55 protein-coding genes and 1 pseudogene (2 of these 56 cut by a window edge) are annotated in these 55,194 nt (G+C 71.9%); 28 read left to right on the forward strand and 28 right to left on the reverse strand.

The genetic code is table 11. From position 1 onward, the window contains the following. The 3 genes in view from ACFFR3_RS18445 to ACFFR3_RS18455 are tightly spaced (each overlapping or abutting the next) and all read right to left on the reverse strand, a layout consistent with a single transcriptional unit that may run on beyond the window. Positions 1–295: the 5' portion of a xanthine dehydrogenase family protein molybdopterin-binding subunit gene (locus ACFFR3_RS18445; protein WP_379483510.1), read on the reverse strand. It extends 1,952 nt beyond the left edge of the window; 295 of the gene's 2,247 nt are visible here — the first part of the coding sequence; its start codon is at positions 293–295; its stop codon lies off the left edge, out of view. Beyond that, positions 292–1,281 carry an FAD binding domain-containing protein gene (locus ACFFR3_RS18450; RefSeq protein WP_379483511.1) on the reverse strand — a complete coding sequence of 330 codons (990 nt, stop codon included), beginning with the start codon at positions 1,279–1,281 and terminating at the stop codon, positions 292–294. Before ACFFR3_RS18450 ends, ACFFR3_RS18445 begins: the two co-directional genes overlap by 4 nt. Beyond that, on the reverse strand, positions 1,278–1,757 hold the full coding sequence (locus ACFFR3_RS18455) for a (2Fe-2S)-binding protein (protein WP_345409412.1): 480 nt from the start codon (positions 1,755–1,757) through the stop codon (positions 1,278–1,280). Before ACFFR3_RS18455 ends, ACFFR3_RS18450 begins: the two co-directional genes overlap by 4 nt. Positions 1,758–1,877: 120 nt before the next feature. Between ACFFR3_RS18455 and ACFFR3_RS18460 the strand changes: the two genes are divergently transcribed. Next, positions 1,878–2,588 (forward strand): TetR/AcrR family transcriptional regulator, encoded by a 711-nt coding sequence (locus ACFFR3_RS18460; RefSeq protein WP_364377363.1) that lies wholly within the window; start codon positions 1,878–1,880, stop codon positions 2,586–2,588. A gap of 93 nt (positions 2,589–2,681) precedes the next feature. Beyond that, positions 2,682–4,295, forward strand: coding sequence for a cellulase family glycosylhydrolase (locus tag ACFFR3_RS18465; RefSeq protein WP_379483512.1), 1,614 nt, complete (start codon positions 2,682–2,684; stop codon positions 4,293–4,295). 58 nt (positions 4,296–4,353) lie between these two features. On the opposite strand, the gene ACFFR3_RS18470 is transcribed toward ACFFR3_RS18465, so the two are convergent. Then, entirely contained in the window at positions 4,354–6,441 is a 2,088-nt protein-coding gene (locus ACFFR3_RS18470) for a sensor histidine kinase (RefSeq protein ID WP_345390994.1), read from the reverse strand. 177 nt (positions 6,442–6,618) lie between these two features. Here ACFFR3_RS18470 and ACFFR3_RS18475 point away from each other — a divergent pair, with 177 nt between their 5' ends. The 5 genes from ACFFR3_RS18475 to ACFFR3_RS18495 all read left to right on the forward strand — a co-directional run bounded on the left by ACFFR3_RS18475 (position 6,619) and on the right by ACFFR3_RS18495 (position 9,114). Next, a complete protein-coding gene (locus ACFFR3_RS18475) occupies positions 6,619–6,888 on the forward strand; it encodes a sulfurtransferase TusA family protein (protein WP_345390997.1) in 270 nt (89 codons plus the stop codon). 17 nt (positions 6,889–6,905) lie between these two features. Further along, the gene (locus ACFFR3_RS18480) at positions 6,906–7,913 is read left to right on the forward strand and encodes a LacI family DNA-binding transcriptional regulator (protein WP_345391000.1); all 1,008 of its coding nucleotides are present in this window, start codon (positions 6,906–6,908) and stop codon (positions 7,911–7,913) included. A gap of 278 nt (positions 7,914–8,191) precedes the next feature. Continuing rightward, positions 8,192–8,509 carry a DUF3140 domain-containing protein gene (locus ACFFR3_RS18485; protein ID WP_345391003.1) on the forward strand — a complete coding sequence of 106 codons (318 nt, stop codon included), beginning with the start codon at positions 8,192–8,194 and terminating at the stop codon, positions 8,507–8,509. Positions 8,510–8,513: 4 nt separating this feature from the next. Next, positions 8,514–8,864: a YybH family protein gene (locus ACFFR3_RS18490; RefSeq protein WP_355415024.1), complete on the forward strand. Its 351-nt coding sequence runs from the start codon at positions 8,514–8,516 to the stop codon at positions 8,862–8,864. 37 nt (positions 8,865–8,901) lie between these two features. Then, complete coding sequence (locus tag ACFFR3_RS18495; protein ID WP_345391009.1) at positions 8,902–9,114, forward strand: hypothetical protein; 213 nt, start codon at positions 8,902–8,904, stop codon at positions 9,112–9,114. Positions 9,115–9,133: 19 nt separating this feature from the next. Here ACFFR3_RS18495 and ACFFR3_RS18500 read toward each other — a convergent pair whose 3' ends face one another. Beyond that, the gene (locus ACFFR3_RS18500) at positions 9,134–9,760 is read right to left on the reverse strand and encodes a TetR/AcrR family transcriptional regulator (RefSeq protein WP_379483513.1); all 627 of its coding nucleotides are present in this window, start codon (positions 9,758–9,760) and stop codon (positions 9,134–9,136) included. 56 nt (positions 9,761–9,816) lie between these two features. Between ACFFR3_RS18500 and ACFFR3_RS18505 the strand changes: the two genes are divergently transcribed. Continuing rightward, a complete protein-coding gene (locus ACFFR3_RS18505; protein WP_379483514.1) occupies positions 9,817–10,755 on the forward strand; it encodes a beta-ketoacyl-ACP synthase III in 939 nt (312 codons plus the stop codon). Positions 10,756–10,781: 26 nt separating this feature from the next. On the opposite strand, the pseudogene ACFFR3_RS18510 reads toward ACFFR3_RS18505, so the two are convergent. Then, positions 10,782–10,967 (reverse strand): annotated as a pseudogene (locus ACFFR3_RS18510) (FAD-dependent oxidoreductase); the annotation flags it as partial. A 207-nt stretch (positions 10,968–11,174) separates the two neighbouring features. Between ACFFR3_RS18510 and ACFFR3_RS18515 the strand changes: the two are divergent. Beyond that, positions 11,175–12,101 (forward strand): fatty acid desaturase family protein, encoded by a 927-nt coding sequence (locus ACFFR3_RS18515; protein ID WP_379483515.1) that lies wholly within the window; start codon positions 11,175–11,177, stop codon positions 12,099–12,101. Between the two features lie 20 nt (positions 12,102–12,121). Here ACFFR3_RS18515 and ACFFR3_RS18520 read toward each other — a convergent pair whose 3' ends face one another. Next, positions 12,122–12,355 carry a hypothetical protein gene (locus ACFFR3_RS18520; protein WP_345391019.1) on the reverse strand — a complete coding sequence of 78 codons (234 nt, stop codon included), beginning with the start codon at positions 12,353–12,355 and terminating at the stop codon, positions 12,122–12,124. Between the two features lie 68 nt (positions 12,356–12,423). Between ACFFR3_RS18520 and ACFFR3_RS18525 the strand changes: the two genes are divergently transcribed. From ACFFR3_RS18525 to ACFFR3_RS18540, 4 genes are all read left to right on the forward strand, one after another. Further along, positions 12,424–13,542 (forward strand): sensor histidine kinase, encoded by a 1,119-nt coding sequence (locus ACFFR3_RS18525; protein WP_345391022.1) that lies wholly within the window; start codon positions 12,424–12,426, stop codon positions 13,540–13,542. Positions 13,543–13,568: 26 nt separating this feature from the next. Further along, positions 13,569–14,237 (forward strand): response regulator transcription factor, encoded by a 669-nt coding sequence (locus ACFFR3_RS18530; protein ID WP_345391025.1) that lies wholly within the window; start codon positions 13,569–13,571, stop codon positions 14,235–14,237. Positions 14,238–14,334: 97 nt separating this feature from the next. After that, positions 14,335–15,585: a cytochrome ubiquinol oxidase subunit I gene (locus tag ACFFR3_RS18535; RefSeq protein WP_379483516.1), complete on the forward strand. Its 1,251-nt coding sequence runs from the start codon at positions 14,335–14,337 to the stop codon at positions 15,583–15,585. A 13-nt stretch (positions 15,586–15,598) separates the two neighbouring features. Next, the gene (locus tag ACFFR3_RS18540; protein ID WP_345391034.1) at positions 15,599–16,339 is read left to right on the forward strand and encodes a cytochrome d ubiquinol oxidase subunit II; all 741 of its coding nucleotides are present in this window, start codon (positions 15,599–15,601) and stop codon (positions 16,337–16,339) included. On the opposite strand, the gene ACFFR3_RS18545 is transcribed toward ACFFR3_RS18540, so the two are convergent. Together ACFFR3_RS18545 and ACFFR3_RS18550 are read right to left on the reverse strand one after the other, a co-directional pair. Then, the gene (locus ACFFR3_RS18545) at positions 16,336–18,090 is read right to left on the reverse strand and encodes a bifunctional metallophosphatase/5'-nucleotidase (RefSeq protein ID WP_345391037.1); all 1,755 of its coding nucleotides are present in this window, start codon (positions 18,088–18,090) and stop codon (positions 16,336–16,338) included. The two genes, ACFFR3_RS18540 and ACFFR3_RS18545, sit on opposite strands and share 4 nt — an antisense overlap. Before the next feature lie 25 nt (positions 18,091–18,115). Then, positions 18,116–18,883: an alpha/beta fold hydrolase gene (locus ACFFR3_RS18550; protein WP_364377382.1), complete on the reverse strand. Its 768-nt coding sequence runs from the start codon at positions 18,881–18,883 to the stop codon at positions 18,116–18,118. Between the two features lie 67 nt (positions 18,884–18,950). Between ACFFR3_RS18550 and ACFFR3_RS18555 the strand changes: the two genes are divergently transcribed. Next, positions 18,951–19,541, forward strand: coding sequence for a TetR/AcrR family transcriptional regulator (locus ACFFR3_RS18555; RefSeq protein WP_345391040.1), 591 nt, complete (start codon positions 18,951–18,953; stop codon positions 19,539–19,541). Here ACFFR3_RS18555 and ACFFR3_RS18560 read toward each other — a convergent pair. The 5 genes from ACFFR3_RS18560 to ACFFR3_RS18580 all read right to left on the reverse strand — a co-directional run bounded on the left by ACFFR3_RS18560 (position 19,528) and on the right by ACFFR3_RS18580 (position 24,691). Further along, a complete protein-coding gene (locus ACFFR3_RS18560) occupies positions 19,528–21,186 on the reverse strand; it encodes an alpha-amylase family protein (protein WP_364377384.1) in 1,659 nt (552 codons plus the stop codon). The two genes, ACFFR3_RS18555 and ACFFR3_RS18560, sit on opposite strands and share 14 nt — an antisense overlap. Before the next feature lie 28 nt (positions 21,187–21,214). Then, positions 21,215–22,147 carry a nucleoside hydrolase gene (locus tag ACFFR3_RS18565; protein WP_345391049.1) on the reverse strand — a complete coding sequence of 311 codons (933 nt, stop codon included), beginning with the start codon at positions 22,145–22,147 and terminating at the stop codon, positions 21,215–21,217. A gap of 49 nt (positions 22,148–22,196) precedes the next feature. After that, the gene (locus ACFFR3_RS18570; protein WP_379483517.1) at positions 22,197–23,510 is read right to left on the reverse strand and encodes a PucR-like N-terminal domain-containing protein; all 1,314 of its coding nucleotides are present in this window, start codon (positions 23,508–23,510) and stop codon (positions 22,197–22,199) included. A gap of 64 nt (positions 23,511–23,574) precedes the next feature. Next, positions 23,575–23,775, reverse strand: coding sequence for an EF-hand domain-containing protein (locus tag ACFFR3_RS18575; RefSeq protein ID WP_345391058.1), 201 nt, complete (start codon positions 23,773–23,775; stop codon positions 23,575–23,577). Between the two features lie 37 nt (positions 23,776–23,812). After that, positions 23,813–24,691, reverse strand: a complete 879-nt coding sequence (locus ACFFR3_RS18580; RefSeq protein WP_379483518.1) for a LysR family transcriptional regulator — start codon at positions 24,689–24,691, stop codon at positions 23,813–23,815. A gap of 62 nt (positions 24,692–24,753) precedes the next feature. Here ACFFR3_RS18580 and ACFFR3_RS18585 point away from each other — a divergent pair, with 62 nt between their 5' ends. After that, positions 24,754–25,737, forward strand: a complete 984-nt coding sequence (locus tag ACFFR3_RS18585; RefSeq protein WP_345391064.1) for an aldo/keto reductase — start codon at positions 24,754–24,756, stop codon at positions 25,735–25,737. Between the two features lie 27 nt (positions 25,738–25,764). On the opposite strand, the gene ACFFR3_RS18590 is transcribed toward ACFFR3_RS18585, so the two are convergent. The 3 genes from ACFFR3_RS18590 to ACFFR3_RS18600 form a co-directional block, all read right to left on the reverse strand. Further along, the gene (locus ACFFR3_RS18590) at positions 25,765–26,955 is read right to left on the reverse strand and encodes a tetratricopeptide repeat protein (protein WP_379483519.1); all 1,191 of its coding nucleotides are present in this window, start codon (positions 26,953–26,955) and stop codon (positions 25,765–25,767) included. Continuing rightward, positions 26,952–28,322: an AAA family ATPase gene (locus ACFFR3_RS18595; protein WP_379483520.1), complete on the reverse strand. Its 1,371-nt coding sequence runs from the start codon at positions 28,320–28,322 to the stop codon at positions 26,952–26,954. Before ACFFR3_RS18595 ends, ACFFR3_RS18590 begins: the two co-directional genes overlap by 4 nt. A 126-nt stretch (positions 28,323–28,448) precedes the next feature. Further along, positions 28,449–29,732 carry a hypothetical protein gene (locus tag ACFFR3_RS18600; protein ID WP_364377394.1) on the reverse strand — a complete coding sequence of 428 codons (1,284 nt, stop codon included), beginning with the start codon at positions 29,730–29,732 and terminating at the stop codon, positions 28,449–28,451. A 211-nt stretch (positions 29,733–29,943) separates the two neighbouring features. Between ACFFR3_RS18600 and ACFFR3_RS18605 the strand changes: the two genes are divergently transcribed. Beyond that, on the forward strand, positions 29,944–31,194 hold the full coding sequence (locus ACFFR3_RS18605; RefSeq protein ID WP_345391079.1) for an MFS transporter: 1,251 nt from the start codon (positions 29,944–29,946) through the stop codon (positions 31,192–31,194). A 4-nt stretch (positions 31,195–31,198) separates the two neighbouring features. Here the strand turns inward: ACFFR3_RS18605 and ACFFR3_RS18610 are convergent, their stop codons facing one another. Together ACFFR3_RS18610 and ACFFR3_RS18615 are read right to left on the reverse strand one after the other, a co-directional pair. Then, positions 31,199–32,329: an NAD(P)/FAD-dependent oxidoreductase gene (locus ACFFR3_RS18610; protein ID WP_379483521.1), complete on the reverse strand. Its 1,131-nt coding sequence runs from the start codon at positions 32,327–32,329 to the stop codon at positions 31,199–31,201. 40 nt (positions 32,330–32,369) lie between these two features. Then, positions 32,370–32,990, reverse strand: coding sequence for a hypothetical protein (locus ACFFR3_RS18615; protein ID WP_364377400.1), 621 nt, complete (start codon positions 32,988–32,990; stop codon positions 32,370–32,372). 74 nt (positions 32,991–33,064) lie between these two features. Here ACFFR3_RS18615 and ACFFR3_RS18620 point away from each other — a divergent pair, with 74 nt between their 5' ends. The 7 genes from ACFFR3_RS18620 to ACFFR3_RS18650 all read left to right on the forward strand — a co-directional run bounded on the left by ACFFR3_RS18620 (position 33,065) and on the right by ACFFR3_RS18650 (position 39,629). Further along, the gene (locus ACFFR3_RS18620) at positions 33,065–33,694 is read left to right on the forward strand and encodes an IclR family transcriptional regulator (protein WP_379483522.1); all 630 of its coding nucleotides are present in this window, start codon (positions 33,065–33,067) and stop codon (positions 33,692–33,694) included. A 79-nt stretch (positions 33,695–33,773) separates the two neighbouring features. Beyond that, entirely contained in the window at positions 33,774–34,943 is a 1,170-nt protein-coding gene (locus ACFFR3_RS18625) for a homogentisate 1,2-dioxygenase (RefSeq protein WP_345391088.1), read from the forward strand. Further along, a complete protein-coding gene (locus ACFFR3_RS18630; protein WP_345391091.1) occupies positions 34,940–35,710 on the forward strand; it encodes a hypothetical protein in 771 nt (256 codons plus the stop codon). Before ACFFR3_RS18625 ends, ACFFR3_RS18630 begins: the two co-directional genes overlap by 4 nt. Next, complete coding sequence (gene fahA / locus ACFFR3_RS18635; protein WP_345391094.1) at positions 35,707–36,810, forward strand: fumarylacetoacetase; 1,104 nt, start codon at positions 35,707–35,709, stop codon at positions 36,808–36,810. The genes ACFFR3_RS18630 and fahA overlap by 4 nt, the downstream gene beginning before the upstream one ends. A gap of 73 nt (positions 36,811–36,883) precedes the next feature. Then, entirely contained in the window at positions 36,884–38,053 is a 1,170-nt protein-coding gene (locus ACFFR3_RS18640) for a L,D-transpeptidase (protein WP_379483523.1), read from the forward strand. A 73-nt stretch (positions 38,054–38,126) separates the two neighbouring features. Further along, positions 38,127–38,558 carry an NfeD family protein gene (locus ACFFR3_RS18645; protein WP_364377411.1) on the forward strand — a complete coding sequence of 144 codons (432 nt, stop codon included), beginning with the start codon at positions 38,127–38,129 and terminating at the stop codon, positions 38,556–38,558. Positions 38,559–38,561: 3 nt separating this feature from the next. Further along, entirely contained in the window at positions 38,562–39,629 is a 1,068-nt protein-coding gene (locus tag ACFFR3_RS18650; protein WP_364377413.1) for an SPFH domain-containing protein, read from the forward strand. 42 nt (positions 39,630–39,671) lie between these two features. Here the strand turns inward: ACFFR3_RS18650 and ACFFR3_RS18655 are convergent, their stop codons facing one another. Both ACFFR3_RS18655 and ACFFR3_RS18660 read right to left on the reverse strand, forming a co-directional pair. Next, the gene (locus tag ACFFR3_RS18655; protein ID WP_379483524.1) at positions 39,672–40,862 is read right to left on the reverse strand and encodes a Gfo/Idh/MocA family protein; all 1,191 of its coding nucleotides are present in this window, start codon (positions 40,860–40,862) and stop codon (positions 39,672–39,674) included. A 103-nt stretch (positions 40,863–40,965) separates the two neighbouring features. After that, positions 40,966–42,108 carry an ROK family transcriptional regulator gene (locus ACFFR3_RS18660; protein ID WP_379483525.1) on the reverse strand — a complete coding sequence of 381 codons (1,143 nt, stop codon included), beginning with the start codon at positions 42,106–42,108 and terminating at the stop codon, positions 40,966–40,968. Positions 42,109–42,334: 226 nt separating this feature from the next. On the opposite strand from ACFFR3_RS18660, the gene tdh reads away from it, so the two are divergent. The 5 genes from tdh to ACFFR3_RS18685 all read left to right on the forward strand — a co-directional run bounded on the left by tdh (position 42,335) and on the right by ACFFR3_RS18685 (position 46,928). Further along, positions 42,335–43,402 (forward strand): L-threonine 3-dehydrogenase, encoded by a 1,068-nt coding sequence (gene tdh / locus ACFFR3_RS18665; RefSeq protein WP_379483526.1) that lies wholly within the window; start codon positions 42,335–42,337, stop codon positions 43,400–43,402. Continuing rightward, a complete protein-coding gene (locus tag ACFFR3_RS18670; protein WP_345391106.1) occupies positions 43,403–44,578 on the forward strand; it encodes a glycine C-acetyltransferase in 1,176 nt (391 codons plus the stop codon). A gap of 62 nt (positions 44,579–44,640) precedes the next feature. Beyond that, the gene (locus ACFFR3_RS18675; RefSeq protein WP_345391109.1) at positions 44,641–45,543 is read left to right on the forward strand and encodes a LysR family transcriptional regulator; all 903 of its coding nucleotides are present in this window, start codon (positions 44,641–44,643) and stop codon (positions 45,541–45,543) included. Between the two features lie 63 nt (positions 45,544–45,606). Continuing rightward, positions 45,607–45,735: a hypothetical protein gene (locus tag ACFFR3_RS18680; RefSeq protein WP_345391112.1), complete on the forward strand. Its 129-nt coding sequence runs from the start codon at positions 45,607–45,609 to the stop codon at positions 45,733–45,735. 23 nt (positions 45,736–45,758) lie between these two features. After that, positions 45,759–46,928, forward strand: a complete 1,170-nt coding sequence (locus ACFFR3_RS18685; RefSeq protein ID WP_379483527.1) for an MFS transporter — start codon at positions 45,759–45,761, stop codon at positions 46,926–46,928. On the opposite strand, the gene ACFFR3_RS18690 is transcribed toward ACFFR3_RS18685, so the two are convergent. From ACFFR3_RS18690 to ACFFR3_RS18720, 7 genes are all read right to left on the reverse strand, one after another. After that, the gene (locus ACFFR3_RS18690) at positions 46,909–48,552 is read right to left on the reverse strand and encodes a GTPase family protein (RefSeq protein WP_379483528.1); all 1,644 of its coding nucleotides are present in this window, start codon (positions 48,550–48,552) and stop codon (positions 46,909–46,911) included. The genes ACFFR3_RS18685 and ACFFR3_RS18690 overlap by 20 nt on opposite strands. Then, a complete protein-coding gene (locus tag ACFFR3_RS18695) occupies positions 48,549–50,348 on the reverse strand; it encodes an ABC transporter (RefSeq protein WP_345391117.1) in 1,800 nt (599 codons plus the stop codon). The genes ACFFR3_RS18690 and ACFFR3_RS18695 overlap by 4 nt, the downstream gene beginning before the upstream one ends. A 9-nt stretch (positions 50,349–50,357) precedes the next feature. Next, positions 50,358–51,014 carry a response regulator transcription factor gene (locus ACFFR3_RS18700; RefSeq protein ID WP_379483544.1) on the reverse strand — a complete coding sequence of 219 codons (657 nt, stop codon included), beginning with the start codon at positions 51,012–51,014 and terminating at the stop codon, positions 50,358–50,360. 65 nt (positions 51,015–51,079) lie between these two features. Beyond that, positions 51,080–52,492 (reverse strand): sensor histidine kinase, encoded by a 1,413-nt coding sequence (locus ACFFR3_RS18705; protein WP_345391121.1) that lies wholly within the window; start codon positions 52,490–52,492, stop codon positions 51,080–51,082. Beyond that, the gene (locus tag ACFFR3_RS18710) at positions 52,492–53,184 is read right to left on the reverse strand and encodes a response regulator transcription factor (RefSeq protein WP_355414940.1); all 693 of its coding nucleotides are present in this window, start codon (positions 53,182–53,184) and stop codon (positions 52,492–52,494) included. Before ACFFR3_RS18710 ends, ACFFR3_RS18705 begins: the two co-directional genes overlap by 1 nt. 17 nt (positions 53,185–53,201) lie before the next feature. Continuing rightward, positions 53,202–54,428, reverse strand: a complete 1,227-nt coding sequence (gene lhgD / locus ACFFR3_RS18715; RefSeq protein WP_364377435.1) for an L-2-hydroxyglutarate dehydrogenase — start codon at positions 54,426–54,428, stop codon at positions 53,202–53,204. 15 nt (positions 54,429–54,443) lie between these two features. Further along, a protein-coding gene (locus ACFFR3_RS18720; RefSeq protein ID WP_379483529.1) for an alpha/beta fold hydrolase crosses the window boundary here: on the reverse strand, positions 54,444–55,194 show its 3' portion. 35 nt of this gene lie beyond the right edge of the window; 751 of the gene's 786 nt are visible here — the last part of the coding sequence; the start codon falls outside the window, past its right edge — the gene reads right to left on this strand; the stop codon is at positions 54,444–54,446.

Below are 55,194 nucleotides of genomic sequence, written 5' to 3' on the forward strand. Positions count from 1 at the left end.
CGGAGACCATCGAGCTGAGGTCGAGCGGGCCGCCCTTGGCGGGCTTCATGGCGGGCGCGTTCTCGTGGGTGAGCACCTCGATCACGCCGGGCACCGCGCGGGCGGCGGCGGTGTCGATGGCGGTGATGCGGCCGCGCGCGATCGTGGAGTGCACGAGCGCGGCGTGCGCCAGCCCGGGGTAGGAGTGCTCGGCGGCGAAGCGGGCCTCGCCGTGGGTCTTGGCGGCGCCGTCGATGCGGTCCACGGCCCGGCCGACGTAGGGGGTGCGGGTCTCGGGAGGGGCGAACGTCGTCATCGGGCGGTCCCTTCGGTGCTCAGCTCGCGCAGCGTGGCCACGATCGTGGCGCGGGCCAGGCCGGACTTGAACGCGTTGGCCGGCCGTACGGTGGCCGCCGCCAGCTCGGCGTCGGCGGCGCGGCCGAAGGCGTCCTCGTCGGCGGGGCCTCCGGCCAGGAGGCGTTCGGCCTCCCTGGCCCGCCAGGGCTTGGTGGCGACGCCGCCGAGCGCCAGCCGGGCCTCGGCGATCACGCCGTCGCGGACGTCGAGCGCCGCCGCGACGGAGACCAGTGCGAAGGCGTACGAGGCGCGGTCGCGGACCTTGCGGTAGCGGGAGGGGGCGGCTAACGCGGGGATCTCGACCGCGGTGATCAGCTCGCCGTGAGCCAGGTCGGTCTCGACGTCGGGGGTGTCGCCGGGCAGGCGGTGGAGGTCTGTCAGGGGGACGCGGCGGGTGCCGTCGAGGCCGCGTACCTCGATGACGGCGTCCAGCGCGGCGAGCGCCACGGCCATGTCGGACGGGTGCGTGGCGATGCAGTGGTCGCTCACGCCGAGGATCGCCGAGCCGCGGTTGAACCCGTCGAGCGCGTCGCAGCCGGCGCCGCGCTCGCGCTTGTTGCAGGCGGCGTCAGTGTCGTAGAAGTACGGGCAGCGGGTGCGCTGGAGCAGGTTGCCGCCGACGGTGGCCATGTTGCGCAGCTGCGCCGAGGCCCCGGCGAGCAGCGCCTGCGACAGCACCGGGTAGCGGGCGCGGACCCGCCGGTCGGCGGCCAGCACGCTGTTGCGGACGAGCGCGCCGACACGCAGGCCGCCGTCGGGGAGCTCCTCGATGGTGTCGAGCGGCAGGCCCGTGACGTCCACGACGGTGTCGGGCCGCTCGATGCCCTCGCGCATGAGGTCGACGAGGTTGGTGCCGCCGCCGATGAAACGGGTTCTCGGCTCGGTCGAGGCGGCCAGCACGGCGGCCTCGACGTCGGCGGGCTTGACGTACGCGAACGGCCTCATCGTCCGGCCTCCCCCACGACGTCCATGATCGCGTCCACGATGCCGTTGTAGGCGCCGCAGCGGCACAGGTTGCCGCTCATCCGTTCCCTGACCTCGGGCTCCGACAGCCGCTGTCCGGCCGCCTCGCCCGTGACCGCGCTGGGCTGCCCGGCCGCGTGCTCGGCCAGCATGCCGATCGCCGAGCAGATCTGGCCCGGCGTGCAGTAGCCGCACTGGAGGCCGTCGTGGCGGACGAACGCCTCCTGGAGCGGGTGGTCCACGCCCTCGATGGTGGTGATCTCGTGACCGTCGTACTGGACGGCCAGGGCCAGGCAGGAATTGATCCGCATGTTGCCGTCCAGCACCGTGCACGCGCCACAGGCCCCCTGGTCGCAGCCCTTCTTGGGGCCGGTCAGGCCGATCCGGTCGCGCAGCGCGTCGAGCAGGCTCACCCACGGCTCGACGTCGAGGGCCACGACGTCGCCGTTCACCTTCATCCGTATCTCGGTCACTCGAGAGTCCTCCCATGGCGGATATGGGGGTGACGTTAACAGAACGTCGTTCACCTAACAAGAGACCGGCGTTCTGTTATCTATGCGCGTTATGCTGCTGACGACATGACAAGGGCGGCGTTTCGCCGGGCCAGGAGGCCCGAGCACAAGCAGCAGCGGCGCGAGGCGATCCTCGCCGCCGCTCGCGAGCTCGCCCGCACCTCGGGGGTGCGCAACGTCAGCCTCGGCGCGGTCGCCGACGCCGTCGGGCTGGCGAAGTCCAACATCGTGCGCTATTTCGGCACCCGCGAGGAGATCTATCTGGAGCTGCTCGCCGAGGAGTGGCGCTCGTGGGCCGACGCCGTGGCCGCGGCCCTTCACGACGAGCCTGCCGGCCAGGCGGAGGGCGTGCGGCGGGTGGTGGGCGTGCTGACCGGCACGCTGGTCGAGCGGCCGCTGTTCTGCGACCTGATGAGCCACTCGTCCAACAGCCTGGAGCACAACGTCTCCGTCTCGGCGGCCCGCATGTACAAGCGGACGGCGATCGGGGTCACCGCCGAGCTGGGCGCGCAGGTGGCCCCCGTCGCCGGGCTGACCGCGCGCGAGGGCGGCGAACTGGTGGGGGCCGCCTGCGGGCTGGCCGGGATGCTCTACCCGGCCGCCAACCCGCCGCCCGCTCTCGTCCAGGTCTACGCCGAGGACCCCGAGCTGGCCGCCGCCTGCCCCCAGATGGAGCCCATGCTCACCCGCGCACTGACGGCGATCGCGCTGGGCCTGCCGGCGCTGCGCGACGAGCCGCCCGAGGTGAAAGTTTCACCTCGATCCAGGCATTCCTGACCGCCCCGCCCGCTCTTCCTGTACATCGGCGTGATTTGCGCGGACCATGTGTGCCCGCCGACCTAACCGGTTAACAGAGAAGGGCACCCCTCCATGAGCACACGACTCGGGGCCGCCGTGGCGGCGCTCCTGTCGCTCCTCCTCACGATGCTGATCCTCCCCGCCGCGCCGGCGCACGCCGCCGCCGGGCTCCGGGTCAGCGGCACCAGGATCGTCGAGGCCAACGGGAACGCGTTCGTCATGCGCGGCGTCAGCCACGCCCACACCTGGTACACGGGCCAGACGGGCGCCTTCGCGCACATCAAGGCGCTGCGCGCCAACACCGTACGGGTGGTGCTGAGCGGCGGCCGGTGGCCGGCCAACGGCGCCTCCGACGTCGCCACCATCGTTTCGCTGTGCCGGCAGAACCGGTTAATATGCGTGCTCGAAAACCACGACACCACCGGCTATGGCGAGCAGAGCGGCGCGTACACGCTGGACCAGGCCGTCGACTACTGGAACAGCGTCAAGAGCGCGCTCACCGGCACCGAGGACTTCATCATCGTCAACATCGGCAACGAGCCGATCGGCAACAACAACCCCTCGTCCTGGACCTCCGCCACCGTCGACGCCATCACCCGGATGCGCGGTCTCGGCTTCCAGCACCTGCTGATGGTGGACGCGCCCAACTGGGGCCAGGACTGGCAGTTCGTCATGCGCGACAACGCGCAGCGGGTGGCCGACGCCGACCCACAGGACAACACGGTCTTCTCCGTCCACATGTACGGCGTCTACGACACCGCCGCCGAGATCACCGCGTACCTGGACGCCTTCCGAACCGCCGGGCTGCCGCTGGTCATCGGCGAGTTCGGCCACAACCACAGCGACGGCGACCCCGACGAGGACACGATCATGGCGCAGGCCCAGTCGCGGGGCATCGGCTACATCGGGTGGTCGTGGAGCGGCAACGGCGGCGGGGTCGAATACCTCGACATGGTGAACGACTTCGACCCGGCCAGCCTGACCTCCTGGGGGGAGCGCATCTTCAACGGCGCCAACGGCATCGGCCAGACCTCGCGCGAGGCGACGTACTTCGGCGGTGGCGGCACCGACACCACCGCCCCCACGACGCCCGGCACCCCATCCGCCGCTGCCATCACCTCCAGCGGCGCCACCCTCACCTGGGCCGCCTCGACCGACTCGGGCGGCTCCGGGCTGGCCGGCTATGACGTCTACCGGGAGCAGGGCGGCAACGACACGCTGCTCGGGCAGAGCGTCACCACCTCCGTCACGCTCACCGGGCTGAGCCCCTCGACGCAGTACCAGGTGTACGTCCGCGCCCGCGACGGCGCGGGCAACCAGTCGGGCAACTCGCCGGCCGCCACCTTCACCACCACCTCGGGCGGCGGCGACGGCGGCGGCTGCACCGCCGCCGGCACCGTCCAGACCCAGTGGAGCGGCGGGTACGTGGTGCAGCCGGTCACCGTCACCAACGGCGGCACCTCCGGCATCACCGGCTGGACCGTCACCTTCACCCTGCCCGCCGGCCACTCCCTGGCCGGCTCGTGGAACGCCTCGGTCTCGGTGAGCGGCCAGACGGTCACGGCCAGGAACGCCGCCTACAACGGCACCCTGAGCGCGGGCGGCTCGACCAGCTTCGGCTTCCAGGTGACCCGCCCCACCGGCAACACCGCCACCGTCTCCAGCTACACCTGCACCGCCTCCTGACAGGTGGAAAGAGGACCCGCCCTGCCCAGGGCCCAGGGAAGGGCGGGCCCCGACCGGATCAGGAAACCGAGGGGGTTCTTCGGCCGGGCGAGGTGGCGAGCAGCGGGAGGGTGACGTCCACGCGGGTGCCGGTGCCTGGCTCGCTCGTCACGACGCAGACGCCGCCCAGTTCCGCGGCGCGTTCGCGCATCGAGCCGAGGCCGACGCCGGTGCGGGGCGTTTCTGGGAGGCCCTGGCCGTCGTCGGTGATCAGGACGCGCAGGCGGCCTTCCTCGCGTTGGACGCTGATGCGTGCCGTGGACGCCTCGGCGTGGCGGCGGATGTTCGTCAGGGACTCCTGGACGATCCGATAGACCGCCACCTCGACGGCGGCGGGCAGGTCGTCCAGGCCGCCTTCGACCTCCACCCTGACCTCGGGGGACGAACCGGCGCCGCCGTCCACCGCCTCGGGCTGGGGGCCGCCGGCGAGGCCGTGGAGGGCGCCGGCCAGGCCGAGGTCGTCGAGGGCGGGCGGGCGCAGGCCGTACACCAGCTCCTTGACGTCCTGGGTGACGGCGCCCATGCCGGTGGACAGCTCCCGCAGCAGCTCGCCCGCCGCCTCGGGAGAGGATTTGAGCGTGAGGCGGGCCATGTTCACGGTCATCGCCATGGCCGACAGGCTCTGGCCGAGCCCGTCGTGCAGGTCGCGGCGCAGCCGGCGGCGCTCCTCCTCACGGGCGGTCAGGATGCGCTCGCGGGAGCGCTGCAGGTCGGCCGCCATGCGTACGGCTTGGGCGACGTCGGCGGCGTACGGCGTGAGCGTGCCCAGCACCCGGTCGTTGTGCGCGGCCGGGAAGCGGCGCGGCCCCGGCGGCCCGACGAGCAGCCGCCCGACCCGGGTGCCGTGCCAGACCAGCGGCACCTCGCGCGGCGACGGCCCGACCCGGCCGCTCTCGACGTAATGAGGCTCACCGTCGGTCACCTCGACGGCGACGCCCTCGACCGCGAGCCCGTCGCGCAGCACGCTCACCACCGAGGTCAGCGCCTCGGCCGGGTCGCCGCGCCGGACAGCCTGGGTGAGCCGGGCGGCCAGCACGGCGGGGTCGCCGACGGAGCCGTACAGGAGCCGGTCCACGGCCCGCTGGAGCGCCCGCCGCAGCGGGTGGAAGAAGACGCCGGCGAACAGCGCGGCGGCCACCCCGGCGACCTGGTGGTAGCCGGAGACGAGCAGCCCGGACAGCGCGCCCGCGCCGAAGTAGACGGCGCTGACCACGGCGACCACCCCGGCCGCCACGAACGCCCGGCTGATCACGGTGTCGATGCCGTAGAGCCGGTACCGCATGACGGAGAACGCCACCGCGAACGGGATCGCCGCCGCCCACGCGACCGCCGGCCAGATCAGCGCGGGCCAGATCGCGGACCCGATGAGGAAGACGATGTACCCGGCGAAGGCGAACATGGGCCAGCCGATCTGCCGCCGCACCTCGGGCCCTGCGCGCCGCATGCGCACCGCCATCGACAGCCACGCCAGCGCCATCGCGGTGTAGATGCCGACCCAGCTCGCGACGTCCACCACGTCCAGGTACGGCGCCAGCGCGGGCACCTGCGTCGGGTTGGGGATGACCTCGGGGTACGGGTAGCCCTCGCGCGGCGGCGTCACCCTGATCAGGACCCGCACGGTGGCGGTCCCGAGCGCGGCACCGCCCAGCCACAGGACCGGCCGCCAGCGCTTGGACGGCAGGCGGCCGTCGGGCGAGTAGAGCGGCAGCAGCATGGTCAGCGTCAGGCCGCAGATCGCCCAGCCGAGCTGGGCGGGGACCCGTAACCAGCCGGCCATCAACAGCTCGCCGTCGGCGGCGACCCGGAACATCAGCATCCTCGCCAGGTCGCTGACCCCGGCGGCCGTCCCGCCGATGACCATGAGCCAGGCCATGTTGAGCTGGGGCCGGTGGTGGAGCAGGAACGCGCCGACGGCGGGGAAGGTGAAGATGACGGCGGTCTGCGGGCTCGCCATCTCGGGCGGCGTCCACTCGGGTGGCAGCCCGAGATGGACGAGGATGGCGAGCAGGCCGAGCAGCGGCGACGCCACCGCCAGGACGGCCGCGAACACCACCCCGCCGGTGAGCCGCCGCCCCTCCACGATCTCACCGTCGGGACGTTCGGCCATCGTGTTCACCGCCCGCCTATCTGTCCTGGCCCCGGCCGAACGCACGGGAGCCAGGACAATATAGGCGTTGGTGGACCGTCACGGTGGTCTCGTCCGGCACCGGATCGGCGCCGGTGAACACCGGCGTCTGCTGAGGGCGGTGCCTGCTCGCGATCTGCGGAGTGGTTTCCTATATGCATGCCTGATCTCGTGGTGGACGGCGGCGACAAGCTGTGCGTGCAGTTGCTCATCGAGTTGCGCGGCCACGTGCGCGAGGCCGGGCCCGGCGCGGTGATCCACCTGATCGCCACCGATCCCGCCGCGCCCGTCGACCTGCCGGCGTGGTGTCACATGACCGGGCACGCCTACCTCGGGCCCGTCGAGGGGGCCGAGCGGCCGACGTACGCCTTGCGCGTGGCCGGCGACGCCAAGGAGACGCAGGAAGCGAAGCCCTGGCACGCGGCTTAAGCGGTTAATATCGGTCCGTGAAACGTCCCACGATCGCCGACATCGCCAGCCGCGCGGGGGTCTCCAAAGTAGCGGTCTCCTACGCGCTCAACGGCCAGCCAGGGGTGTCGGAGGCGACGCGGGCACGGATCGTCGCCATCGCCGAGGAGATCGGCTGGCGGCCCAACAGCGCCGCCCGCGCGCTCAACGGCGCCAGGGCCAACTGCGTCGGGCTCGCGCTCTGCCGGCCCGCCCGCATCCTCGGCGTCGAGCCGTTCTTCATGGAGCTGATCAGCGGCATCGAGGGCGTGCTCGCCGACCGCTCCTACGGCCTGCTGCTCCAGGTGGTCACCAGCCACCAGCAGGAGAGCGAGGTCTACCGCACCTGGTGGGGCGAGAGCCGCATCGACGGCGTGTTCCTCGTGGACCTGCACTACGCCGACTCCCGGGTGGCCGAGCTCGAGCGGCTCGGCATGCCGGTCGTCGTCATCGGGCACCCGTCGGAGTCGGGCTCGCTGTCGGCCATCTGGTCCGACGACGGCGAGGCCGTGCGCGAGACCGTCGGCTACCTCGTGGCGCTCGGCCACCGCCGCATCGCCCGGGTCGCCGGGCTGCCCGCGCTGGTGCACACCGCGGTCCGCGACCAGGCGTTCGTGCAGGCGTGCGAGGGCGTGGCCGAGCACGTCATCGTGCACACCGACTACACCGGCGAGGAGGGCGCGCGGGCCACCAGGCGGCTGCTCAGCTCCCCCGACCGGCCCACCGCCATCGTCTACGACAACGACATCATGGCCGTCGCCGGGCTCTCGGTCGCGCAGGAGATGCGGGTGGAGGTGCCGCGCGACCTGTCCATCGTGGCGTGGGACGACTCGCCGCTGGCCCAGGTCGTACGCCCGCCGCTGACCGCTCTCACCCGCGACATCCCGGCCTACGGCGCGCACGCGGCGCAGCGCCTGCTGGCCCTCATCGCGGGCGAGAGCGTGCCCCCGTACGAAGACCGCGCCGCCAGCCTCACCCCGCGTGGCAGCACCGGCCCCGTCGCCTGAGACGTCCCTGCGCGGCACGTGCCGCGAGCGGCGGGCGAGACGGCTGGCAGACCGCCTCTCCCTGGCCCGCGGCACGTGCCGTCCCCTCCTCCGCGGCGAGTCTCAGGAGAGCCGCCCCCGCGTCCCCCGCGCGGAGACGGCTCCGAACCGACTGAGTAAGGAAGAGGTGTTGTGAGTACCTCTGTACCCGAACGTGATCTGAAAGGGAGCGAATCGTAACCTTCCGCGCACGGTCAAGGGCGAGCGTAAGGCGGAGCCGACCGGGTAGGCGGGCGAGTATGACTGAGGCTTTTGACACCGACATGCTGTGGGAAGAGTTCCACCGGACCGTCAACATGAACTCCGAGGAGCTGCGCGCCTACCTGCTCGCCGATGCCTCCGGCGAGGAGAGCTTCTCCGCCGACCCCGATCTCGGCATCGACGAGCTGGGCCGGGGCGTGCTGCACGTCCTGAGCAAGCGGAAGGGCGACCTCACCGGGGCCGACCTCGACGTCATGCGCCGGGTCGTGGAGATCGTCGAGACCATGGGCGACCGTACGGACGACGACTCACGGCGGGAGCTGATGTCCGTGGGCCACGACCCCTTGAGAGGATGACTCCGTGATCGAGCCGCGTCCCTGGATCGAGGGGTATGTCCGAGCCTGGAACTCCAATGACCCCGATGACATCGCCGCGCTGTTCACCGAGAGCGCGGTCTACTACCCCGAGCCTTTCAGCAGGCCCTGGCAGGGGCGCGACGAGATCATCTCGCAGTGGCTGGGCCGGCAGGACAAGCCTGGCGAGGCAGACTTTCAATGGCATCCGGTTTGCGTGACGGACGATGTGAGCATCATCCAGGGAGTTACGACATATCCGGACAAAACGTACAGCAATCTATGGGTGATCCGATTCGGACCCGACGGGCGGTGCCGGGAATTCACCGAATGGTGGATGCAGCACGACCTCAAGTGATGCAATGGGCCGAACCGTCTTCACCCGAGGAGATCCGTTGAGAGACAACCTCGACCTCGCCGCGAGCGCCCAGGAAATGGCCGACGCCGCCCCGACGGGATCGATCGACCGCGCCGCCGCCACGTCCGTGGCCATCACCCTGGCCACCACCCGCGACATCGACGACGCGAGAAAGACCCTGGACGGCGTGACGCCGGCCGAGGTGCGCGAAGCGGCCCTCGCCCTCTTCGACCGCCTCGCCACCGCCTGACCAGCCCCACCCCTCCCGTTCAGGGGTGATCGCCGCCGGCCTTCGCGGGGTCGCCGAGGCGGGCGGCGAAGGCGCGGCGGGCGCAGGCGGCCGCCTCGGGGTCGCGGTGCAGCTGGATCGCGTGGTTCAGGGCCATGGCCAGGCCCGTCAGCTCGAACGCCAGCCCGGCCTGATCCGTGCTCTCAGGCAGCTCGCCGGCGGCCACGGCCCGGCCGATCTCCTTGAGCAGCCGCGCCCGCCAGGCGTCGAAGAGCGACTCCACCGCGTCCCGCACGGCCCCCGGCCGGCCGTCGAACTCGTGCGCCGCCGCCACGAAGAAGCACCCGCCGGGGAAGACCTGGCGTTCGAGGTAGGACACCCACGCCGCGCAGAGCGCCCGCAGCCGAGGCAGCCCGGGAGCGACGGCGACGACGGGCTCCCAGACCTCGGCGCGGAAGACCTCCCCCGCCCGGCCCAGGGCCGCGAGCTGCAACGCCTCCTTGGAGCCGAAGTGCCCGAGCACGCCTGACTTGCTCATGCCCAGCTCGGCCGCCAGCCGCCCGATGGTCAGCCCTTCCAGGCCCTCCTTGGACGCGACGGCCACCGACCGATCCAGGATCGCCGCCCGCGTCCCCATGGCCTCGGCGACCGACTTGCGTGGACTCACCTGTACCTCCCTCACCTAGATTAGCGTCCGAACGTTCGGTTGCTATAGTCCCCGGCATGACTGGATCACGACTCGTCGCCACCGGCCACTACCAGCCCACGAAGATACTGACGAACGACGACCTGGCCGCCATGGTCGACACCAGCGACGAGTGGATCACCAAGCGGGTCGGCATCCGCACCCGCCACGTCGCCGCCGAGGATGAGACGGTGACCGACCTCGCCGCCGGCGCCGCCGCCCAGGCGCTGGCCGCGAGCGGCATGGACGCGTCCGAGATCGACCTCGTGCTGGTCGCCACCTGCACCCAGACCGAGCGGGCGCCGAACGTGGCCGCGCGGGTGGCGGCGCGGCTCGGCGTACGGGGCGGGGCGCTCATCGACGTCGGCGCCTCCTGCTCCGGCTTCACGCACGCCCTCGCCCAGGCCGACCACGCCATCAGGGCCGGCGCCGCCACCCGCGCCCTGGTCGTCGGGGCCGACATGATGACGTCCGTGACCGACTGGACCGACCGCACCACCTGCGTCCTGACCGGCGACGGGGCCGGCGCGGCCGTCGTCGCCGCGGCCGAGACGCCGGAGATCGGGCCCGTCGTCTGGGGGTCGGCGCCCGAGCTGGGCACCGCCGTCCGCATCGAAGGCGTTCCCTCCCGCTTCTCCCAGGACGGGCAGACCGTCTACCGGTGGGCCACCACGCGGCTGCCCGAGATCGCCAGGCAGGCGTGCGAGCGGGGCGGCGTGCGTCCCGACGAGCTGGCCGCCGTCGTCCTGCACCAGGCGAACCTGCGCATCATCGAGCCCGTCGCCGCCCGCATCGGCGCCGTCAACGCCATCGTGGCCAGGGACGTCGTGGAGTCGGGCAACACCTCGGCCGCCAGCGTGCCGCTCGCCCTGTCGAAGCTGCTGGAGGAGGGGAGGGTGGCTGCTGGGGCGCCGATGCTGCTGTTCGGGTTCGGGGGCAACCTGTCGTACGCGGGGATGGTCGTCCGCTGCCCCTGAGCCTTTGCTGCAGGCCCCTTGCCGCGCACGCCGGTGGGCGGCCGCGGCGAGCGCTCGACGATGCGCAGGTCGGCGCCCCTGCGGGCGAGCTCGATGGCGAGGGTCAGTCCGGTCGGCCCTGAGCCGACGATGAGTACGCTGGTCATACCGGTGACGATGCCGGTGCCCGCTGCCGGATCTCTGTCATCGGCTGCCGAGCCCGGGCCGGGCATGGCAGCGCCGAGGGATACGCGGCGTCCTTCCGGTTTGGCGATGGATGCGCGATGGTTAGGGCAACTTGCACCGCGAAGTAAGAAGTAAGGAGACCTGTGGCCAGTCCCGGCACGATCGACACTCGAGGCAGTGACTTCGCCCGACTAGCCCATCGCATCACCGACGCCGGCCTGCTGAACCGGCGCCCTGTTTACTACGCCGTGCGGATGACCATCGCCGCCGTCGTGTACGCCGGTTGCTGGGCGTTGTTCGCCTGGCTCGGCGACTCCTGGCTCCAGCTGCTGTTGGCCGCCGTACTGGCGGTGGTCTTCGGACAGCTCGGCTTCCTCGCCCATGACCTCGGCCACCGCCAGGTCTTCAGGACGCGGCGGCCGAGCGACGTCGCCGGCCTGATCATCGGCAATCTCGGCGTCGGCCTGGGCTGGGGGTGGTGGACCAGCAAGCACAACCGCCACCACGCCAACCCCAACCACGAGGACCACGACCCCGACGTCTCCCCCGCGGTGATCGTCTGGTCGGAGGATCAGGTGGCGCGCAGCTCCGGCTTGCCAAGATTTATCGCGAAATACCAGGCTTATTGGTTCTTTCCGCTGCTCACGCTCGAAGCCTGGCACCTGCACATCGCCAGCTTCAAAGCCCTGCTGAACCCGGCCGCCAAGCGCCGCAAGCTGGAGCTGACCCTGCTGGTCGTGCACGCCGTGATCTATCTCGGCGCGGTCTTCGCCGTGCTCTCGCCCGGCAAGGCGGTGCTGTTCCTGATCGTGCACCAGGGCCTGTTCGGGGTCTACCTCGGCAGTACGTTCGCACCCAACCACAAGGGCATGCCCGTCCTCACCAAGGACGACAAGCTGGACTTCCTCCGCAAGCAGGTGCTCACCTCGCGGAACGTGCGCGGCGGCTGGTTCACCGACATCGCGCTCGGCCAGCTCAACTACCAGATCGAGCACCACCTGTTCCCCAACATGCCCGCGCCCAACCTGCGCAAGGCACAGCCCATCGTCGAGCGCTACTGCGCCGAGATCGGCGTCAGCTACCTGCAGACCGGCCTGTTCGAGTCGTACGGGCAGGCGCTGTCCCACCTGCACGAAGTGGGCGCCGCCCTACGCCGCCCCCCGGCCGCGGCCGTCGGCTGACCTCCCAGGAGGGCGGCCGGTCAGCGGGTGCCCTCCTCATCGCCTCCTGACTCCAGCTTCTGCAGCAGCCCGTCGCGACGCCGTTCGAGGTCGGCGATCAGCTCGACCTGCTCGTCCGCCTGGCTGATCATCGCCCCGATCTCGACCTGATCGGTCGCGCCGATGTCCCTGATCTGGTCGCGGATCTCCTGGTTCTCGGCGCGCAGCCGGGCCAGATCCGCTTCGATCCGCTGGAGTTCGTCCTTGGTGCTCATGCACGGGCTCTACCCAGCAGTACCCGCCCGATTACCGGGAAGTGGGGGCAACGTCCAGAATGGGAGCCATGTCGAGGCTCTCCACCGGCACGATCGTGTCGCTCGCGATCTGCGCCGCCGTGCTGGCGGGCCTCGTCGCCACCTACGTCGCCCGCCGCCCCATCGAGCTCAACGCGCTCGACGTCGTCCTGCCGCTGGCCGCCTGCGGCGCGCTGCTGGCGCGGCGGCGGCACCCGGTCGCGGCGGTGATCGTGGCGGCGGCCTCGACCGTCGCCTACTACCCGTACGCGAAGCTCGACGGGCCGCTCCTCGTGGTGATCTTCGTCGCCCTCTACACCGCCGCCGACCGGGGGCACCTGGCCGCCGCCGTGGCGACGGGCGCGGCCGCGCTGCTGGCCATGGGCTACGGCGAGAGCGGCGGCGTCCGGCACGTGGACGACAGCATGTTCATCATGATCGCCGGTTGGGTGGTGGCCGCCATCGCGTTCGGCGGCGTCACCCGCAACCGCCGCGCGTACCTCGAAGCGGCCAGGCAGCTCGCGCTCGACGCGCTGCGCACGAAAGAGGAAGAGGCCAGGCGGCGGGCCGGCGAGGAGCGGCTGCGCATCGCGCGCGAGCTGCACGACGTGATCGGCCACAACATCTCCCTGATCAACGTGCAGGCCGCGGCGGCGCTGCACGGGCTGAAGAAGCGGCCAGAGGACGCCGAGGCGGCGCTGCGCACGATCAAGGACACCAGCAAGGAGACGCTGCGCGAGCTGCGCACCACGCTGGGCGTGCTGCGGCAGGTGGACGAGGACGCGCCGACCGGGCCCGCCGCCGGGCTCGCGTTGCTGGACGAGCTGGTCAAGGCGTCAGGGCTGCGGGTCCGTACGGAGACGTCGGGCCCGCTGGACGCGCTGCCCACCGAGGTCGACCTGGCCTCCGCCCGCATCATCAGGGAGGCGCTGACGAACGTCTCCCGCCACGCGGGCACCGACCAGGCGACCCTCACTGTCACCAACAAGTCCGGAAATATCATCATCCGCGTGGAAGATGAGGGTCCGGGCACCCAGTACGACGGCGGCACCGGCTACGGCATCCAGGGCATGCGCGAACGCGCCACCGCCCTCGGCGGCACGCTTGAGGCGGGCCCCCGCCCAGAGGGCGGCTTCCGCGTCACCGCCCGCCTCCCCCTCACCCCATGACCCACCCCGCTCACGAACGAGGCTCGATGATCCGCGTACTGCTCGCCGACGACCAGACCCTGGTACGCGCCGGGTTCCGGTCCATACTCAGCGACGAGGACGACATCGAGGTGGTGGCCGAGGCCGCCACCGGCGCCCAGGCGATCGACGGAGCCCGCGAGCACCGGCCCGACGTGGTGCTCATGGACATCCGCATGCCCGAGCTCGACGGCCTGGAGGCCACCCGCCGCATCGCCGGCGACCAGGCGCTCGGCGACGCCAAGGTGATCATCCTGACCACGTTCGACCTGGACGACTACGTCTACGGGGCGCTGCGCGCGGGCGCGAGCGGCTTCCTGGTGAAGGACACCGAGCCGGCCGAGCTGATCCACGCCGTCCGGGTGGTGGCGCGGGGCGACGCCCTCATCGCGCCGTCGATCACCCGGCGGCTCATCGCCGAGTTCGCCGGCCGGGTCAAGCGCCCCGACCCCGGCCCCGAGCTCAACGCGCTCACCGAGCGGGAGCGCGAGGTCATGACGCTGGTGGCGGGCGGCCTGTCCAACGACGAGATCGCGGCCCGGCTCGTGGTCAGCCCCGCCACCGCGAAGACGCACGTCAGCCGCATCCTCACCAAGCTCGGCGTGCGCGACAGGGCGCAGCTCGTGGTCATCGCGTACGAGGCCGGCATGATCACCCCGGGCTGGCTTACTCCCTGAGGCGTACGCCGGCGGCCGCCTGTCATCCCAGGAGGTACGCCGGCTGCCCGCCGTGGACGGACGCGGCGGGCGATGCCGCGGGCGGAGGCTCGACGGCATGGACACCCTCGACCTCGCCCGCCTGCAGTTCGCGCTCACCGCGGGCGCGCACTTCCTGTTCGTCGCGCTGACGCTCGGCCTCGCGACCCTGCTCGCGGTCGTGCAGACCACGGCGACGATCTCGGGCAAGGACGTCCACCTGCGGATGACCCGGTTCTGGGGCCAGCTCTACATCATCAACTACGCGATGGGCATCGTCACCGGGCTGGTGATGGAGTTCCAGCTCGGGCTGTCGTGGAGCGGGCTGACGAACTACGCGGGTGACGTGTTCGGCTCGGCGCTGGCGATCGAGACGCTGGTGGCGTTCTTCGTCGAGTCCACGTTCCTGGGCCTGTGGATCTTCGGCTGGAACAAGCTGAACCGGTGGGCGCACCTGGCGCTCATCTGGGTGGTGACGCTCACCGCGTACGCGTCGGCGTTCTGGATCCTGGTCGCCAACGGTTTCCTGCAGAATCCGGTGGGCCACGTGGTGGAGGGCGGACGGCTGCGGCTGACCGACTTCGGCGCGATGGTGGCCAACCCGGCGGCGCAGGCGGCGTTCTGGCACGTGCTGGTGGGCGGGCTGATCGTCGGCGGGTTCTTCATGGCGGGGGTGAGCGCCTACCACCTGCGCCGCCGCACCCCCGAGTGGGAGCTGTTCCGCAAGTCGCTGCGCATCGGGATCGGCGTCGCGCTGCCCGCGACCTTCCTCAACGCCGTCATCGGCGGCATCTCGTTCCAGACGCTGCAGCCCGCGAAGTCCGCCGCCTGGTCGGGCGACGCGGACCGGCTGGCCGCACTCCAGGCGGAGCTGGTCGCCAGGCTCGGGCCCGGCGACTACTTGCCGGACGTCGGCTGGGTCCGGGCGGGCGGCCTGGTGATGATCATGCTGTGGCTGCTCATGATGGCGGTGGCGGGCCCGAGCTTCCTGCTCATGCTCATCCAGCCCGCCGTCTACCGGTTCCGGTTGTGGCACTGGGTGCTGACGCTGATGATCCCGGTGCCGTTCGTGGCCATGCTGGGCGGCTGGGTCTTCCGCGAGATGGGCCGCCAGCCGTGGGTCGTGTACGGGCTGCTGAGCACGTCGGAGGCCATGTCGCCGGTCACAAGGGCACAGGCGATGTTCTCCGTGCTCGCCTTCGCCACGGTCTTCGCGGTGCTGATCGCGGTCAACACCTGGCTGCTGGCCAGGCACGCCCGTCGCGGCCCCGGCGCGGTGGCGCTGGGCGACCGGCCGGTCGAGACGCCCGTCCCCGTCCCCTCGTTCTAGGAGCCCCCCGCACATGGAGATCTTCGTACTGGCCTTCTTCGCGCTCGGTTACCTCGTGCTGGCCGGTGCCGACATCGGGGTCGGGATGGCGCTGCCGTACCTGGGCAGGACGCCGGGCGAGCGGCGCGAGGTGATCGCCGCGATCGCGCCGTTCTTCCTCGGCAACGAGGTGTGGCTGGTGGCCACGGCCGGGGTGCTGGCCGGGCTGTTCCCCCGGCTGGAGGGCGAGCTGCTGCACGGCAACTATGGGATGGTGGTGACGCTGCTGCTCGCGTGGGTGGTGCGCGACATGGGGCTGTGGCTGCGCGGGCGGGTGCCCGGGGCGCGCTGGCAGGCGTTCTGGGACGGCGCCATCGTGGCGGGGAGCTGGGGGCTGGCGGTCAGCCTCGGCGTGATCCTGTCCGGGGTGCTGCTCGGCATCGAGGGGCCGGTCGCGCTGCTGCCCGCGCTGGTGGTCGCCGCGCTGTTCTGCGCGCACGGGCTGGCGTTCGCGGCGCTGCGGCTGCGCGGCGAGCTGCGCGGGCGAGCGGCCGTGACCTCGGGCGGGGCCGGCGAGGCACGTACGTACGCGCTCACGTCCGCGGCGCTGCTGGTCGTGGGGATGCTGGCCGGGTTCCGGCTGCCGCTGGAGCCCGGCACGTCGGGGCCGCTGCTGGTGCCGATCGTCCTCACCCTGCTCCCGTTCCTGGTGGCGGCGCAGGCATGGGTGTGGTGGACGTTCCGGCACCGGGTCAGCGGGCCCTCCTACCTCTAGAACAGCGGCTGGCCGTCCCTGGTCAGCTTCCAGTTGGAGGCGGCGAAGTCGGCCGGGTCGATGGTGCCCTGCGCGGTGGCGTACTCGATGAGCGCCTGCCTGATCTCCACCTGCGCGTTGTAGACCACCTCGGCGCCGGTGACGTGCGGGAAGCCGCCGCCGCCCGACTGGCGGTAGTTGTTGATCGCGACCACGAACTCCTTGTCGTCCGGCACCGGCGCGCCGTCGTAGGTCAGGTTCGCGACGCGCCGGCCGACCGGCTTGGCGACGTCGATGTCGTACGAGACGCCGGAGAGCTGGTCGTAGTTGTAGTCGGGGGTGTTGCCGGCGTTGGTGAGCTTGGAGACGTCCACCGGGTCGCCAGGCGCGAGCTGGTTGAAGTACTTGGCGCTGTACTCCAGGTACTCCTTGATCTGCGCGCCGGTCAGTTTCACGGCCATCAGCGTGTTGTCGTAGACGTACAGACCGGCGACGTCCCTGACCCGCACGTCACCGGCGGGGAAGACGGCGCTGCGGCTGAACGGCGCGGCGATCGACAGCACCGGCAGCGTGCTGTCGGGCAGCGCCTGCTTCACGGTCTCGACCTGCACGTGCTGGATGTAGTCGAGGATCGGCGTGTCCTTGTACGGCGACTCGGCCGCCGACAGCTCCTGCGCCGACTGCGCGACGACCTTGTTGACGTAGCCGATCGTGGTCTCGTGCTGCGGCTTCAGCAGATTGACGATCTTCGGGTCCTCGGCGACGGTGTTCGTGTTGAGCGTGGTGGCCGACTTGCCGGTGACCACCCACTTGCCGCGCTGCTTGGCGAGCTCGAAGTCCAGCACCGACAGGCGCTGGCCCCACTTGCTCGGCTCGCTGAGCAGCACCTGCTGCCCGGTGACCTTGTTCGTCACGAACTTCTCCGGCACCTCGTTGTGCGCGTGCCCGAACAGCACCGCGTCCACGCCCGGCACCTGCTCGGCCACCATCGCGGAGGCGTTCTCGACCGGCAGCGCGTCGCCGTAGGAGGACATGCCGTCGTCGCCCGCGTGCGCGGTCACGACGACCACGTCCGCGCCCTGGCCGCGGATGATCGGCACCCACTTCTTGGCCGAGTCGACCAGGTCGGTGAAGCGGAGCTTGCCCTCGACGTTCGCCTTGTCCCAGATGGCCACGCCGGGGTTGGTGAGGCCGAGCACGCCCACCTTGATCGGCTTGTCGCCCTTGACCTTCATCGTCTTGATGACGAACGGCTTGTACGCCGGCAGCCCGGTCTTGGCGTGCACCGCGTTCGCGCCCAGCACGGGCGCCTTCATCTGCTTGATCCAGGTGGCCAGCAGCGGCAGGCCGTAGTTGAACTCGTGGTTGCCCAGGGTCACGGCGTCGTAGCCGATGGCGTTCATGGCCTTGGCCATCGGGTGGATCACGCCGGTCGTGGTGATCGGCTCGACCTTGGCGTAGTAGTAGGCCAGCGGCGTGCCCTGGATGGTGTCACCCGAGTCGAACAGCAGCGTACGATCCGCTCCCCGCTCAGCTCTGACCTTGTTGACCAGGGAGGACACCTTCGCGAGACCGATGGAGTTGCCCTGGCTGTCGGTGTAGGCGGCGTCCTTGAAGTAGTCCCAGTTGAGCGTGTTCCCGTGGGTGTCGGACGTGCCCATGACCGTGACCGTGACCGTCTTGGCCGGTTTCGCGGCCTGCGCGGGGGGTGCCACCAGGACCAGCGCGCTGAGCGCGGCGGTTCCGGCGATGGCGAGTCGTGAGGTCTGCATGGTTGGCGAGGGTAACTGGGATGAATCACCCGTTGGTCTCATTGGTGACGAAATTCCTGATCAGCCGGGTGACCTCCTCCGGGCGCTCGTGCAGGACCACGTGACCGCTGTCGAGTTCGGCGTACGCACTGCCCGGGATGGCCGCGTGCAGCGCGCGGGAGTGCTCGACCGGGATCAGGTAGTCCTTGGCCGCCCCGACGACCAGGGTCGGCGCGGTGATCTTCGGCAGCGCGTCCCTGACGTCCACCCGCAGGGCCAGGTCGATCTGGCGCAGGGCGCCGCGCGGCGGGTCCCCCGCCATCAGGGTCTTCACGCCGACCTCGCTGACGAACCCGGGGCTGAAGGCCATGAGCGGCCCGTACGCGGCATAGCTCTCCGGGTCGGTGTCCGCCAGCCTGGCCCACGTACGCAGGCCCAGCTCAAGGCGGGAGTCGGCGAGGTGGGTCCAGCCCGCGATCAGCACCAGTCGCCTGACCAGCTCCGGCCGCTGGGCCGCGATGGTGACCGCGACCGCCGAGCCCAGCGAGAACCCGACCAGGTCCGACGGCCCCTCGAAGGTGGCGGCGACCTGGCCGGCGAGCAGGTCGAGGGTGAGGTCGCCGCCGTGGTCGAAGGTCCGGCCGCTGCCGGCGTAGTCGGGGGCGATGACGGTGCGGATGTCGGACAGGCCGGGCATGAGGTGGGCGTAGTTGCTCTCCGCGTCGCCGGACGCGCCGTGCACCAGCACCAGGCCGGGCCCGCTGCCCTCCTTGCGGTAGTGGACGTCTCCCAGGGCGTGAGCGGCTACAGGCATGCGAACGTCTCCTTGCTTTAGTGATCGCTACAGAAAAATAGCATAGCGACCGCTATAGAATTGCCGCATGGCCAGACGGCGAGCATTCGACAGGGACGAGGCGCTGGAGAGCGCGCTGCGCACGTTCTGGCAGCACGGCTACGAGGCCACCTCCGTCGCCACGCTGACGACCGCGATGGGCATCAACCCGCCCAGCCTGTACGCCGCCTTCGGCGACAAACGCCGCCTGTTCGAGGAGGCCGTCCAGCGCTACCAGGAGACCTACGGCGCCTTCGCCGCCCGCGCCCTGACCGAGGAGCCCACCGCCCGCGAGGCCGTCCAGCGCGTGCTGCGCGACGCGGCCGGCGAATACTCCCGCCCCGAACACCCGCACGGCTGCATGATCATCAGTGCCGCCGTCAACTGCGAGTCGGCCGAGGTGGTCGAGCTGCTGCGCGGGTTCAGGGAGGCGACCAAGGCGGCGATCAAGCAGCGCATCGACGACGACGTCAGCGCGGGCCGCCTGCCGCCCGGCACCGACGCGGACGGGCTCGCCACCTTCTACGCCGCGATCATCCAGGGCATGTCCACCCAGGCCCGCGACGGCGCCTCCCTCCGCGAGCTGCTCGCGGTCGCCGACCGCGCCATGGCCGCCTGGCCGGCCGTCACCGCGACTTGACCGAGGCGTCCTCGGGCGAGACCTCGGGTTCCGAGGCGCGCAGCCAGCGGCAACCGTACGGGTCGAGCGTCAGGCGTACGACGCCGTCGTCCGGCACCTCCAGCGTGCCGTCCACCAGCAGGTCCGTCAGCCGGCAGCGCTCCAGGCCCTCCAGGTGCAGCTCCACGTCCTGCGCCGCGTCCGACAGGTTGTGCAGGACCACCACCGTGGCGCCGTCGGCGTCGCAGCGGTGCGCCAGCACGGCGTCGGGGCCGCCGTCCAGCACCGTGTACGCGCCCCACGCCAGCTCGGGGCACTCCCGGTAGCGCTCGATGAGGAGCTGGAACCAGCGCAGTAACGAGCCGGGGTCCCGCTTCTGCGCCGCCACGTTGACGTGCGCGGGGCCGAACTCGCCCTCGGCCATCGGGCGCACCGGCTCGGCCCTGCTGAAGCCGCCGCCCTGCGACCACTGCATGGGCAGGCGGACCGCCATGCGGCCCTCCTCCGCGAGGTTCTCCCCCATGCCGATCTCCTCACCGTAGAAGATCACCGGCGTGCTGGGCAGCGAGAACAGCAGGCTGTACGCCATCTTCACGCGCCGCTCGTCCCCGCCGAACATCGGCGGCAGCCTCCTGCGCAGGCCGCGTCCGAAGATCTGCATGTCCTCGTCAGGCCCGAACGCCGCGAAGACCTCCTGCCGCTCGCCGTCGGTGAGCTTGTCGAGCGTCAGCTCGTCGTGGTTGCGCAGGAACATCGCCCACTGGCAGTCCTTCGGCGGCTCCGGCCGCTCGCGCAGCGCCGCCGCCAGCGGCCGCGCGTCGCCGCGCGCCATCGACAGCCACGCCTTCTGCATGCCGACGAAGTCGAAGCACATGGTGAGCTGGTCGCCCAGGCCGTCGCCGAAGTACGCCATCAGCTCCTTGTAGGCCAGGTTCACCTCGCCGAGCAGAACCGACCCGCCCATGCGCCGCGTCATGAACCCCCGCAGGTCCGCCAGGAACTCGTGCGGGTCCGCCAGCTCGGGATCGACGTTGTCGATGAGGAACGGCACCGCGTCCACCCTGAACCCCGACAGCCCCAGCTCCATCCAGAAGCCGAGTATGCGGGTGATCTCGTCCCTGACCTGCGGGTTGCTCACGTTGAGGTCGGGCTGGTGCCGGTAGAAGCTGTGCAGGTAGTACTGGCCGGTGCGCTCGTCGTACTCCCAGACGCTGTCCTCCTTGTCGGGGAAGACGACCTGGTCCGGCTCCGGCTCGGGGGTGTCCTTCCAGACGTACCAGTCGCGCAGCGGCGACTCCCGGCTCGACCGCGACTCCACGAACCACGGATGCTGGTCGGAGGTGTGGTTGACGACCAGGTCCGCGATCACGCGCAGGCCCCGGTCGTGCGCCGTGCGCATGAACTCCACGAAGTCGCCCAGCGTGCCGAGCCGGGGATCGACCGTGTAGAAGTCGGTGATGTCGTAACCGTCGTCCTTGTTGGGGGTCGGGAAGAACGGCATGAGCCACAGGCACGTCACGCCCAGGCCCGCGAGGTAGTCGATGTGCTGTGTCAGGCCGCGGAAGTCGCCCACGCCGTCGTCGTTGCCGTCCTTGAACGTCTCCACGTCCAGGCAGTAGACGACGGCGTTCTTCCACCACACGTCGGAGGTGTACGTCAGTCGCATCCGGCTCCGCTACCCAGCGCGTCCGCCGTCACGCGAGCGTGCGTACGGCGTCCTCCACGAGCTGCCAGAACGCCGGAACGTCCACGCCGGTGGCCACGTTCGCGTTGGGCGGGCGGTTGAGCTTGCCCAGCAGGTCGACGCAGGTCGCGCCCGAGGTCTCCGTGCCGTGCAGCTCGACGTCCACGCGGGTGCGGACCGTCGTCACCAGCCCCGGCCTGGCCACCAGGGCCACCGCCACCGGGTCGTGCAGCGGGCCGTCCGGCATGCCCTGGTCGGTCTCGTACGTGGAGTTGAAGAAGTTGAGCAGCTCCACCCCGAACGCCGCCGTCCTGTTGCCCACCGCCTCGATCCGCGCGATCACCTCCTGGGTGGCGAGGACCTGGTGGGTGACGTTCAGCCCGACCATCGTGAACGGCACTCCCGTGCCCAGCACGATCGCCACCGCCTCGGGGTCGGTCCAGGCGTTGAACTCGGCGTACGGGGTGACGTTCCCCCTGCCCGTCGAGCCGCCCATCCAGACCACCTCCCTGATCATCGGCAGGCGGTCGGGGCAGGTGCGGGCGAACATCGCCACATTCGTCAGCGGCCCGGTCGCCACGATCGTCACCGGCTCGCCGGCGGCGTCGAGCGTGTCCCTGATCAGCTCGATCGCCGAGCGTGCGTCGGCCTCCACCGTGGGCTTCGGCAGCTCCGGCCCGCCCAGCGCGTTGTCCCCGTGGATCCACTCGGCCGGCTTCAGCAGCCGCACCATGGGGCTGTCGGCGCCCGGCGCGACCGGCACCCCCTCGATGCCCGCCAGGCTGATCACCACCCTGGCGTTGTAGGTGGTGTGGTAGAGCCGGCCGTTGCCACCGACGGTGGTGACGGCCCGCAGATCGATCGCGGGGTCCCCGGCCGCCAGCCAGATCGCGAAGGCGTCGTCGTGCCCGGGGTCGCAGTCCAGGATCACGGGTGTCGGCATCGCCCCATGCTAGGCCCGTGGGCCCGGTCCGCCCAGGGGAACGGCGAGGTCAGCGGGCGGGCGTGGCGGCCTGCCTGGCCCTGAGCGCGATCTCCAGCTCGAAGCGGATGTCGGGGTCGGCGAGCTGGTCGCCGTACAGCTCTTCGAGCTGCCGAAGCCGGTAACGCACGGTCTGCGGATGGACGTGCAACGTCGCCGCCACCTCACCGGCGCCCCTGCCATGCCGCAACCAGGCGAGCAGCGTCTCGGCCAGCCGATCCTGCTGCGCCGGCCGCAGATGAGCGAGCGGCGCGAGCCGCGCCTGGGCCAGCGCCCTGACCAGCTCCTCATCCTTGAACAACACCAGCGTCGCCATGTGATCGGCACACCGCAGCAACCCACCGGGCAGCACACCCCGCCGCGACAACTCCAGCGCCTCTGAGGCCCACCGCAGAGACGTCCCCGCCGCCATCGGGGGCACCGCGGGCCCGACCGCAGCCCTGCACCCCCGCAGGACCCGCTCGATCACCTCCCCCTTCCCCTCGGGCTCCGGCACGAGGAGACACGGCACGCCCCGCTCAAGCCCCACCAACACATCAGCCGGCAACCCCCCACAAGCAGCCCACCGCACCAGGACATCCCGCCGTCGAGGGTGACCGTCCTTTTGATGAGGGGGGAAGGGAACGGAGCCGGTCGCATCCGGACCCGCGAAGCGGGCCTGGCTCGCAGTGGCGGCGTTGCCGCTGCTCCGGGCCGCGAAAGGAGCGGTGCTCGTAGCGGTGGGGTGGGTGGGGGCGAGGGCTATGCAGGTGACGGTGGTGGGGAGGGGCCAGGCGGCGGCTTGGGCGGCGGTGCTCAGGGCCTCCGCAGAGGGGGGTGGGTCGGTCAGGAGGAGGTTCAGGAGGTGGGCGCGGTGGCGGGTCAGGGCGTCCGGGCCGTCCGCCTTGGCCGTCTCGTAGCCTTCCGCCGCGGCTTGGGCGAGGTCGTCCAAGTAGGTGAAGACCTTCTCGCCCAGGTCGTGCAGGCATTCCGGGGGGAGCCCGAGGTCGGTGAGGCGGCGCCAGCCCACTCGGGCCCCGAGCCGTAAGGCCGACTGGAGGGGCTCCAGGGTGCGGCCCTCGGCGGCCTCGGCCCGGCCGATCTGCCGGAACGGCTCGGGGTCCCACGGCGCGCCGGGCCGCTCGACGCGATCGACGAAACCTTCGACGGCCTGCTCCACCGCCGTCCTGACGACCTTGGTGCAGAGCTCGTCCGAGGGCCGGGCGTACTCCGGGATGCGGGCCTGGATCTCCGCGGTCAGCTCGTCAGAGATCCGCCCGATGCCCGATCTGAGCGCGCGCACGGCGTCCCGGCGGCTGCCGCTGGTGTCACTCGTGTTGGCCATCGTCCCTCCTGTCGCCATTGTGACCCAGGCAACAGGAGAATGGTAAACAAGTGCTTGTTTGTTATCACCTCTGGAGGAAAGCCCCGAACTCCTCCACGTCGATCAGCCCGTCACCGTCCTTGTCCAGCTTCCGCACCCCTTCCTGGGCGGCCTCCAGCGTCACGGGCTGGCCGAGCACGTCCATCAGCCGGACCAGCTCGTCGGCGGAGATCCGGCCGTCCTTGTCGGCGTCGATGAGGTCGAAGGTCGTCGCGTAGTCGCTCATGTGGGGGGTCGCCCTTCCGCTTGATCCGATCGTCGGGTCAGACCTTAGTGGTGACGTGTCGCAACGCGTCGACGAATGCCATCACTTGTGGCCTGGTATCCCTTTCGCGCCAGGCAATGGCGAGTTCCCCGGGAGGCAGCCCGCTAACAGGCCGGTACGTCACCCCAGGTCGCCGGTAGAGCTCCGCGTTCCCCTCGGCCACCAGCACGACCCCGAGCCCGCTCGACACCGCCTCGAACACCGCCTCGGCCGTACCGGCGGTGACGCCGATCACCGGCGGCCCCGAACGATGCTCGATCGCGAGCCAGAAGTCACGCAGCGGCCCGGCCGCCGGAGGCAGCGCGATGAACGGCTCGTCCCGCAGCTCGTCGAACGGCACCTCCGCGAGCCCGGCCAGCCGGTGATCGGCGGGCATGGCGACCCCGCGCCGCTCGGCGACCAGCACGTACGCCCGCAGCCCCGGCGGCACCGGCAACCACAGGAACGCCACGTCCGACGACCCGTCGGCCAGCCCGCCGCTCGGGTCCTCCCAGCCGACCAGCCGCAGCGACACCTCCCACCCCGGCATCACCGAACGGAACCGCCGCAGCGCCTCCTGCTGCAGCCCTCGCCCGACGGCGGTCTGCAGGCCGATGACGAGCGTGCCGGCGGGCCCCGCGGCCCGCGCCCGCTCGACCCCTGCCGCCCACCGTTCGAGCACGTCGCGGGCCACCGGCAGCAGCTCGGCGCCCTGCCGGGTGAGCACCACCCCGCTCGGCACCCGGTCGAACAGGCGGTGGCCGAGCTGCCGTTCGAGCACCCTGAGCTGCTTGGACAGCGCGGGCTGGGAGACGAAGAGCCGCTCGGCGGCGCGGGTGACGTTCAGCTCCTCGGCGACGGCGACGAAGTACCGCAACTCGCGCAAATGAACGTCCATAACCACCGGTTATAGCAAAGGGTCTTGGACGCGCGGCCCGGCGCGGCCCCAGGATCGTCGGCATGAAGACACGCACTCTTGGAAACGGCCTGCGGGTCCCTGCGATCGGTTACGGCGCGATGGTGCTGTCACCCGGCACGTACGGCGAGGTGGACGACGCCCGCGGCGAGGCCGCGATCAGGGCGGCGCTGGACGCGGGCGGCACCCATGTGGACACCAGCGACGCCTACGGCCCCGACGGCCACAACGAGCGCCTGGTCGGCCGGGCGATCAAGGGCCGCAGGGACGAGGTGACGGTCGCGACCAAGTTCGGCCTGGCGGTGCCCGAGGGCGAGCCGAGCCGGGCCCAGCCCGTCGGCTACGCCTTCGGCGAGCTGCGCGTGAACGCCGAGCCCCGCCTCGTACGCGGCTACGCCGAGCACAGCCTGCGCAACCTGGGCATCGACGTGATCGACCTCTACTACGCCCACTATCCCGACCCCGGCGTGCCCATCGAGGAGACGGTGGGAGCGATGGCGGAGCTGGTGCGCGACGGGCTGGTGCGGCACATCGGCCTGTCCAACCTGACGGCCGCCCAGCTCAGGGCCGCGCACGCGGTGCATCCCGTGGCGGCCGTGCAGACCGAGTGGTCGATGTGGCGGCCGATCGACGCCGAGCTGCTCGCCACGGCTCGCGAGCTGGGCGTCGGGATCGTCGCCTGGAGCCCGCTCGGCAACGGCTTCCTCACCGGCACGGTCACCGCCCTCGGCGAGGACGACTTCCGCCGCAACGCCCCCCGCTTCTCGGCCGAGAACCTCGCCGGCAACAACAACCGCTACGCCCCCGTACGCGACCTCGCCGTGTCGCTCGGCATCACCCCGGCCCAGCTCGCCCTGGCCTGGCTGCTGCACCAGGACGAGCACGTGGTGCCGATCCCGGGCAGCCGCACCCCCGCCCACATCGAGGAGAACCTGGCCGCCGCCGACCTCGTCCTCCACGAGGACACGCTGGCCAGGATCGACGACGCCCTCTCCCGCTTCAAGGTCACCGGCGCCACCCTCCTCTGACCGCCGGCGGCCTCTGAGTCCGGGGGCTCAGAGGCCGTCGGTGGCGAGGCGGCCTCGGACGGCCGTGGCCAGCCAGACCGTGGCGAGGGCGGCGTAGCCGGCGAGCAGGGGCACCGCGGGCTGGGCGAAGACCGCTCCGGTGGCCATGGTCAGGGCGAGGAGGGCGGACCAGACGTACAGGACCGTGCGGCGGCGGGGTGCGCCGGTGTGGGCGGCCTCCTGAACGGGGGTGACCAGCGCCATGGCGGCCACCCCTGCGGTGCCCAGCGCCTCGTGGCCGAATGCGACGCCCGCGGCGAGCAGGGCCGCGCCGACCACCACGAGCGCGAGACAGCCCGCCGCCACGCGGGCCGCCGTGCCCTCGAACAGCAGGCCGGTGGCCTTGCCCCGGGCCAGCCGCAGCGTGGTCCACGCCTCGGCCACCCACGCCACCCAGTGCAGCACCGCGAGCACGATGAAGACGGCGACGAGCGGCGGCACGACGGGCAGCAGGAAGAGCAGCCGCCAGCCGCCGGCGAACCGGCCACGGAGCCGCGACAACCACCGGTAGAGGGGGTTGCCCTGCTTGAGCGCCGCCACCAGCAGGTCCCTGGCGACGCCGTAGCCGGGGTCGAGGCGCAGCACCTCGCGGAAGGCGTCGGCGGCCTGCCGGGCCTCGCCGAACCGCAGCGACACGCGCCCATGGACGAAGTGCGCGGTCGGGCTCTCGGGATCCAGCCGTACGGCGTGCGCGGCGGCGGCCCGCGCCGGCTCCGCCTCGCCCTGGTTGACGTGGGCGAGGGCCAGCAGGCTCACCAGGTCGGTGTCCTCGGGGTCGATGGACAGCCCCTGCCGCGCCGCCCCGGCCATCAGCGGCCACTCGCCCTTGAGCATGTGGACGCGGGCCAGCAGCTCCCACGCGGGCGCGTACTGCGGTTCGAGATCCAGCGTGGTGCGGACGGCCGCCATGGCCCGATCGGCGTCGCGGGCCCGGTAGTACACCTGGGCGCCGGCGTAGTGGGAGAACCAGTGGTCGGGCGCGAGACGTACGGACTCCTCGGCCTCGGCGACCGCCTCGGCGACCCGGCGCTGCTCGACCAGGGCGAGCGCCAGCAGGGCGTGCCCGCTGAGGTGCTCAGGCTCCTGCGCGAGCAGCCCGCGCAGCTCCCGCTCGGCGTCGGCCGGGCGCCGCAGCCGCAGGAGCGTGCGCGCCCGCTCGACCGGGTCGCCGACCTTCACCACTTGCCTTTGACCCAGGGCATCAGCTCGTCCCAGGCGCCGGAGTCGTTGGCGTGCATGACGTAGTTGCGGGCGGTGGCCATCCATTCGCGTACGGCCGTCGGGCGTACGCTCTGGGCCGCCGCGAGCAGGTCGGGCGTGGACAGCGGGATCGGCCGGCCCGCGCTGATCGACTGCTGCAGCTTGGCCTCGACCGCGCGGTCCACCACGCCCTTGAGGTCGGCGCCGACGAAGTGCTCGGTCACCTTGGCCACGGCGTCGAAGTCCATCTCCGCGAGCGGCTTGTCCCTGCACAGGATGCGCAGGATGGCGGCGCGGGCGGCGGCGTCGGGCGGGGGCACGAACACCGGCTGGTCGAGCCGGCCCGGGCGGCGGAAGGCGGCGTCGACGTACCAGGGGGCGTTGGTGGCGGCCAGCACCAGGACGCCCTCGTTGGCGTTCTGGTCCACGCCGTCCAGCTCGGCCAGGAACTGGTTGACGAGCTGCCTGGTGTGCGCCTGGCGCATGTCGGAGCGGCGGGCGGCGAGCGCGTCCACCTCGTCGAAGAACAGCACGCACGGCCGGTTGCGGCGGGCGAGGTCGAAGGTGGCGTGCAGGTTGCGCTCGCTGGAGCCGATGTACATGTCGAGGATGTCGGCGAGGCCCACGTTGACGAACGCCGCGCCCAGCTCGCCCGCCGCCGCCCTGGCGAGGTGGGTCTTGCCGGCGCCGGGCGGGCCGTACAGCAGGACGCCGCCGCCCGCGCGCTTGCCGAACGCGGCGAACAGGTCGGGCTGCTGGATCGGCAGCAGCAGCTTGACCCGCAGCGCCTCCTTGACCGCCTCCATGCCGGCCACGTCGGCGAACGTCAGCCCGGAGCTCTGCACCTCGGCGTTGCTCTGGGGCGCGAGCGGCGAGCCAGGCTGCGGGGTGACCAACGCGGGCCCGTGCGGGACGGGTGGCTGGGGGACGGGGGGCGGCGCGGGCGGCGGGTTGAGCCGGGCGGCGAACTCGGGGTCGGCCAGCGCGGGATCCCGGGAGATCGCCTCGAAGTACCGGTACGCGGCCCGCCCCAGATCGCCCTCACCGGCCAGCGCCCTGGCCGCGAGCACCCCGGCCCTGGGCGGGTAGCCGGGCTCGGCGAGCAGCGGTTCGAGCGCGGCCAGCGCGGAGCCGTACGCGCTCTGCCGGACGAACGCCTCGGCCAGACCGGTGATGATCTCGGGGTTCTTGGGCGAGAGCACGAGCGCCGCCCTGAACTCGGCCTCCGCGTCGGCGAGGTAGCCCCTGGCCAGGAGCTGCCCGGCGAGGTGCTGGCGGAGCGGCAGGTTGTCCGGGGACAGGCGGGCCGCCTCGCGGAGTGCCTGCAGGCCGGCGTCGTCAGGCACGTGCCGTTCCCTTCTGTCGCGAGTGTTCGGTCGAGTAGGCAAGATACCGAACTGCCCGCGAAAGGCCAGGAACGGGCGAGGCCGGGCGCCCCTGGGAAGGGGCGTCCGGCCTCGGAGAGCGTGAGGTCAGGCGGCGTGCAGGTACACCTGGCCGAACACCTCGGACAGGTGCTTCAGGTCGGTGGCCTGGTCGACCTCGGGGTTGGCCGGGTCGTAGAGGGTGGCCAGCCGGGGCTTGACGGAGCCGAGCTTCTTGAGCCGCTCCCAGGTGGCGTTGTCGGCCCACTGCTCGCCGTACGCCCGCTTGATCTGGCCCTTGTCGTCCTGCCAGCGGGTCCACAGGGTGACGGTCTCGGCGGCGTCGTTCTGCAGCGGGGTCGCGACGCGCTCGGAGATGACCTGGTCGATCTGCTCGTCCTTGAGCTGGCCGCCGGCGAGAGTGGCGTCCTCGGCCGCGATCTGGGCGTAGGCGTCCCAGGCGCGGGCGCGGACCTGGATCCACTGGTTGCGCTGGGCCTCGTTCGCGTCGATCTGCCACTCGGCGTACTGGCTGGCGAGGTGGCCGTCGTCGAGGGCGAGCTGGTCGATGTAGCCCTTGCTGAGCCAGGCGCCGATGCGCTCGGGGTCGAGCAGCGGGTACTTCTCGGTCATCGCGGTCTTGCAGGCGTCGTTCGCGCCGCAGCCGAGCAGCGGCACCACCGTGTGCGCGGCCAGCTTCTTGCCGGGCAGCAGCGTGCGCAGCGTGGTCGCGGCCTCGCTGACGAAGGTGTCCAGCTCCTCGGCGGTGCTGAAGGTCTGGTTGTAGCCGAGCTGCGAGGTGAACCGCACGCCCACGACGCCGGGCTGCGCGACGGCCAGCGCGGCGATCTTCTTGGCGGCCTCGGCGAGCTTGCCCGCCTTGTAGTCGTCGGCCAGCTCGGTGTCGATCCAGACGCGCATCGTGGTCTGGACGGCGGCCTGCGCGGCCTGGCCGGCCGGGGTGGCCTTGGCGGCGCTCTTCTCGGCGGCGCTGATGCCCGTCGGGTCGACGTAGCACTGCTCGCCGTTCTGGCACTCGGGGGTGCCACCGTCCTCGGCGCCCGGCACGTCGGGGTCGCCGACGTCGTGCATCTCGCCGTCACCCTCGCCGTCGGTCGGGCACTGGGCGCCCGGCTCCTGGCAGTCGATGGTGATGGGGTTCATGGGGCCGGCGTCGATCATGTTCTGGCCGTCGTCGTTGAGCCAGAACCTCGCGATGTCGGCGGCCTCGTCGGGCTTGGCCAGCCAGGTGCAGACGACGTACGCCGGGGTGTCGGCGGCCATCAGGTCGTTGCAGCTGCGGTCGTCGTCCTCCGACCACGCGGGAACGCCGATGCCGAGGAGCGAAAGGGTGAGTCCGATGATGAAGACCTGCCGTAGCCGCCGTCTCATGGCACCTTACTTCCAGGGGGTGATCGTGGGCATATCGCACACTATCCGGACGATCAACAACGTTCAATGAGATCAGCGGCGTTCTTCCCCCATTTCTCCACGGCCTGTAACCATCGCTGTCGACGCCGTACACCGGCCTTTAATCCCGCGACAGAGCCGGTGAACTGCGGCAGAATGGCGGAGTTTGGCATAAAGCGGGGGGTTGAGTGGCGTGCATTCCTTTCTCGGCGATCTCGGACTGCTCCGTGACCGCCGCTTCTCCCTGTTGCTGACCGCCAGGACCATTTCCATGCTGGGCAGCTCGTTCGCGCCCGTCGCGCTGGCGTTCGGCGTGCTGAACCTGCCCGGCGCCACCGCCACGACCCTGTCGGTGGTGCTCACCGCTCAGTCGCTGCCGATGATCCTGTTCATGCTGATCGGTGGCGTGATCGCGGACCGCCTCCCGCGCCAGCGGGTGATGATGGCCGGCGAGTTCCTGCTCGCGACCGGCTATTTCGGGCTGGCGGTCATGCTGCTCACCGGCTGGACCCCGCTGGGCGCGCTGGCCGCCGCCGCCGCGCTCGCCGGGGTGGCCAGCGCGGTGACGTACCCCGCGCTGACCGGGATCATCCCCGAGGTCGTCCCCGCCGACCGGCTGCAGACCGGCAACGCGCTGCTCGGCCTCGGCGCCAACGCCTCCCGCGTGGCGGGGGCGGTGCTCGGCGGCGCCACGGTCGTGCTGTTCGGCGGCGGCTGGGCGCTGGCGGTGAGCGGCGCGATGTTCGCGGTGGCCGGGCTGCTGATCGCCAACCTGCGGCTCACGCCCGGCGAGCGGGCCCGCCAGGAGGCCCACTCGGTGCTGGCCGACCTGCGCGACGGCTGGCGGGAGTTCCGCTCGCGGCAGTGGATCTGGGTGGTGGTCGCGCAGTTCTCGCTGCTGGTCATGGCCGTGCAGGCCGGGCACGGCGTGCTCGGGCCGCTGATGGCCAAGGAGTCGCTGGGCGGGCCCGCCGCCTGGTCGGCGTTCCTGACCGGCGAGGCCGTGGGGACGATCGTCGGCGTGCTGGTCTCGCTGCGGGTGCGCCCGCGCCGGCCCATCCTCGTCGCGGTGCTGCTCTGCCTGCCGACCGCCCTGCCTTACGTGACGCTCGGGGTCGGCGCGCCGCTCTGGGCGATCGTGGGCGCGGCCTTCGTGCTCGGCGTCTGCTTCGACGTGTTCGGCGTGCTGTGGCAGACGACGATGCAGCGCGAGGTGCCGCCCGAGGCGCTGTCGCGGGTCAGCTCGTACGACGTGCTCGGCTCGCTGATGTTCGGCCCGATCGGGCTGCTGCTCGCCGGGCCCGCGGCGGCGGTGTTCGGCACCCAGCAGGCGCTGCTGGGGTGCGCGGCCCTCGTCCTGCTCTCGACGCTGGCCGCGCTGCTCTCACCGGGCGTGCGCAACCTGCGCGCGCCTCAGCCGGCCGCTCCGGTCGCCCAGGCGTGACCCCTCACCAGGTCTGGCCGCTCGTCCGCAGGCCGCGGCTCGGCGTGCGCGGATGGTCGCCGAAACGCGGCTCCGGCTCGTACGCGCCGTCCAGCACGCCCGCCACGTAACCGGCCCACGCGGGGCCGTGCTTGAACCCGTGCCCCGAGTCGCCGCCCAGCACCCACACGCCGGGCGAGACCTCGGCCAGCAGCCACTCGGCGTCGGGGGTCAGCGCGTACTGGCAGACCTGGGTGAACAGCACCGGCAGCTCGGCCAGGCTCGGGAAGCGGCGGCGCAGGTAGCCGCGGGCCTGCTCGACGCTGCCGGGGTCCACGACGCGCGGGCCGTGCTCGGGCTCGTACGGCGGCCCCTCGGCGTCGGAGGTGGCCTTCATGCCCACGCCGTCCACGTCGCCGTGCCCGTACGCGGAGGCGCCGTGGTCCACCCAGGCCGGCGTCTCGGGCAGCGACCACTGCGGCGGCGCGGCGAAGTGCAGCGTGTCCTGCTTGGTCACGGTGATCGGCAGCCCGTCGAACAGCTCGGGCAGCCACCCGCCGCACGCCCAGACCACCCGGTCGGCGTGGTGGATCTCGCCCTCGATCTCGACCGCGCACCCGTACGGCGCCTCGTCCCCGGCCACCGGCACCGCCCGCGCCCTGACCAGCCGCACCCCGGCGGCCTGCGCCAGCGCGGCGGTGACCTGGGTGGCCCGCCTGGCGCGCAGCACGCCCGCGTTCGGCTCCCAGAGCAGGAAGCTGAGGTCGTCGCCGCGGAAGTCGGGGAAGAAGCGACGGCCGTCGGCGGGGTCGAGCACCTCACACTCGATGTCCAGATTTTTCAGGACCTGGGCGCTGGCGTGCTCCCACCCGTCCGGCTTCCTGGCGAACCACAGCATGCCCGACTCGACGTACAGGTCCTCGCCGGCCCGCTCACCCAACCGCAGCCAGCCCTCCCTGGCCTGCCAGGCGAGGCGCGCGTACCAGTCGTCGTCGCCGTGCGAGCAGCGCAGCAGCCGCGTCTCGCCCGCGCTGGCCTGCCGTACGTGCCCCGGCCTGTGCCGCTCCACCAGCGTCACCTGCCAGCCGGTTTCGGCCAGCCGCAACGCCGAGGACGACCCCCAAATACCGGATCCGACCACAATGACCGATTTCATGCCTCCACGGTGACCGCAAACCGCAGCCCCCGCAAGAGGGTCAGACGATGATCAGCCGGACGACCACGCCCGCGCAGTTGCCCGCCACGCAGATGCGTACGGGCACCTCGGAGATGCCCGCCGCGGCCGGGACGCCGCCCACGTGGCCGTCGGGCCCGATGGCCACGCCCGCGGGCACCTTGTCCTGGTCGGTGACGGTGAAGGTGGGCACCACGCCGCTCGGGCCGCCGTTGACGCCGATCTCGCCGTCGAGCGGCGTGCCGGCCCGGCCGGGGAAGGTCAGCTCGCGCGGCTCCCACGGGACGTTCGCCAGCACCACGAGCGTCAGGCTCTCCTCCTGGCAGGAGCCGTCGGAGCAGACGCCCACGCGGACGGCGTAGGTGCCGGGGCGCTCGGGCCTGCCGGACAGCCGGCCGCTGCCGTCCACGCGGACGCCGGAGGCGAGGTACGCGGGCCGGAACGTGACGCCCTTGACCCGGGGCAGCAGCGTCTGGCTGACCTCGATGCCCTGCGTGACGTAGAAGGTGTCCTCGACCAGGCTCGGGCTCGCGGGGGCGGTGAGCGAGGCCTGGTTGACCAGGGTCGCGGTGAACGGCGGCATGGCAGGCGACAGCACGCACAGCGCCATCCCGGCAAGCAGGAGAACCCACCATTGCCGCATGTTTACCCCCCGGCTCTTCCCTGCCCTTACGTACCCCTCCAGCAGGGCGGCGTCACCACTGGATAATCGGTCGTATGGCCGCAGAATCCGCTCAGACCCTCGAACGCGGGCTCCGCCTGCTGCGCCTGCTCGCCGACGGGAAGGGCGGGCGCACGCCGACCGAGCTGAGCGGCGAGCTGTCGCTGAGCAGGCCCGTCGTCTACCGCCTGCTGACGACGCTGCAGGGCGAGGGCTTCGTGCGCAGGGACGCCGAGGGCCGGGTGCACCTCGGGTTCGGGGTGCTGGCGCTGGCCCAGGCCGTGCAGCCGCTGCTGCGCGCGGCGGCCACGCCCACGCTGCGGCGGCTGGCCGAGCAGGTGGGCGCGACCGCGCACCTGACCGTGGCCGAGGGCGACGACGGCCTGGCCGTGGCGGTCGTGGAGCCGTCGTGGACCGACATGCACGTGGCCTACCGGGAGGGCTCGCGCCATCCGCTGGGCAGAGGCGCGGCGGGGCAGGCCATCTTGGCGCTGCGGCAGGGCAGGCACGACTACTTCGTCACGGAGGGGCAGTTGCAGGAAGGGGCACGTGGCGTCGCCGCGCCGGTCACCGGGCTGCCGTGGCTGGAGGCGTCGGTGGGGGTGGTGACGTTCGGGCCGCTGGAGGAGTCCACGGGACCGCGCGTGGTTGCGGCCGCCGCCGAGCTGGCTGCTGAGTTGAGTTGACTTCTCCAGGCCCATGGCGGACGGTGGTTCCAGATAGAGGACACTTCCGTCCGATAACCGGACAGCAGTGGAGGGGTGGATGCCGTACTACCGCGTTGTGGGAGAGGTGCCGCGAAAACGGCACGTGCAGTTCAGACGGCCGGACGGCGGCCTCTACGCCGAAGAGCTGATGGGCGAGGAGGGCTTCTCGTCCGACTCCTCGCTGCTCTACCACCGCCACCTGCCGACCGCCATCGTCAAGGCCGACGCCGTCACCCCGGCCCTGGAGCCGACACTGCGGCCCAACCTGCCGCTCTCGCCCCGCCACTTCCGCACTCAGGAGCTGGCCAGTGCGGGCGACCTCGTCACCGGGCGCATGGTGCTGGCGGGCAACGCCGACGTCCGGTTGTCGTACGCCACCAGCGACCGGCCGAGCGAGCTCTACCGCAACTCCATGGGCGACGAATGCGTGTACGTGCAGCGGGGACGGGTCCGCTTCGAGTCCACGTACGGCGTGATCGAGGCCGGCGAGGGCGACTACGTGATCGTCCCGACCGGCACCATCCACCGCTGGGTGCCCGACGGGCAGGTCAACGTGCTGGCCATCGAGGCGTCCGGGCACATCAGGCCGCCCAAGCGCTACCTGTCGCAGTACGGCCAGTTCCTTGAGCACGCCCCCTACTGCGAGCGCGACCTGCGCGCGCCCACCGAGCCGCACATCGTCTCGGGCGAGGAGGTGCCGGTGCTGGTCCGCACGCGGGGCGGGCTGACCAGGCTGGTCTACCGCCACCACCCGTTCGACGTGGTCGGCTGGGACGGCTACCTCTACCCGTACGCGTTCAACATCGAGGACTTCGAGCCGATCGTGAAGAAGACGCACGCGCCACCGCCCGTGCACCAGACCTTCGAGGGGCCCGGGTTCGTGGTGTGCTCGTTCTGTCCCCGGCCGCTCGACTATCACCCGGAGGCGGTTCCGATCCCGTACAACCATCACAACGTGGACTCCGACGAGTTCATGTTCTACGTGGGCGGCGACTACTCCGCGCGGGCCGGCTCCGGCATCGACGTCGGGTCGATCTCGCTGCATCCCGCCGGGTTCACCCATGGGCCGCAGCCCGGCGCCGTGGAGGCGGTGATCGACGCCGTCTCGCGTGGCGTCACCGTGACGAGCGAGATGGCCGTCATGGTCGACACGTTCCGCCCGCTCGACCTCGGACAGGGCGCTCTGTCCTGCGAGGACCCCGGATACGCCTGGACCTGGGCACGATGAAGCTCTACGCCGCACTCGTCGACGACGCCGGACTGTTCCCGCCGTCGTCCCTGCACATGACCGAGGCGCTGGCCCGCAACCGGCGCGACCTTGAGCACGGCAGCGACGTGCTCACCCACCGTTTCCTCTGCCCGGCCAGCCGGCTCGACCGGCTGCGCGGCGCCGACTACCGGCCGCGCCGCATCGGGCTCATCGCCGACACCGCCGACCTGCCCGACTTCGGCGACCTGCCGGTGGACTTCGTCGAGACGAAGCTGCCGCCCGACAGCACGATCGAGGCGCTGGCCGACCGGCTCGGGCTGCCGGAAGGCGTGCGGCTGTTCGCCGAGGTGCCCGCGCACAAGACCGCAGGTGACCTGCCACCCGGCACCGGGCTCAAGGTGCGCTGCGGCGGCGCGGCGGCCGAGGACTTCCCGCCGGTCGAGCACCTCGCGCAGTTCATCAAGTCGTGCGCGGACAACGGCATCCCGTTCAAGGCGACGGCCGGGCTGCACCACGCCGTACGCCACTTCGACCCCTCGCTCGGCGTCGACCGCCACGGCTTCCTCAACCTGCTGCTGGCCGTCTGCGAGGCCGTCGAGGGCCGCGACCCGACGCCCGTGCTGCGCTCCACCGACGTCGGCCGCCTCGTGCAGATGGCCCACGCGGTGTCCGACGAGACGGCCGCCCGCGCCAGGCGGCTGCTGGTCAGCTACGGCTCCTGCAACACCACCGCGCCGCTCGACGACCTGTGCGCGCTCGGACTGATCGAGGAGGAGGATCGGTGAGCTGGGGTGTGGACAATTTGCCCTACGGGGTCTTCTCCTGCCCGGGAGAGCGGCCCAGGGTCGGCGTCAGGTACGGCGACAAGGTGCTCGACCTGGCTCCCGCGCTGCACGACGAGGTGTTCGCGGCGCCCTCGCTCAACCCGTTCATGGCGCGGGGCCGCGCGGCCTGGCACGCCACCAGGGAGCTGATCCGCAACAAGCTGACCACCGACCTGTCCGTCACCGAGGCCCACCTGATCCCGCTCGACCAGGTGCGCCTGCACCTGCCGTTCGAGGTGGCCGACTACGTCGACTTCTACTGCTCGATCGAGCACGCGAGCGCCATCGGCCAGATCTTCCGCCCCGGCCAGGAGCCGCTGCAGCCCAACTGGCGGCACCTGCCGGTCGGCTACCACGGCAGGGCGGGCACGGTGGTGGTGTCGGGCACGCGGGTCAGGCGGCCGAGCGGGCAGCTCGGCCCCGGCAGGTTCGGGCCGTGCGAGAAGCTCGACATCGAGGCGGAGCTGGGGTTCGTGGTCGGCGTGCCGACCGTGCCAGGCGAGCCGGCGGGGTCGTTCGACGAGCACGTGTTCGGGGTGACGCTGGTCAACGACTGGAGCGCGCGTGACATCCAGGCGTGGGAGTACGTCCCGCTGGGTCCCTTCCTGGCCAAGTCGTTCGCCACGTCGATCTCGCCGTGGGTGACGCCGCTGGAGGCGCTGCCGCGCGTCCCCGGGCGGGCCCAGGACCCCGAGCCCGCCCCCTACCTGCGCCGCCGGGCGGACTGGGGGCTGGACATCACGCTGGAGGTGCTGCTCAACGGCGAGGTGATCTCCCGGCCGCCCTACGCGGGGATGTACTGGACGCCCGACCAGATGCTCGCGCACATGACGGTGAACGGGGCCACGCTGCGGACGGGCGACCTGTTCGCCAGCGGCACGATCTCCGGCCCCGAGCGCGACCAACGGGGCTCGCTCATGGAGCTGACCTGGAACGGAACCGACCCGATCAAGCTGCGGGGCGGCGAGACGCGGACGTTCCTCCAGGACGGCGACACGGTCACGATCAGGGCCACCGCCGGCGGGGTGACCTTGGGGGAGGTTTCCGGAACTGTCGGATAAGTGACTCGACGTGCTTGCACAGTGACTCACCGCTACCCTGGGAGCTCCCTCTCCCTCGGAAAGCAGGAGTCACATGCGTCGTGCCGCGATGTTCTGTGTCGCCTTCCTCCTGGTCTGCGGCTGCACGTCCGTCACCGCGGCCACGCCTTCCGCGCCGCCCGTCGTGCGGGTCTGGCCGCCGTTCGACACCAAGCGGGCGCGGCCCGACCGCGGCCTGGTCGTCAGGGCCCAGGGCGGCACGCTCAGCCAGGTGCTCGTCTACCAGGCCGGCGAGCCGGTGCCGGGGCGGCTCGACGGGTCGCGTACGACGTGGCGCACCGACTGGACGCTCAAGCCCGCCACCGAATACACGGTCACCGCCACCGCCACCCGTGAGGGCGCGCCCGCCACCGTCGCCATGGGCCGCGTCCGCACCCGCGCCGTCGACACGACGTTCCAGGTCGCCCGCATCACGCCGCTGCCCGGCGAGACCGTCGGCGTCGGCATGCCGATCATCATCGACTTCGACACCCCGGTCAGCGACCGCGCCGCCGTCGAAGAGGCGCTCGAAGTGCGCGCCTCCACGCCCGTCGAGGGGGCGTGGCGCTGGCTCGGCGACACTCGGGTGGCCTACCGTCCCCGCCGCTTCTGGACGCCCAGGCAGCAGGTCACCGTCACCGCCCACCTGGCCGGCGTACGCGCGGGCGACGGGCTCTACGGCGCCACCGACACCACCTTCGCCTTCACCGTCGGCCGCAGGCAGACCAGCACCATCGACACCAGGACCCACCAGATGGTCGTCACCCGCGACGGGCGGGTGGCCCAGCGCATGGCCATCAGCGCCGGCATGGCCACCACCGTCGAATACACCACGACCAGCGGCTGGCACCTGACCATGGACAAGGGCAACCCGGTCCGCATGATCTCCCCCGGCCGTGAGGAGGGCGACCCCGGCTACTACGACCTGATGATCGACCACGCCGTCCGCATCTCCGACAGCGGCGAATACGTCCACGCCAAGGACAACGTGTGGGCCCAGGGCCGGGCCAACGTCAGCCACGGCTGCGTCAACGCCCGCCCCGACCAGGCGGCCTGGTTCTACGCCACCTCACTGCGCGGCGACCCGGTGCTCATCACCGGCACCGACCGGCCGCTCGAATGGCACAACGGATGGGGTTTCTGGCAACTCCCGTGGGAGAAATGGCGCCAGGGCAGCGCACTACCGAGGAAGGACACCACGGCCGCCATGGTGCCGAGTGGTTGATATCAGGATTACCGTAGACAGTGGGGGAACCAGATAAGAGTGCAGGCCCGTTATACCTTGAGGAGGGCCGGACATGGACGAATGGATCATCTGGGTAATCCTGGCGATCGTCCTCGGTGTTGCCGAAATCTTCACTTTGACGGCGTCCCTCGGTCTGCTCGGCGTCGCCGCGCTGCTCACCGCTGCCGGCGCGGCCGTCGGATTGCCCGTTCCCCTGCAGTTACTCCTCTTCGCCGTGACGTCCACCGCCGGCTTGCTGGTGCTCAAGCCGATCGCGATGCGCTATATCAAACATCCGCCGTTGCAGCGTTTCGGCGTGGAAGCACTCGTCGGAAAGCCCGCCTACGTCGTCGCCGAGGTGACGGGCAGAGACGGTCGCGTGCGCATCGGGGGCGAGGAATGGTCGGCGCGCGCCTACGACGAGACCCTGGTGATTCCCGCAGGAGCGACCGTCGACGTCATCGAGATCGAGGGGGCCACCGCCCTCGTATATCCCCGGGAGTGATCCATGGACCCGCTGTTGCTGGTCGGAATCTTCATCATCCTGTTCGCGGTGATCACGATGCTCAAGGCCGTGCGCATCATCCCGCAGGCCAGGGCGCGCAACGTCGAGCGGCTCGGCCGCTATCACCGCACGCTCAAGCCAGGTCTCAACTTCGTCATCCCGTACATCGACCGCGTCTACCCCATGATCGACCTGCGTGAGCAGGTCGTCTCCTTCCGCCCCCAGCCGGTCATCACCGAGGACAACCTGGTCGTCGAGATCGACACCGTGCTGTACTTCCAGGTCACCGACCCGCGGGCGGCGGCGTACGAGATCGCCAACTACATCCAGGCGGTCGAGCAGCTCACGGTCACCACGCTGCGCAACGTCGTCGGCTCGATGGACCTGGAGAAGACGCTCACCTCCCGCGACACCATCAACAGCCAACTGCGCGGCGTGCTCGACGAGGCCACCGGCAAGTGGGGCATCCGCGTCAACCGCGTCGAGATCAAGGCCATCGACCCGCCGAAGACCATCAAGGACGCGATGGAGAAGCAGATGCGGGCCGAGCGCGACAAGCGGGCCGCGATCCTCAACGCCGAGGGCCAGCGGCAGTCGCAGATCCTCACCGCCGAAGGTGACAAGCAGAGCCGCATCCTGCGCGCCGAGGGCCAGCGCACCGCCGCGATCCTGGAGGCCGAGGGTCAGTCGCGGGCCATCGACCAGGTCTTCCAGGCCGTGCACCGCAACGACCCCGACCCCAAGCTGCTCGCGTACCAGTACCTCCAGGTGCTGCCGCAGCTCGCGCAGGGCGACGGCAACACGTTCTGGGTGATCCCCAGCGAGGTCACCTCGGCGCTGCAGGGCGTCTCCAAGGCGTTCACCGAGGCGCTGCCCCGCACCGCGACCAGGGAGGACCTGCCCGAGTCCTCCGCCGCGGACGAGGAGGTCGCCAAGGCGGCGGAGGCGGCGGCCGAGGCGGTCGCCGACGCCCAGGAGGCCAACGGCCCGCGCCAGCTCACCCAGGCCGCCGATGAGCCGTCCCCGTTCCCCGGCCTCGACAAGAAGCCCACCGAGGCCGAGCACCGCTGACCGGCCACGACACGCCGCCCGCCGCTGCGGCGGGCGGCGTTCTCATGCCTGCTGGCCGCCGTCGAAGTACGCCGCCAGATCCGGGTCGAGCGGCGGCACGTCGTACGGCCGGCCGCCGTCGCGCAACGACATCGTGGCGAGGTAACCGGCCGCGACGCTCATCCTGGCCGCCACCGGCGAGGTGTCGGTCACCCCGCCCTCGCGCGCGAACCTGATGAACTCCGACATGATCTGCACGTCCGCGCCGCCGTGCGTGCCCTGCGCCTCCGGCACCTTGTACGCGATGTCGCAGTCGTCCCGGTACCCCGTCGGCCCGGTGTTCCAGACCTTGACCGTGGCGCCCGGCCCGTCGCCGAAGTTCTCCAGGCGGCCCTCGGTGCCGATGACCGTGTAGTTGCGCACGTAGTCGGGCGTGAAGTGGCACTGCTGGTAGGCGGCGATGACGCCGTTGTCGAGCCGCATGTTCATGACCGAGACGTCCTCGACGTCCACGATCGGGTTGAGGTCCTTGCGGGCGGTGGGCGGCCAGTCGTCGGCCAGCAGCCACTCGCCGTCCGGCCGGAGCGTGCCGGGGGCGCGGCGGGGCAGGTCGTCGTGGAGCAGCAGGTCGCCGAGCGCGTTGACGCGGGTGGTGTAGCCGCCGGCCAGCCAGTGGATGACGTCGAGGTCGTGGGTGGCCTTCTGCAGCAGCAGGCCCGTCGTACGGGTGCGGTCGGCGTGCCAGTCCTTGTAGTAGAACTCGGTGCCGTAGCCGACGAAGTGGCGCACCCAGACGGTCTTGGGCTCGCCGATGACGCCCTTGGCGATGATGTCGCGCATCAGCCGGACGACGCCCATGTGGCGCATGTTGTGGCCGACGTACAGCTTGGTGCCGGTCTCGCGGGCGGTGCGCAGGATGGCGTCGCAGCCCTCGACCGTGATGGCCATGGGCTTTTCCAGGTAGAGGGCCTTGCCGGCGCGCAGGACGTCGACGGCGAGCCGCTCGTGCGTGTCGTCGGGGGTGTTGACCACGATCGCGTCGAGGTCGGGGCGGTCGAGCAGCTCGCGGTGGTCCTGGGTGCGGAAGGCGGCCGCGGGGAACTTCGCGGACTGCCGCTTGAGCACGGCGGGGTCGGCGTCGCACAGGGCGGTCACCACGGCTCCCTCGCCCGTCCCCTCGCTGGGCCGGTCGGCGGCGAGGGCGATGCTGGTCCGCAGGCCGAGCCCGATGACCCCGATGCGCAGGTCTTCCACTGACGTCCTCCCCGAATTACCCAAGTTGCTTGCTTTAATCTCGCATGATCTCCTGAAAAAGGTCAATACATGGCTCGAACACGCGACATTGCGCAATCGATAGTCAAGCGGGCAGCGTAAACAGGCGCCGCTCGGCGTGATCGAGTGCCCACCTGACCGCGCCCAGCACCACGCACTCGTTGCCCAGCGTCGAGGCCACCACCGGCGGCGGGCAGAGGCAGACGTCCGCGAACCGCTCCGCGATCGGCTCGAGCAGCAGGTCAGCGGCCTTCGACAGGCTGCCGCCGATCACCACCAGCTCGGGGTCGAGCGGGTTGACCACGGTGAGCAGGCCGTCGCCGAGGTGACGGGCGAACGCGCGGACGGCCGCCAGCGCCCGCTCGTCACCGGCCCGCGCCCGCTCGACGGCGAACTCGGCGGCCTCGCGCTGCGAGCGCATCTCCCCCGGCTCGGCGGCCAGCGCGTAGTCGATGACGTGCCGGTGGGCCAGCCAGTGGTCGCCCGACTGGCGGCCGATCTCGCCCGAGGCCGTGTGGGCGCCCCGGTGCGGCCGGCCGCCGATGAGCAGGCCGAGGCCGAGCCTGCTGCCGGTGAACAGGTAGACCACGTCGTCGTGGCCGCGCGCCTGCCCGCGCCAGTGCTCGGCCAGCACCGCGAGCCGCATGTCGTTCTCGACCAGCACGGGGGCGAACAGCCTGTGGGCCAGCTCGCCGCGCAGGTCGAGGCCCGTCCAGCCGGCCAGCGCGACGCTCTTGACGACCCGGCCGGCGCCGTCGACCGTGCCCGTGGTGCCGACGCCCACCGCCGCCAGGCCGGACACCGGCAGCCCCGCATCGGCCGCCACCGCCTCGACCAGGCCCGCGACGGCGTCGAGCCGGTCGGCGGCGGGCATCGAGGCGTGGTGGCGCAGGCGCCGGGCGGCCACCACCGTGCCGTCGAGGTCGCTCACCATCGCGCGCAGCCAGGACGACCCGATGCCCACCCCCACCACGTGACCTGCCGCGGCCCTGAACCTGAAGCGCCGCGCGGGCCGCCCCCGCCTGCGGTCGCCGGGCTCCTCGCCGCACTCCTCCGCCCAGCCGCCGGCCACCAGGTCGTCGACGATGACCTCGGCCGTGGGCCTGGACACCCGGGCCGCACCCGCCAGCTCGGACACCGTGGCCGCGCCGCTCTCGCGCAGGACGCGCAGGATCGCCGCCGAGTTGAGCCTGCGCAGGAGGGAGGCGTCGCCGCTCTGCTGCCGCATCCGTCCTCCGGTTATCTCAAGTCGGTTGGCTAATTCTGCCAGGTGCGGAGGTCGCGTGAAGCGAAGCTGTGGGGGCACTTAAGAACTCCTCGATGGACACGTCCCGAGCCGAAGCGGCACAGTGCGTTGCGACGCGTCATGTCCGGCCCGCTCGCCGGCCCCGCCCGGGGCGGTGGGGTGACGGGGCCGGGGCTCGTCAGTAGGTTGTGACAGGGGGAGCGACGTCATGAAAGCGCTGGTCAAGAACCAGGCCGAGCCTGGCCTGTGGCTGGTGGACGTGCCGGAGCCGGAGCTGGGGCCCGGTGAGGTGAAGATCCGGGTCCTGCGTACCGGGATCTGCGGCACGGACCTGCATATCCGGAAATTTGATGATTGGGCGCGGCACACACTCGAGCTGCCGCTCATCGTGGGCCACGAGTTCAGCGGCCACGTCGTCGAGGTCGCGCCCGGCGTCGAGGACATCGCCGTCGGCGACCTCGTCAGCGGTGAGGGCCACCTCGTCTGCGGCAAGTGCCGCAACTGCATGGCCGGGCGCCGGCACCTGTGCCGCAACACCGTCGGGCTCGGCGTCAACAGGGACGGCGCCTTCGCCGAGTACGTCACCCTGCCCGCCACCAACGTCTGGGTCCACCGCAACCCCGTCCACCCCGACATCGCCGCCATCTTCGACCCCTTCGGCAACGCCGTGCACACCGCCCTCTCCTTCCCCCTCGTCGGCGAGGACGTGCTGATCACCGGCGCAGGCCCGATCGGCCTCATGGCGGCGGCCGTGGCCACCCACGTCGGCGCGCGCAACGTGATGATCACCGACGTCAGCGACGAGCGGCTCGACCTGGCCGGCAAGCTCGGCGTCTCCCTCGCCGTGAACGTCGCCCGCTCCTCCATCGCCGAGGGCATGCGCCAGCTCCACCTGCGCGAGGGCTTCGACGTGGGCCTGGAGATGTCCGGCAACCCCGTGGCCGTGCGCGACATGATCGCGAGCATGACCCACGGCGGCAGGATCGCCATGCTGGGGCTGCCCGCCGAGGAGTTCGCCGTGGACTGGTCGACGGTGGTGACCTCCATGCTCACCATCAAGGGGGTCTACGGCCGGGAGATGTACGAGACCTGGTACAACATGTCCGTCCTGCTGGAGAAGGGGCTCGACCTCAGCCCGGTGATCACCGACCGGTTCCCGTACCAGGAGTTCGACGCCGCCTTCGAGACGGCGGCGAGCGGCCGTACCGGGAAGGTGATCCTCGACTGGAGCGAGGACGCCGGCGGCACCGCCCCGACCACGAACAGGAGCGCCTGAATGTTCACCAACGTGCGCGAGCAGCTGCGTGCGACGCTCGACGAGATCACCGAGGCCGGGCTGCTCAAGCCCGAGCGCGTCATCTCCACCCCGCAGAGCTCCCAGGTCGGCGTGGCCGGGCGCGAGGTGCTCAACTTCTGCGCCAACAACTACCTGGGCCTCGCCGACGACCCGGTGGTGGTCGATGCGGCCAAGGAGGCGCTCGACCGCTGGGGCTTCGGCATGGCCTCCGTACGGTTCATCTGCGGCACCCAGGAGGTGCACAAGGAGCTGGAGTCGCGCCTGTCGGACTTCCTCGGCATGGAGGACACCGTCCTCTACAGCTCCTGCTTCGACGCCAACGGCGGCGTGTTCGAGACCCTGCTCGACGCCCAGGACGCGGTGATCTCCGACGCCCTCAACCACGCCAGCATCATCGACGGCATCCGCCTGTCCAAGGCCCAGCGCTTCCGCTACGCCAACCGCGACATGACCGAGCTGGAGTCCCGGCTCAAGGAGGCGTCGGAGGCGCGGCGGCGGCTCATCGTGACCGACGGCGTGTTCTCCATGGACGGCTACGTCGCGCCGCTGCGCGAGATCTGCGACCTGGCCGACCGCTACGACGCCATGGTCATGGTCGACGACTCCCACGCCGTCGGCTTCGTCGGCCCCACCGGGCGCGGCACGCCCGAGCTGCACGGCGTGACCGACCGCATCGACATCATCACCGGCACCCTGGGCAAGGCGCTCGGCGGGGCCAGCGGCGGTTACGTCGCGGCCCGCAAGGAGATCTGCGACCTGCTGCGGCAGCGGTCCAGGCCGTACCTGTTCTCCAACTCGCTGGCGCCCGTCATCGCGTCGGCCTCGCTGCGCATCCTCGACCTGCTGGAGACCTCCAGCGACGCCCGCGAGCGGCTGCGCGCCAACACCGCGCGCTTCCGCGAGGGGATGACGAAGGCCGGGTTCGACATCCTGCCGGGCGACCACCCGATCGTGCCCGTCATGATCGGTGACGCCGCCGAGGCCGCCGCCATGGCCGAGCGCCTGCTCGACCTGGGCATCTACGTGATCGGCTTCTCCTACCCGGTCGTGCCGCACGGCAAGGCGCGGATCCGCGTCCAGCTGTCCGCCGCGCACTCCACGGAGGACGTGGAGCGCGCGATCGAGGCGTTCACCCAGGCCCGCACAGCCGCCTGACCCCGGGCCCCGAGGGGCCGCCCGGGGCTCGTGAGGGCCGTCGATGCGCGTATTCTCGCTGCGTGATTGACACGCGGCGGCTGCGTACGCTGCGGGCGGTGGCCGACCACGGCACGGTCACCGCCGCCGCGGCCGCGCTGCACCTGACGCCCTCCGCCGTGTCCCAGCAGCTCGCCGCGCTGGAGCACGAAGTGGGCCACCGCCTGCTCAACCGCGACGGGCGCGGCGTGCACCTCACCGCCGTCGGCAAGATCATGCTGTCGCACGCCAACGAGGTGCTGGCCCAGCTCGAACGGGCCGAGGCGGAGGTGGCGGCGTACACGACGGGCGAGGCCGGCGAGGTCACCGTGGCCTGCTTCGCCACCGCCATCAGCGCCGTGCTCTCCCCCGCGCTCGCCGTGCTGCGCGCCACCGCGCCCGGTGTGCGGGTCCGCGTCCACGACGCCGAGGGCGACCAGGGCCTGGCGATCCTGCTCGACGAGCGGGTTGACCTGACCATCGCGGTGGAATATCGGGGCGGCCCCGACGCCACCGACCGCCGCCTGTCCCGCCACCCCCTGTACGCCGAGCCGTTCGACCTGGTGCTCCCCGACGACCACCCGCTGGCCGGCTCGGCGGCCCTCGTCTCGCTGGCCTCCGAGACCTGGATCGGCCCCTACCCGGGCAACCCGGTGCACGACGTGATCACGTTCGCCTGCCAGCAGGCCGGCTTCACGCCCGACTTCGTCCACTGCTCCGACGACTTCCGCGCCGTGGTCGCCCTGGTCGGGGCCGGTGCCGGGGTGGCGCTGGTGCCCCGGCTGGCGCTGCGCGACATGGCGCTGCGGGGGGTCGTCGTGCGCCACACGCCGGGGCCGGAGCGCCGGGTTTTCGCCGCCGTACGCCGGGGCTCCGACGTCCATCCCCTCCTGCGCCCGCTCCTCGCCGCGCTCCGCGAGGTGGCCGAATCTCTCGGAACGGGCTGAAACACTCCGCCCATATCCGACGACGGCGGCGCCGAGCGTCCGTCCGTACCCGGCGACTGGCACGTGGACGGCGGCTATCTCACCGAGACCGGTGTGGCCACCCTCTCGGTCTCCGAGGAGCCCATGGCGAAGGAGGACATCACCCGCCAGAACGACAAGTCGCTGCGCGCGTACGGCTGCCCGATCGCGTGATCTTCGAGAGGTAGCCTGCGCCCATGACGGGCGACCTTTCCTACCGGAAACTGCTCGGCCTGCCCGGAGTCGCGGCGCAGGCCGTGCTCGGGTTCCTGGCGCAGCTCACCCAGCAGGTCGCGCCGATCGGCATCGTGCTGGTGACGCAGCAGGCCACCGGCTCGCTGGCCTTCGCGGGAGCGACGGCGGCGGCGTTCGGGGTGGGAGCGGGCATGGGACGTCCGGTGCAGGGACGGCTGATGGACCGGCGCGGCGCCGGCCCGGTGCTGGCCGGCACGGCGGTCCTGCACGTGGCGGCGCTGCTGGCGCTGCTCGCCTGCGCCCGCGTCGGCCGGCCGTGGTGGCCGCTGCCCCTGCTCGCCTGGTCGGCGGGCATCGGCCTGCCGCCGATCTCGGTCAGCATGCGCATAGCCTGGGGCGCCAGGATGGCCGCCGAGGGGCGGACGGCCGCCTACAGCCTCGTCTACCTCGTCCAGGAGACGGCCATGATGGTCGGGCCGCTGGTGTTCGGGCTGCTGATCGCGGTGGCGTCGTCGTCGCTGGCGCTGGGCGTGGTCGCGGGGGCGGCCGGGGCGGGGACGCTGGCCTTCGCCCGCGCGCTGCGTACCGGGCATGTCGCAGCCGTCCGGCAGCGGGGACGGGTGTTCACCGACCGGCGGATGCTCATGCTGCTGGCCGTGACCACGCTGCTCGGGGCCGTCGTGGGGGCGCTGCAGGTGGGCGTGCCCGCGCTGGCCGCCGCCCGCGACGTACCGGCCGCGACCGGGCTGCTCGTGGCCGCCCTGTCGCTGGGCGGCATCGCGGGCGCCGCCGCGTACGGGGCCCGCGTCTGGCGCTCGCGCGTCCCGGTGCGGCTCGCCTCGCTGCTGCTCGTGCTCGGGCTCGTTCTCGCGCCGCTGGCGCTGGCGGGGCCGCTGGCGGTGTTCTGGGCGGCGCTGTTCGCGGGCGGGCTGGCGCTGAATCCGTCCCTCACGACGTCGTCCCTCCTGGTGGACGAGTACGCGCCGGCCGCCCAGGGCGAGGCGTTCGGCTGGGTGTCCACGGCGATCGGCATCGGCGGCGCGCTGGGCTCGGCGGCGGCCGGCGTGGCGGGCGAACGGTTCGGCCCCTCGGCCCCCTTCCCCGCCGCCGCCGTCTTCGCCCTGCTGGCCGCCGCCCTCGCCGCGACCCTGATCAACCGCGGGCCACGGTGACGGCTTCGGTGAAGCGGGCGTAGGTGGCCAGTTCCGCTTCCGCGGGCTCCAGCACCATCTCGCGGCCGACCTGCGCGATGGCCGCACGCAGTGCCCTCGCCGTACGCCTGGCCCTGCGCCGGCCGCCCAGCCAGGCCGCCAGCCGCGACGCCAGCGCGATGAGCACGCCCGTCACCGCCCCGCCCAGCAGCAGCACCGTCGGCCACGGCACCTCGCCGGCGGTCGGGAGCGGCGGCTGCGGCAGCCGCAGGTAGTCCATCGCGAACAGCACGCCCAGCCACAGCGCCCCCGCCAGCAGGGCCCCGAAGACCAGCCACTGCAGGACGTTCACCGCCCGCCACCACCGTGGCCGCCTGGTCGCGCCCGCCGAGGTCGTGGCCACCACCCGGTCCACGGCGTCCGTCAGCTCGCCGGCCCGCGACCGCGCCGCCTGCCGCACGGCCGCCGCCCAAGGGCCGGGCAGGCCGTTGGCCGCCGCCTCGCCGACATCCCTGATCGCGGTCTCGACCCGGGCCCGCTGCGCCCCGGACGCGGCCGGCACCGACGTCCGCCCGACGACGTCCTTCCCCCTGCCCGCCTCGATGCGCAACCTGCGCAGCGGATCGGGCCTGAACCTCCTCAGCCACCGCGTCACCGGCCACCCGGTCGCCACCACGGCCCGATGCCGATGCCCCTTGGCCACCGCCTCCACGATCACCGGCACCCCGGCCGCCACGCACAACGCCTCGGTCAGCCCTCGCTCCGCCCCACCTGGCCGCTTGCCCATCCCCTTCCGCTCGGTCGCGGACGGCTCACCGGTGGCTTGCGGATCGGTGGCTTGCGGATCGGTGGCGAGGTGGCCGGCGGCGGTCGTCACGTCGGCGGAGAGGCGGGCCGACCACGAGCGGCGGTCCGCGACGCGCTCGGCCAGCAGACCGCGCAGGTCGTCGAGGCCCTGGCCGGTCCTGGCCGAGACCGCGAGCACCGGGACGCCGGTGAGGCCGTCGCCGTCCAGGAGGCGGCGCAGGTCGTCGAGACAGCGGTCGACGGCGGCGGGCGGCAGCCGGTCCACCTGGTTGAGCACCACCACCGTCACGTCGCGGTGCCCGGCCAGCGGGCGCAGGTAGCGCTCGTGCAGTGCGGCGTCGGCGTACTTCTGCGGGTCCACCACCCACACCAGCACGTCCACCTGGCGTACCAGCCGGTCCACCTCCAGGCGGTGGGACAGGCGGATGGAGTCGTGGTCGGGCAGGTCGAGCAGGACGAGCCCGGCCAGGTCGCCGGTCTCGCCCGCCGGGTGGCGGTGCGGCACCTCCAGCCAGTCGAGGAGCGGGCCCGCGCCGTCGCCGTCCCACAGGGCGGCCTGGGCGGTCGAGGTCGTGGGCCTGGTGACGCCGACGTCCGCGAGCTGCCGTCCTGCGAGGGCGTTGTAGAGCGAGGACTTGCCGCTGCCGGTGGCGCCGGCCAGGGCGACCACGGTGTGCTCAAGCGACAGCTCCCGCCGCGCCCCGGCCCGCCCGGCCACCTCCCGAGCCGCCGCCACGACCTCATCAGGCAGCCGCCCCGCCCCCAGCTCGGTGGCTTCGACGAGAGCGGCCAGCCGGACGTCCAGCGACGGCCCCTCCTTACGCCGCAACACCTTCACGCCCCCTCCTCCCGTCCAGAGCCGGGCCGCCCACGCCCCTCCGCGTCAGCAGACGACCCACCTCCAGGCGGGCCCTCTCCCAGCGTGGGATGTTCGGCGGTCGGAAGCTCCCTGCGGTGCTCGTGGATGCGGCGGGCGGCGGCGCGCAGCTCGTCGGCGGTGTCACGGGGCGGCTCGACCGCGTTCAGCAGGTTGAGGAAGCGGTCGGCCTCGTCGGCCAGCAGCTCGCGTACGCGGTCACGGAGGTCCTCGCGGGCACGGGCGGTGAGCGTGCGTACGGCCTGGTCGCCGAAGACGGCCTCCAGGATCTTCTGGGACAGCACGCTCGTGCCGCCCGCGATCCCCACCTCGATCCCGGTGAGCCCGCCGGTGGAGGCGAAGACGGCCAGCATGAGCAGGAGCCCGGCCCCGTTCACGCTGAAGGACGCCACGCGAGCGGCGGTCCGCCGTTCGGCGCCCTCCTCGCGGACGAGATCCAGCACGTACGCCTGCCACCCCCGCACCGCCGCCTCGGCCCGCTGCGCGAGGTCGGCGGAGGCCCGGCCGAGGCGCGCGGACTCGACGGCGCCGAGCCGTTCGAGCAGCCCTGGACCGCCGGGCGCGGCCGACCAGCCCTCAAGGGCGCGTTCGGCGGCGCCGTCGGCAGAGCCCCTGATGAGCGCCTCGACCCCGCTCTCCAGCGCGTCGCGAAGCTGCACCTCGGGCGCCCGCCCGGTGAAGAACCCGACGACCCGGTCACGCAGCCACCCGACGCGGCTCTCCAGGGAGCGCATGAGGTCGCCGGTGCCGATGAAGTCCTGCCACCGGGCCAGCACCTCGCCCCGCAGCAGGGACCCGTCGCGCATGCCGGCGTCGAAGTCGGCCATGCCGCCCGCGTACGCCGCCTCGACGATGTCGCGCAGCGACTCGAAGGCGCCCTGCTGGCGTTCGACGGCGGCGGCCAGCGCCGGCACCCGGGTGGCCAGGCTGTCGAGCGCCCCGGTGAGCGTCTGCCGCACGACGAGGGACCGCTGGGCGGCGTCGGCGGCCAGCTCGGTGAGCCAGTCGGCGATGGGCCGGACGGAGGCGGCGGGCAGCCGGGCCTTCTCGTCGGGCAGCGCCGCCTCGGGCACGGTGAACAGCCGGGTGCCTTGAAGACCGTTCTCGCGCAGCAGCCGTTCGAGGTCGCGGGAGACGGGCTCGACCGCCTCTGGCGGCACCCGGTCGAGGACGACGGCGAGCGCGGTGCTGCGTTCGCGGGCCGAGCGCAGGAAGCTCCACGGCACCTCGTCGGCGTACCGGGCGGCGGTGGTGACGAACAACCACAGGTCGGCGGCGGCGAGCAGCTGGGCGGCCAGCTCCCGGTTGGCGGTCACCACGGAGTCGATGTCGGGCGCGTCGAGCAGCGCCAGCCCGGCCCCGAGCGCGGGCGAGGTGACGACGCGCAGCGCGCCGGGCCCTTCGCCGGTGACGCGGGACAGCCCCGGCAGCACGTTCTGGCCCATGAACCAGGAGCGGTCGGCCGGGCTGACGACGAGGGTCGGCACCAGCGTGGTCGGCCGCAGCACGCCAGGCTCGGCGACGTCGGCCCCGACCAGCGAGTTGACCAGCGTGGACTTGCCGGCCCCCGTGGAGCCGCCGACGACGGCGAGCAGCGGCGCGTCGATCGAGCGCAGCCGCGGCAGCAGATAGTCGTCGAGCTGCCCGGTCAGGTCGCGCAGCGCGCGCCGCTCGGCCGCGACATCGCCGACGGCCAGCGGGAACAGCTCCCGGTCCAGCGGCCGCCGCAGCGACTCGAGCGCGCCGAGCAGGTCCATGCCTGCACGCTAACCCGCAGGCGGCTCCCTAAGCACGTACCCGACGCTGCGCAGTGTGTGGATGAGCCGCGGCTCGACGTCGTCGACCTTGCGCCGCAGATACGACACGTACGACTCGACCACCCCGGCGTCGCCGCCGAAGTCGTAGTTCCAGACGTGGTCGAGGATCTGCGCCTTCGACACCACCCGCCCGGCGTTGACCATGAAGTAGTGCAGCAGCTTGAACTCGGTCGGCGACAGGCGTACCTGCCGGCCGGCCCGCCACACCTCGCGCGAGTCCTCGTCCAGCTCCAGGTCGGCGACCTTGAGCTTGCTGACCGGCGCGGCGTCGCCGCGCGTGCGGCGCAGCACGGCGCGGATGCGCGCCTGCACCTCTTCCAGGCTGAACGGCTTGGTCACGTAGTCGTCGCCCACCCGCAGCCCGGCGATCTTGTCCTCGGTGGCGTCGCGGGCGGTGAGGAACAGCACGGGCGCGTCGATCCGCTTGGCCACCTCGAACCCGTCGAGGTCGGGCAGCATGACGTCGAGCACCACCAGGTCGGGTGAGGCGCGTACGGCGACCTCGACGGCCTCCTCGCCGTCGCTGGCGGTCAGCACCTCGAACCCGGAGAAGCGCAGGCTGGCGGCGAGCAGGTCCCTGATGCTGGGCTCGTCGTCCACGACCATGATCAACGCCTCGGCATTCGTCACCTACTTAGAGTGACGCAGCATGCTGAGGGTTTGCTGAACGCTCACTCCAAGGCGAGTGGGAGTTCGACGCGGAAGGTCGAGCCCGACTCGGGCGAGCTGATCACGGTGACCGTGCCGTCGTGCGCCTCGACGAGGGCCTGCACGATGGCGAGGCCGAGCCCGCTGCCGCGGTCCTCGGCGGAGCGGCGGCGCGAGCGGGCGGAGTCGGCCCGGTAGAAGCGCTCGAAGACGTGCTCGAGCTGCTCGGGGGTCAGACCTGGGCCGCTGTCCACGACCTCGACGAACACCTTGTCCTTGGTGCCGCCGGCCCGCACGATGACCGGCGAGCCCGGCTCGGTGTGCACGATGGCGTTGGTGACGAGGTTGCTGATGACCTGCCGCAGCCGCACCTCGTCGCCGGAGACGATCAGCGCCGCGCCGCCGACCACGTCGAGCTTGATCTCCCGGTCGGGCGCGATGATCCTGGCATCCTGTACGGCGTCCGCGGCCAGCGCCAGCATGTCCACCGGCTGCATCCGCAGCGGCCGCTGCTGGTCCACCCTGGCGAGCAGCAGCAGGTCGTCCACCAGCAGGCTCATCCGCCCCGCGGCCTTCTCCACACGCTGCATCAGCTCGGTGGTGTCGGCCTGCGGGTTCTGCCTGGCGTACTCGGCGAAGCCGCGGATCGAGGTCAGCGGGGTGCGCAGCTCGTGGGAGGCGTCGCCGACGAACTGCCGCATGCGGTCCTCGGAGCGGCGGGCCGCCTCCTCCGACGCCGACCTGGCGGCGAACGCCGCCTCGATCTGGGCCAGCATGCCGTTGAGCGACCTGGCCAGGCCGCCGACCTCCGTACGCGGGTCGAGGTCGGGCACCCTGCGGCCCAGCTCGCCGCCCGCGATGGCCTCGGCCGTACGCTCGATCTGGCCCAGCGGCCGCATGCTGTGCCGCACGGTCGTGACGCCGGCCACGGCCAGGATGAGCAGGATCCCGCCGCCGCCCAGCAGCTCGATCAAGGCGAGCCGCCGGGTGATGGCGTCCACCTCTTCGAGGTCGACCGCGACGACGAGCGTGCGCCACTGCCCCACGGTCTCCAGCACCCGCCACTCGCCGTCACCGCTCACGGCGGGCGCGGTGTAGGGGTCGCTGCCCGGCGTGGCCGACAGCACGGGCTTCGGCTTGGCGTCCACGTCGCGGTCGGTCAGCATCGGGACGAACGCGCCGCCGCGCTCCTTGACCAGCGCGATCGCGTCCGACTCGATGAGGATCGGCCGCTCGTCGGTCTCCCTGTCCTTGCGCCAGTCGCTCCTGATCTTCTTCTCCATGCGCGCGCTGAGCAGGTGGAGCTGGCTGTCCACCCGGTCGAGCAGGTAGCCGTGCAGGACGGAGACGCTCACCAGGCCGATGAAGAACATGCCCATGCCGAGCAGCGCCAGCATCGACGCGATGAGCTTGATCCGCAGCGGCAGCCCGCGCATCAGGAGCTCGGTGGCAGGCGCATGACGTATCCGACGCCACGCAGGGTGTGGATGAGCCGGGGGCTGCGGTTGTCGATCTTGCGGCGCAGCACGGACACGTACGACTCGACGATGCCCACCTCGCCGCGGAAGTCGTAGTCCCACACGTGGTCGAGGATCTGCGGCTTGGACAGGACGCGGCCGGCGTTCGTCATGAAGTAACGCAGCAGCTTGAACTCGGTGGGCGACAGCGCGACGGCGGTGCCGCCGCGCCACACCTCGTGGCTCTCCTCGTCCAGCTCGATGTCGGCGAACGTCAGCCGGGGCGGCGCGGCCTGGGCGTCCCCGCTCGTCCGGCGCAGCACGGCGTGGATCCTCGCGACCACCTCCTCCAGGCTGAACGGCTTGGTGACGTAGTCGTCGCCGCCGATCGTGAGCCCGCGGATCTTGTCCTCGGTCTCGTCACGCGCGGTCAGGAACACCACCGGCGTGTGCAGCCCGCCGCCGCGCATCCGCCTGACGATCTCGAAACCGTCCAGGTCGGGCAGCATGACGTCGAGCACGACGAGGTCAGGGCGGTGTCGTTGGACGGCGGCGACGGCGTCGTGGCCGCTCTTCGCCGTGGTCACGTCGAAACCCGCGAACCTCAGGCTCGCGGCGAGGAGCTCGAGGATGTTGGGGTCGTCCTCGACTATCAGCAGGCGTGATTCCATCAGTACCAAGGATGCACTCATCGGACGAGTGCTGGGACAATTCCGGCGATGTGCCGGGCGATCGCGAGGCTCGACGTGGCCGCGGGTGAGGGCGCGTTGCGGACCAGGACGACGCGGCCGTGCACGTCCACGATGAAGTCGTCCACGAGCCTGCCGTCCCGCGCGACGGCCTGGGCGCGGACGCCGCCCTGCGCTCTTTCCAGGTCGGCGGCGGTGAGCTCGGGGACGTAGCGGCGCGCGGCCTCCAGGAAGGCGCCCTTGGCGAGGGAGCCGTAGACCTCTTTGACGCCGGTACGCCAGTGGGTCCGTGCCATGCGGAGCGTGCCAGGCCAACCCAAAATTTGCCGAAAATTGCCGAGATTTCGCCACTTGTAGCCTTCGTACGCGAGCGCCAGCACCGCGTTCGGCCCCACCAGCACGCCCCCGCCGATCCGCCGCGTCAGATGCACGCCCAGGAACGGGTAGCGCGGATCGGGCACCGGGTAGATGAGGCCGCGCACCAGGTCCTGCGCGGCGCCCTTGAGCGCGTAGTACTCGCCCCTGAACGGCACGATCCGCACCTCGCCCGGCGCGCCCGCCATCCGGGCCACCGCGTCGGTGCCCAGGCCGCCGCAGACCACCAGCCGGTCGAAGGCCAGCCGCTCCCGCCCGGCCATCACCTCGACCTTGCCGGCGCGTTCCCTGATGGCCCTGACCGGGGCCTCCAGGCGTACGGACCCGCCCAGCTCCTCGACGTCCCGCGCGAGCCGGCGGGCGACGGCGGGGAAGTCGCAGATCGCGGTGTGCGGCGAGTGGATCGCGCCGACGCCGACCGCGTGCGGCTCGATCTCGCGCAGCGCGAGACCGTCCAGCTCGGCGATGTCCGGCACGCCGTTCGCCCGCGCCCGCTCGGCCAGGGCCGCGAGCAGCGGCCGCTCGGCGCGCGTGCTCGCCACCACCAGCTTGCCGACCTCCTGGTACGGCAGGTCGTGCGCGGCGCAGTACTCCTTGAGCAGCGCCACGCCCTCCCGGCAGAGTCGCGCCTTGAGCGAGCCGGGCGGGTAGTAGATGCCCGCGTGCACGACGCCGCTGTTGTGCCCGGTCTGGTGGGCGCCGACGTGGCCCTCCTTCTCCAGCACGGTCACCTCGGCGCCCCTGGCGCCGGCCAGCTCGCGCGCCACCGCCAGCCCGACGATGCCCGCTCCCACGACTCCGATCTTCTCCGTCACAAGCCGATTTTCCGACTTACCGCCCGTCCCCGCCATATCCGGCGCGGGGGATCACGTGGCAGCGGCCAGGAATCGCCTGACCGCATCCAGCCACGCCGCTGGCTGATCGATGTGCGCCATGTGCCCTGCCTCCTCCAGAACGACCGCATCCGTGCACGGCGTCAACGGCACCAACGAGGCCGGGAACGTCATGTCCTGGCGTCCGTGCAGCAGGAACAGCGGCACCCCCGACAACCGCTCGACGGCGTCGGGATGGCGGGCCGACGGAAACCGGCCCTCCCGCCAGGCCCGCAGATAATTACCGGTGAAGGTCACCTGCTCCAGTCGCTTGAGGTAATCGGGGAGCGACTCCTCCCGCCAGACATCCAGCGGAGCGGTCGCGAACGCCTCGGCCCGTGTCAGCTCTGCCCCTCGCAGCGGCGAGGTGTCCCAGATCGACGGGTGAGCGGCGCTGCGGCGCTCGTACTCCTCCCATCCGTCGAACGCGTCCGCCGGCACCGGCAGAACGCTGCTGGAGGCCACGATCAGGCGGCGGACCAGGCCAGGAGCCTGAATGGCCAGCCGCTGCGCGATGAGACCGCCATAGGAGAAGCCGAGCACGTCCACCTGTGACGCGCCGATGAGTTCGACGAGATCGGCCACCATCGCGTCGGGAGTGAGCGGCTCGGCGACCGAAGAACGGCCGCACCCACGCAGGTCGGGGAAGAGCAGGCGATGCTCGCCGGCCAACCTGTTCAGCGGCTCCACCAGGTAACTGTGATCCCAGTCGGGGCCACCATGGATGACCAGCAAGGTACGATCC

This window comes from Nonomuraea salmonea, from assembly GCF_042428605.1.
In the GTDB taxonomy this organism is placed as follows: Bacteria; Actinomycetota; Actinomycetes; order Streptosporangiales; family Streptosporangiaceae; genus Nonomuraea; species Nonomuraea salmonea.

Coding starts and splice junctions, on each gene's coding strand:
- ACFFR3_RS18565 (WP_345391049.1), bottom strand. CDS start 22,147: ATGCCGACACCCGTGATCCTGGACTGCGACCCCGGGCACGACGACGCC.
- ACFFR3_RS18670 (WP_345391106.1), top strand. CDS start 43,403: ATGTTCACCAACGTGCGCGAGCAGCTGCGTGCGACGCTCGACGAGATC.
- ACFFR3_RS18610 (WP_379483521.1), bottom strand. CDS start 32,329: ATGAAATCGGTCATTGTGGTCGGATCCGGTATTTGGGGGTCGTCCTCG.
- ACFFR3_RS18460 (WP_364377363.1), top strand. CDS start 1,878: ATGACAAGGGCGGCGTTTCGCCGGGCCAGGAGGCCCGAGCACAAGCAG.
- ACFFR3_RS18710 (WP_355414940.1), bottom strand. CDS start 53,184: ATGGAATCACGCCTGCTGATAGTCGAGGACGACCCCAACATCCTCGAG.
- ACFFR3_RS18505 (WP_379483514.1), top strand. CDS start 9,817: ATGACTGGATCACGACTCGTCGCCACCGGCCACTACCAGCCCACGAAG.
- ACFFR3_RS18555 (WP_345391040.1), top strand. CDS start 18,951: ATGGCCAGACGGCGAGCATTCGACAGGGACGAGGCGCTGGAGAGCGCG.
- ACFFR3_RS18455 (WP_345409412.1), bottom strand. CDS start 1,757: ATGAAGGTGAACGGCGACGTCGTGGCCCTCGACGTCGAGCCGTGGGTG.
- ACFFR3_RS18485 (WP_345391003.1), top strand. CDS start 8,192: ATGACTGAGGCTTTTGACACCGACATGCTGTGGGAAGAGTTCCACCGG.
- ACFFR3_RS18550 (WP_364377382.1), bottom strand. CDS start 18,883: ATGCCTGTAGCCGCTCACGCCCTGGGAGACGTCCACTACCGCAAGGAG.
- ACFFR3_RS18475 (WP_345390997.1), top strand. CDS start 6,619: ATGCCTGATCTCGTGGTGGACGGCGGCGACAAGCTGTGCGTGCAGTTG.
- ACFFR3_RS18630 (WP_345391091.1), top strand. CDS start 34,940: ATGAAGCTCTACGCCGCACTCGTCGACGACGCCGGACTGTTCCCGCCG.
- ACFFR3_RS18620 (WP_379483522.1), top strand. CDS start 33,065: ATGGCCGCAGAATCCGCTCAGACCCTCGAACGCGGGCTCCGCCTGCTG.
- ACFFR3_RS18650 (WP_364377413.1), top strand. CDS start 38,562: ATGGACCCGCTGTTGCTGGTCGGAATCTTCATCATCCTGTTCGCGGTG.
- tdh (WP_379483526.1), top strand. CDS start 42,335: ATGAAAGCGCTGGTCAAGAACCAGGCCGAGCCTGGCCTGTGGCTGGTG.
- ACFFR3_RS18580 (WP_379483518.1), bottom strand. CDS start 24,691: ATGGACGTTCATTTGCGCGAGTTGCGGTACTTCGTCGCCGTCGCCGAG.
- ACFFR3_RS18685 (WP_379483527.1), top strand. CDS start 45,759: ATGACGGGCGACCTTTCCTACCGGAAACTGCTCGGCCTGCCCGGAGTC.
- lhgD (WP_364377435.1), bottom strand. CDS start 54,428: ATGGCGGGGACGGGCGGTAAGTCGGAAAATCGGCTTGTGACGGAGAAG.
- ACFFR3_RS18640 (WP_379483523.1), top strand. CDS start 36,884: ATGCGTCGTGCCGCGATGTTCTGTGTCGCCTTCCTCCTGGTCTGCGGC.
- ACFFR3_RS18540 (WP_345391034.1), top strand. CDS start 15,599: ATGGAGATCTTCGTACTGGCCTTCTTCGCGCTCGGTTACCTCGTGCTG.
- ACFFR3_RS18660 (WP_379483525.1), bottom strand. CDS start 42,108: ATGCGGCAGCAGAGCGGCGACGCCTCCCTCCTGCGCAGGCTCAACTCG.
- ACFFR3_RS18615 (WP_364377400.1), bottom strand. CDS start 32,990: ATGCGGCAATGGTGGGTTCTCCTGCTTGCCGGGATGGCGCTGTGCGTG.
- ACFFR3_RS18625 (WP_345391088.1), top strand. CDS start 33,774: ATGCCGTACTACCGCGTTGTGGGAGAGGTGCCGCGAAAACGGCACGTG.
- ACFFR3_RS18525 (WP_345391022.1), top strand. CDS start 12,424: ATGTCGAGGCTCTCCACCGGCACGATCGTGTCGCTCGCGATCTGCGCC.
- ACFFR3_RS18645 (WP_364377411.1), top strand. CDS start 38,127: ATGGACGAATGGATCATCTGGGTAATCCTGGCGATCGTCCTCGGTGTT.
- ACFFR3_RS18600 (WP_364377394.1), bottom strand. CDS start 29,732: ATGAGACGGCGGCTACGGCAGGTCTTCATCATCGGACTCACCCTTTCG.
- ACFFR3_RS18695 (WP_345391117.1), bottom strand. CDS start 50,348: ATGGACCTGCTCGGCGCGCTCGAGTCGCTGCGGCGGCCGCTGGACCGG.
- ACFFR3_RS18535 (WP_379483516.1), top strand. CDS start 14,335: ATGGACACCCTCGACCTCGCCCGCCTGCAGTTCGCGCTCACCGCGGGC.
- ACFFR3_RS18575 (WP_345391058.1), bottom strand. CDS start 23,775: ATGAGCGACTACGCGACGACCTTCGACCTCATCGACGCCGACAAGGAC.
- ACFFR3_RS18470 (WP_345390994.1), bottom strand. CDS start 6,441: ATGGCCGAACGTCCCGACGGTGAGATCGTGGAGGGGCGGCGGCTCACC.
- ACFFR3_RS18465 (WP_379483512.1), top strand. CDS start 2,682: ATGAGCACACGACTCGGGGCCGCCGTGGCGGCGCTCCTGTCGCTCCTC.
- ACFFR3_RS18520 (WP_345391019.1), bottom strand. CDS start 12,355: ATGAGCACCAAGGACGAACTCCAGCGGATCGAAGCGGATCTGGCCCGG.
- ACFFR3_RS18705 (WP_345391121.1), bottom strand. CDS start 52,492: ATGCGCGGGCTGCCGCTGCGGATCAAGCTCATCGCGTCGATGCTGGCG.
- ACFFR3_RS18700 (WP_379483544.1), bottom strand. CDS start 51,014: ATGGTCGTGGACGACGAGCCCAGCATCAGGGACCTGCTCGCCGCCAGC.
- ACFFR3_RS18585 (WP_345391064.1), top strand. CDS start 24,754: ATGAAGACACGCACTCTTGGAAACGGCCTGCGGGTCCCTGCGATCGGT.
- ACFFR3_RS18450 (WP_379483511.1), bottom strand. CDS start 1,281: ATGAGGCCGTTCGCGTACGTCAAGCCCGCCGACGTCGAGGCCGCCGTG.
- ACFFR3_RS18545 (WP_345391037.1), bottom strand. CDS start 18,090: ATGCAGACCTCACGACTCGCCATCGCCGGAACCGCCGCGCTCAGCGCG.
- ACFFR3_RS18560 (WP_364377384.1), bottom strand. CDS start 21,186: ATGCGACTGACGTACACCTCCGACGTGTGGTGGAAGAACGCCGTCGTC.
- ACFFR3_RS18530 (WP_345391025.1), top strand. CDS start 13,569: ATGATCCGCGTACTGCTCGCCGACGACCAGACCCTGGTACGCGCCGGG.
- ACFFR3_RS18570 (WP_379483517.1), bottom strand. CDS start 23,510: ATGGCCAACACGAGTGACACCAGCGGCAGCCGCCGGGACGCCGTGCGC.
- ACFFR3_RS18515 (WP_379483515.1), top strand. CDS start 11,175: ATGACCATCGCCGCCGTCGTGTACGCCGGTTGCTGGGCGTTGTTCGCC.